48 protein-coding genes (2 of these 48 only partly in view) are annotated in these 56,266 nt (G+C 65.4%); 24 read left to right on the top strand and 24 right to left on the bottom strand.

Annotated features, from left to right (window positions below; genetic code table 11):
* Both lldR and lldP read right to left on the bottom strand, forming a co-directional pair.
* On the bottom strand, window positions 1-576 hold the 5' portion of the coding sequence (gene lldR / locus ACF8O7_RS20270) for a transcriptional regulator LldR (RefSeq protein ID WP_126312187.1). Its footprint begins 231 nt before the window's first position; the window shows 576 of its 807 coding nt (coding positions 1-576); it begins with the start codon at window positions 574-576; its stop codon lies beyond the left edge, outside the window.
* 185 nt (window positions 577-761) lie between these two features.
* A complete protein-coding gene (gene lldP, locus ACF8O7_RS20265) occupies window positions 762-2,465 on the bottom strand; it encodes an L-lactate permease (RefSeq protein WP_016446780.1) in 1,704 nt (567 codons plus the stop codon).
* A 585-nt stretch (window positions 2,466-3,050) separates the two neighbouring features.
* On the opposite strand from lldP, the gene ACF8O7_RS20260 reads away from it, so the two are divergent.
* From ACF8O7_RS20260 to ACF8O7_RS20250, 3 genes are read left to right on the top strand one after another with little or no spacing between them, the layout of a single operon-like run.
* The gene (locus ACF8O7_RS20260; RefSeq protein WP_016446779.1) at window positions 3,051-3,935 is read left to right on the top strand and encodes a putative selenate ABC transporter substrate-binding protein; all 885 of its coding nucleotides are present in this window, start codon (window positions 3,051-3,053) and stop codon (window positions 3,933-3,935) included.
* A gap of 19 nt (window positions 3,936-3,954) precedes the next feature.
* Window positions 3,955-4,779, top strand: coding sequence for a phosphonate ABC transporter ATP-binding protein (locus ACF8O7_RS20255; protein ID WP_016446778.1), 825 nt, complete (start codon window positions 3,955-3,957; stop codon window positions 4,777-4,779).
* Window positions 4,770-6,335 (top strand): ABC transporter permease, encoded by a 1,566-nt coding sequence (locus ACF8O7_RS20250; protein ID WP_016446777.1) that lies wholly within the window; start codon window positions 4,770-4,772, stop codon window positions 6,333-6,335. The genes ACF8O7_RS20255 and ACF8O7_RS20250 overlap by 10 nt, the downstream gene beginning before the upstream one ends.
* Here the strand turns inward: ACF8O7_RS20250 and ACF8O7_RS20245 are convergent.
* Window positions 6,332-7,273 carry a LysR family transcriptional regulator gene (locus ACF8O7_RS20245; RefSeq protein ID WP_016446776.1) on the bottom strand — a complete coding sequence of 314 codons (942 nt, stop codon included), beginning with the start codon at window positions 7,271-7,273 and terminating at the stop codon, window positions 6,332-6,334. The two genes, ACF8O7_RS20250 and ACF8O7_RS20245, sit on opposite strands and share 4 nt — an antisense overlap.
* A 145-nt stretch (window positions 7,274-7,418) precedes the next feature.
* Here ACF8O7_RS20245 and ACF8O7_RS20240 point away from each other — a divergent pair, with 145 nt between their 5' ends.
* On the top strand, window positions 7,419-8,357 hold the full coding sequence (locus ACF8O7_RS20240) for a DMT family transporter (RefSeq protein ID WP_016446775.1): 939 nt from the start codon (window positions 7,419-7,421) through the stop codon (window positions 8,355-8,357).
* A gap of 326 nt (window positions 8,358-8,683) precedes the next feature.
* On the opposite strand, the gene ACF8O7_RS20235 is transcribed toward ACF8O7_RS20240, so the two are convergent.
* Window positions 8,684-9,463 (bottom strand): hypothetical protein, encoded by a 780-nt coding sequence (locus ACF8O7_RS20235; RefSeq protein WP_227468592.1) that lies wholly within the window; start codon window positions 9,461-9,463, stop codon window positions 8,684-8,686.
* Window positions 9,464-9,880: 417 nt separating this feature from the next.
* Between ACF8O7_RS20235 and ACF8O7_RS20230 the strand changes: the two genes are divergently transcribed.
* The 4 genes from ACF8O7_RS20230 (at window position 9,881) to ACF8O7_RS20215 (ending at window position 13,714) form a co-directional block, all read left to right on the top strand.
* Window positions 9,881-10,108: a hypothetical protein gene (locus ACF8O7_RS20230; RefSeq protein ID WP_126312190.1), complete on the top strand. Its 228-nt coding sequence runs from the start codon at window positions 9,881-9,883 to the stop codon at window positions 10,106-10,108.
* Window positions 10,109-11,285: 1,177 nt separating this feature from the next.
* Window positions 11,286-11,894: a peptidoglycan recognition family protein gene (locus tag ACF8O7_RS20225; RefSeq protein ID WP_016446773.1), complete on the top strand. Its 609-nt coding sequence runs from the start codon at window positions 11,286-11,288 to the stop codon at window positions 11,892-11,894.
* A gap of 3 nt (window positions 11,895-11,897) precedes the next feature.
* Complete coding sequence (locus ACF8O7_RS20220) at window positions 11,898-12,365, top strand: hypothetical protein (RefSeq protein WP_016452892.1); 468 nt, start codon at window positions 11,898-11,900, stop codon at window positions 12,363-12,365.
* Window positions 12,366-12,409: 44 nt separating this feature from the next.
* Window positions 12,410-13,714: a hypothetical protein gene (locus ACF8O7_RS20215; RefSeq protein WP_392444105.1), complete on the top strand. Its 1,305-nt coding sequence runs from the start codon at window positions 12,410-12,412 to the stop codon at window positions 13,712-13,714.
* A gap of 58 nt (window positions 13,715-13,772) precedes the next feature.
* On the opposite strand, the gene ACF8O7_RS20210 is transcribed toward ACF8O7_RS20215, so the two are convergent.
* The 3 genes from ACF8O7_RS20210 to ACF8O7_RS20200 all read right to left on the bottom strand — a co-directional run bounded on the left by ACF8O7_RS20210 (window position 13,773) and on the right by ACF8O7_RS20200 (window position 18,180).
* Window positions 13,773-14,276, bottom strand: coding sequence for a flavodoxin family protein (locus ACF8O7_RS20210; protein WP_016446770.1), 504 nt, complete (start codon window positions 14,274-14,276; stop codon window positions 13,773-13,775).
* A 43-nt stretch (window positions 14,277-14,319) separates the two neighbouring features.
* The gene (locus ACF8O7_RS20205; protein WP_280047913.1) at window positions 14,320-16,653 is read right to left on the bottom strand and encodes a TonB-dependent receptor; all 2,334 of its coding nucleotides are present in this window, start codon (window positions 16,651-16,653) and stop codon (window positions 14,320-14,322) included.
* 192 nt (window positions 16,654-16,845) lie between these two features.
* On the bottom strand, window positions 16,846-18,180 hold the full coding sequence (locus ACF8O7_RS20200) for a sigma-70 family RNA polymerase sigma factor (RefSeq protein ID WP_016452896.1): 1,335 nt from the start codon (window positions 18,178-18,180) through the stop codon (window positions 16,846-16,848).
* Between the two features lie 32 nt (window positions 18,181-18,212).
* Here ACF8O7_RS20200 and ACF8O7_RS20195 point away from each other — a divergent pair, with 32 nt between their 5' ends.
* Window positions 18,213-18,554, top strand: a complete 342-nt coding sequence (locus ACF8O7_RS20195; protein WP_250438517.1) for a hypothetical protein — start codon at window positions 18,213-18,215, stop codon at window positions 18,552-18,554.
* A gap of 16 nt (window positions 18,555-18,570) precedes the next feature.
* Here ACF8O7_RS20195 and ACF8O7_RS20190 read toward each other — a convergent pair whose 3' ends face one another.
* The gene (locus tag ACF8O7_RS20190) at window positions 18,571-19,470 is read right to left on the bottom strand and encodes a LysR family transcriptional regulator (RefSeq protein ID WP_046987936.1); all 900 of its coding nucleotides are present in this window, start codon (window positions 19,468-19,470) and stop codon (window positions 18,571-18,573) included.
* A 201-nt stretch (window positions 19,471-19,671) separates the two neighbouring features.
* On the opposite strand from ACF8O7_RS20190, the gene ACF8O7_RS20185 reads away from it, so the two are divergent.
* The gene (locus tag ACF8O7_RS20185) at window positions 19,672-20,283 is read left to right on the top strand and encodes a glutathione S-transferase family protein (RefSeq protein ID WP_154834504.1); all 612 of its coding nucleotides are present in this window, start codon (window positions 19,672-19,674) and stop codon (window positions 20,281-20,283) included.
* Window positions 20,284-20,329: 46 nt separating this feature from the next.
* Window positions 20,330-22,405 (top strand): pyridoxamine 5'-phosphate oxidase family protein, encoded by a 2,076-nt coding sequence (locus ACF8O7_RS20180; protein ID WP_280047912.1) that lies wholly within the window; start codon window positions 20,330-20,332, stop codon window positions 22,403-22,405.
* A gap of 86 nt (window positions 22,406-22,491) precedes the next feature.
* Here the strand turns inward: ACF8O7_RS20180 and ACF8O7_RS20175 are convergent, their stop codons facing one another.
* Window positions 22,492-23,523 (bottom strand): AAA family ATPase, encoded by a 1,032-nt coding sequence (locus ACF8O7_RS20175; protein WP_280047911.1) that lies wholly within the window; start codon window positions 23,521-23,523, stop codon window positions 22,492-22,494.
* Between the two features lie 149 nt (window positions 23,524-23,672).
* Between ACF8O7_RS20175 and ACF8O7_RS20170 the strand changes: the two genes are divergently transcribed.
* The 5 genes from ACF8O7_RS20170 (at window position 23,673) to ACF8O7_RS20150 (ending at window position 27,243) form a co-directional block, all read left to right on the top strand.
* A complete protein-coding gene (locus tag ACF8O7_RS20170) occupies window positions 23,673-24,371 on the top strand; it encodes a hypothetical protein (protein ID WP_199961511.1) in 699 nt (232 codons plus the stop codon).
* 14 nt (window positions 24,372-24,385) lie between these two features.
* Window positions 24,386-24,619, top strand: a complete 234-nt coding sequence (locus ACF8O7_RS20165; RefSeq protein WP_016452903.1) for a hypothetical protein — start codon at window positions 24,386-24,388, stop codon at window positions 24,617-24,619.
* A gap of 166 nt (window positions 24,620-24,785) precedes the next feature.
* On the top strand, window positions 24,786-25,250 hold the full coding sequence (locus ACF8O7_RS20160; RefSeq protein WP_043790368.1) for a GNAT family N-acetyltransferase: 465 nt from the start codon (window positions 24,786-24,788) through the stop codon (window positions 25,248-25,250).
* A gap of 554 nt (window positions 25,251-25,804) precedes the next feature.
* Entirely contained in the window at window positions 25,805-26,734 is a 930-nt protein-coding gene (locus tag ACF8O7_RS20155; protein ID WP_280047910.1) for a hypothetical protein, read from the top strand.
* Window positions 26,735-26,772: 38 nt separating this feature from the next.
* Window positions 26,773-27,243 (top strand): hypothetical protein, encoded by a 471-nt coding sequence (locus tag ACF8O7_RS20150; RefSeq protein WP_227468589.1) that lies wholly within the window; start codon window positions 26,773-26,775, stop codon window positions 27,241-27,243.
* Between the two features lie 70 nt (window positions 27,244-27,313).
* Here ACF8O7_RS20150 and ACF8O7_RS20145 read toward each other — a convergent pair whose 3' ends face one another.
* From ACF8O7_RS20145 to ACF8O7_RS20090, 12 genes are all read right to left on the bottom strand, one after another.
* Window positions 27,314-29,158 (bottom strand): acyl-CoA dehydrogenase, encoded by a 1,845-nt coding sequence (locus ACF8O7_RS20145; RefSeq protein ID WP_126312198.1) that lies wholly within the window; start codon window positions 29,156-29,158, stop codon window positions 27,314-27,316.
* A gap of 108 nt (window positions 29,159-29,266) precedes the next feature.
* Window positions 29,267-30,442 carry an acetyl-CoA C-acyltransferase gene (locus tag ACF8O7_RS20140; RefSeq protein ID WP_016446755.1) on the bottom strand — a complete coding sequence of 392 codons (1,176 nt, stop codon included), beginning with the start codon at window positions 30,440-30,442 and terminating at the stop codon, window positions 29,267-29,269.
* A 59-nt stretch (window positions 30,443-30,501) separates the two neighbouring features.
* Window positions 30,502-32,613 (bottom strand): 3-hydroxyacyl-CoA dehydrogenase NAD-binding domain-containing protein, encoded by a 2,112-nt coding sequence (locus tag ACF8O7_RS20135; RefSeq protein WP_280047909.1) that lies wholly within the window; start codon window positions 32,611-32,613, stop codon window positions 30,502-30,504.
* A 150-nt stretch (window positions 32,614-32,763) separates the two neighbouring features.
* Window positions 32,764-33,459: an ABC transporter ATP-binding protein gene (locus tag ACF8O7_RS20130; RefSeq protein ID WP_016446753.1), complete on the bottom strand. Its 696-nt coding sequence runs from the start codon at window positions 33,457-33,459 to the stop codon at window positions 32,764-32,766.
* Window positions 33,460-33,469: 10 nt separating this feature from the next.
* Window positions 33,470-34,297, bottom strand: coding sequence for an ABC transporter ATP-binding protein (locus ACF8O7_RS20125; RefSeq protein WP_047470244.1), 828 nt, complete (start codon window positions 34,295-34,297; stop codon window positions 33,470-33,472).
* Window positions 34,298-34,300: 3 nt separating this feature from the next.
* A complete protein-coding gene (locus ACF8O7_RS20120) occupies window positions 34,301-35,665 on the bottom strand; it encodes a branched-chain amino acid ABC transporter permease (protein ID WP_016446752.1) in 1,365 nt (454 codons plus the stop codon).
* Between the two features lie 4 nt (window positions 35,666-35,669).
* Window positions 35,670-36,623: a branched-chain amino acid ABC transporter permease gene (locus tag ACF8O7_RS20115; protein WP_017405244.1), complete on the bottom strand. Its 954-nt coding sequence runs from the start codon at window positions 36,621-36,623 to the stop codon at window positions 35,670-35,672.
* A 52-nt stretch (window positions 36,624-36,675) separates the two neighbouring features.
* Window positions 36,676-37,911 (bottom strand): branched-chain amino acid ABC transporter substrate-binding protein, encoded by a 1,236-nt coding sequence (locus tag ACF8O7_RS20110; protein WP_043790376.1) that lies wholly within the window; start codon window positions 37,909-37,911, stop codon window positions 36,676-36,678.
* Window positions 37,912-38,152: 241 nt separating this feature from the next.
* Complete coding sequence (locus tag ACF8O7_RS20105; RefSeq protein ID WP_016452910.1) at window positions 38,153-39,388, bottom strand: branched-chain amino acid ABC transporter substrate-binding protein; 1,236 nt, start codon at window positions 39,386-39,388, stop codon at window positions 38,153-38,155.
* A 169-nt stretch (window positions 39,389-39,557) separates the two neighbouring features.
* A complete protein-coding gene (locus ACF8O7_RS20100) occupies window positions 39,558-41,195 on the bottom strand; it encodes a 3-(methylthio)propionyl-CoA ligase (protein ID WP_046238371.1) in 1,638 nt (545 codons plus the stop codon).
* A gap of 111 nt (window positions 41,196-41,306) precedes the next feature.
* On the bottom strand, window positions 41,307-43,142 hold the full coding sequence (locus ACF8O7_RS20095) for a CocE/NonD family hydrolase (protein ID WP_392444101.1): 1,836 nt from the start codon (window positions 43,140-43,142) through the stop codon (window positions 41,307-41,309).
* A gap of 90 nt (window positions 43,143-43,232) precedes the next feature.
* A complete protein-coding gene (locus tag ACF8O7_RS20090) occupies window positions 43,233-44,945 on the bottom strand; it encodes a carboxylesterase/lipase family protein (protein WP_392444099.1) in 1,713 nt (570 codons plus the stop codon).
* 187 nt (window positions 44,946-45,132) lie between these two features.
* Here ACF8O7_RS20090 and ACF8O7_RS20085 point away from each other — a divergent pair, with 187 nt between their 5' ends.
* From ACF8O7_RS20085 to ACF8O7_RS20060, 6 genes are all read left to right on the top strand, one after another.
* Window positions 45,133-46,149: an AraC family transcriptional regulator gene (locus tag ACF8O7_RS20085; protein WP_016446746.1), complete on the top strand. Its 1,017-nt coding sequence runs from the start codon at window positions 45,133-45,135 to the stop codon at window positions 46,147-46,149.
* Between the two features lie 69 nt (window positions 46,150-46,218).
* Complete coding sequence (locus ACF8O7_RS20080; RefSeq protein ID WP_392444098.1) at window positions 46,219-47,751, top strand: YdiU family protein; 1,533 nt, start codon at window positions 46,219-46,221, stop codon at window positions 47,749-47,751.
* Window positions 47,748-48,161 carry a peptide-methionine (R)-S-oxide reductase MsrB gene (gene msrB, locus ACF8O7_RS20075; RefSeq protein ID WP_034363982.1) on the top strand — a complete coding sequence of 138 codons (414 nt, stop codon included), beginning with the start codon at window positions 47,748-47,750 and terminating at the stop codon, window positions 48,159-48,161. The genes ACF8O7_RS20080 and msrB overlap by 4 nt, the downstream gene beginning before the upstream one ends.
* 128 nt (window positions 48,162-48,289) lie before the next feature.
* Window positions 48,290-48,889 (top strand): septation protein A, encoded by a 600-nt coding sequence (locus ACF8O7_RS20070; RefSeq protein WP_017406454.1) that lies wholly within the window; start codon window positions 48,290-48,292, stop codon window positions 48,887-48,889.
* Window positions 48,886-49,167, top strand: coding sequence for a BolA family transcriptional regulator (locus ACF8O7_RS20065; protein ID WP_013802780.1), 282 nt, complete (start codon window positions 48,886-48,888; stop codon window positions 49,165-49,167). Before ACF8O7_RS20070 ends, ACF8O7_RS20065 begins: the two co-directional genes overlap by 4 nt.
* A gap of 81 nt (window positions 49,168-49,248) precedes the next feature.
* The gene (locus ACF8O7_RS20060) at window positions 49,249-50,034 is read left to right on the top strand and encodes a peptidylprolyl isomerase (RefSeq protein WP_154834514.1); all 786 of its coding nucleotides are present in this window, start codon (window positions 49,249-49,251) and stop codon (window positions 50,032-50,034) included.
* Between the two features lie 186 nt (window positions 50,035-50,220).
* Here the strand turns inward: ACF8O7_RS20060 and ACF8O7_RS20055 are convergent, their stop codons facing one another.
* Together ACF8O7_RS20055 and ACF8O7_RS20050 are read right to left on the bottom strand one after the other, a co-directional pair.
* Complete coding sequence (locus tag ACF8O7_RS20055; RefSeq protein ID WP_392444095.1) at window positions 50,221-52,422, bottom strand: TonB-dependent receptor; 2,202 nt, start codon at window positions 52,420-52,422, stop codon at window positions 50,221-50,223.
* Window positions 52,423-52,547: 125 nt separating this feature from the next.
* Complete coding sequence (locus ACF8O7_RS20050) at window positions 52,548-53,327, bottom strand: ankyrin repeat domain-containing protein (protein WP_047327611.1); 780 nt, start codon at window positions 53,325-53,327, stop codon at window positions 52,548-52,550.
* Between the two features lie 198 nt (window positions 53,328-53,525).
* Here ACF8O7_RS20050 and ACF8O7_RS20045 point away from each other — a divergent pair, with 198 nt between their 5' ends.
* Window positions 53,526-54,002: an SH3 domain-containing protein gene (locus tag ACF8O7_RS20045; protein ID WP_154834517.1), complete on the top strand. Its 477-nt coding sequence runs from the start codon at window positions 53,526-53,528 to the stop codon at window positions 54,000-54,002.
* Between the two features lie 21 nt (window positions 54,003-54,023).
* On the opposite strand, the gene thiD is transcribed toward ACF8O7_RS20045, so the two are convergent.
* On the bottom strand, window positions 54,024-54,905 hold the full coding sequence (gene thiD, locus ACF8O7_RS20040; RefSeq protein WP_034392653.1) for a bifunctional hydroxymethylpyrimidine kinase/phosphomethylpyrimidine kinase: 882 nt from the start codon (window positions 54,903-54,905) through the stop codon (window positions 54,024-54,026).
* A gap of 354 nt (window positions 54,906-55,259) precedes the next feature.
* On the opposite strand from thiD, the gene ACF8O7_RS20035 reads away from it, so the two are divergent.
* Window positions 55,260-56,266, top strand: partial view of an FAD-dependent oxidoreductase gene (locus ACF8O7_RS20035; RefSeq protein ID WP_392444093.1) — the 5' portion only. It continues 112 nt past the right edge of the window; the window shows 1,007 of its 1,119 coding nt (coding positions 1-1,007); it begins with the start codon at window positions 55,260-55,262; its stop codon lies off the right edge, out of view.

The raw sequence follows: 56,266 nt of genomic DNA, 5'->3' as shown, positions 1-56,266 counted from the left end.
GCTCAGGCGGAACATGTCGTGGCGGTTGCGTTCCACCGTGGACAGCACCACGGTGAACAGGCTGTGCATGACCTGCACCAGCACCAGATTGTGCGAAGCCTCGGCAATGGCCAGGTGGAACTGCGCGTCGGCGCGCGCCGCCAGCTCGGCGTGGCCGCTTTGCTGGTGCTGGATCATCACCTCGAAGCAGCGCTGGATATGGTCCTTGTCCTGCGGCGTGGCGCGCTGGGCGGCCAGCCAGGCCGTGCTGGTCTCCAGCGCGTGGCGGGTTTCCAGCACGTCGTAGCGGTAGTGGGAGTCGGACTCCATCAGGCCGGCCAGCGGCCGCATGGCGTCCTTGAGCCAGTCCGCAGGCTCGGCAGCCGGCGCCGGCTCCTGCAGGTAGGTGCCATCGCCGCGCCGCGCCACCAGCACGCCCTGGCTGGTGAGTTTCTGTATCGCCTCGCGCACCGAGGTGCGCGAGACGCCCAGCTCGGCCGCCAGTTGCCGCTCCGCGGGCAGCCGCTGTCCGGGCTGCACTCCGCTGGCCTGCACCAGGGCAAGCAATTTCTCGACAACTTGATCGGCAACGCGCATGGGGATTCTCAGAATTGGTTTTCAGTGATTCACGGCGCTATGCGCCAGCCTCATCGCATGAAACCCGCACTGCCCAAGCCAGGGACACCGAGCAAGGGCCGCCCCGCCGCGAGGGTGTCGTCCCCCTCCCCCGCGAAGCGGGTAGAGAGGGGGAAGGCGCGCAGCGACTCAGGGGGTGTTTCATGTCAATACCCCGGAATCATCCACGTAAACACATAGGCTTGCAGCGTCGTGATCACCCCGATGATCACGGCGAACATCAGGCTGTGCTTGACCGTGAAGCGGAACAGGTCCGACTCACGCCCTGCCAGGCCCACGGCTGCGCAGGCAATGGCGATGGACTGGGGCGAGATCATCTTGCCCGTCACGCCGCCCGTGGTGTTGGCCGCCACCGTGAGCACCTGGGGCAGGCCCAGCTGCTGCGCCGTGGTGGCCTGCAGCGCGGCGAACAGCGCGTTGGCCGAAGTGTCCGAGCCCGTGAGGAACACGCCGATCCAGCCCAGGAAGGGCGAGAAGAACGTGAACGCCTGGCCCGTGTGTGCCAGCGCCAGGGCCAGCGTGGCCGACAGGCCCGAGTAGTTGGCCACGAAGGCGAAGGCCAGCACCATGCCGATGGAGTAGATCGGCACGGCCAGTTCCCTGAAGGTCTCGCCCAGCGTGGCCACGGCCTTGGCCGGCGACAGGCGCGTGAAGGTGATGGTGATCAGCGCCGCGATCAGGATGGCCGTGCCGGTGGCCAGCAGCCAGTTGAAGGTGTAGACCGCGCCGTAGGGCGCAGCGGCGGCCACGACGGGGGGCGTCTTCTCCACCAGGTTGTGCAGGAAGGGCACGGGGATGTTGATGACGGTGGAGGCCAGCGGGCCGCCTGCGGCGAACAGCGCCTTGAAGGGCTTGATGCTCCAGATCGTCACCATGGCCGTGAGGATGATGAAGGGCGACCAGGCCTTGATGACGGCGCCGGCCGTCAGCGGTGCACCGGAAGCGGCGGCGGGAGCCTTGACCGCCGTGGCTGTCTTCGCAATGGCAGCAGCCTTGCCGCCCTCGCCTTCCGTGTCGAAACGGAAGATGCGCTTGGGCTGCCAGACCTTGAGGAACAGCGTCAGCGCCACCAGCGAGACGATGGCCGAAGTGATGTCCGGCAGCTCCGGGCCGATGTAGTTGGCCGTGAGGAACTGCACCAGGGCAAACGAGCCGCCGCCCACCAGCACGGCAGGCCAGGTTTCCTTGACGCCGCGCCAGCCGTCCATGATGGCCATCAGCCAGAACAGCACGAGCACGGTCATGAAGGGCAGCTGGCGGCCGGCCATCTGGCCGATGGCGAAGGCGTCCACGCCCGAGACCTGCCCCGCCACGATGATGGGAATGCCCATGGCGCCGAAGGCCACGGGCGCCGTGTTGGCGATCAGGCACAGGCCCGCCGCATACAGCGGCTTGAAGCCCAGGCCCACCAGCAGCGCGGCCGTGATGGCCACGGGCGCGCCGAAGCCGGCCGCGCCCTCCAGGAAGGCGCCGAAGCAAAAGCCCACCAGGATGAGCTGCAGCCGCTGGTCGGGCGTGACCGACAGGATGGACGAGCGGATCACGTCGAACTGCCCCGTCTTGACCGAGATCTTGTAGAGGAACACGGCCGCCACGATGATCCAGGCGATGGGCCACAGGCCGTAGAAGAAGCCGTACACGGCCGAGGCCAGTGCCGCGCTCACGGGCATCTTGTAGAACAGCAGCGCCACGCCCAGCGCCAGCGCCACGGTGACGGTGCCGGCCTGGTAGCCCTTGAGACGGAACCTGGTAAGCGCCAGGAAGAAAAAGATGATGGGAATCAGCGCGATCAGCGCCGAGATCCAGATGTTCCCGGCGGGATCGTAGTTCTGCTGCCAGATGGTTTGCATGACCGTGTCTCTAGATGATGGGGAGGGCGCGGTAAGCGCCCCTTGTCGGCCACTCCCTCTCGTTGCAGCGTTGGCATGCGGTGCGATCCGCACAGGATGTCTGCTGGCTGGCCGCAACGATGACCGGGAGTGTTCCCCGCGCTGGCGCCTTGTGGGCCATTGGCAAATTGGTCCAACCAATTAAACCAAAATTCAGACCATTGCGCGAAGTGGTGGGATTCTCAGAGCTTTCAAGTGAGCAGATGAACAGGGTAAACACCTAAAAAAGTGCAGATAATGCACCACAATGTTTATTGGTCAGACCAATCATGGATGTTTTGGTGCAACGCATGTTCAAGTCCCCGCCAGGCAAGGCCCCAGGCGGTGCACAAACGCAGCGCACGCGGGAGAAAGATCGGCGGCAGCGCTGTGCCCGCAGGTCCGGCGCTCATGCCTGACGTCCCCAACGGAAAAGCCCGCTCCCTACAATGCAGCCTCAGCGGTCGGTGTACCGCCCTTGTACCTTCGGCGCCCGGGTCAGCCCCGGGCGCCTTATTAAACCGCCGTGTATCCGGACGGCGGTGGCTGATTGAACGGAGCCCATCCATGAACCACATTCCTGCGCGCCGCTCGGCGCTGCGCCAGGCGGCTGCCTGCGTGCTGGCCGCCTCCACCCTGTCCAGCCTGCCTGCGCTGGCCGCCGAACCCGCCGTGCTGCGCGTCTCGGCCATCCCGGATGAAGCTCCCACCGAGCTGCAGCGCAAGTTCGAGCCGCTGGGCAAGTACCTCTCGGCACAGACCGGCATGAAGGTGGTGTTCACGCCCGTGACCGACTACGCCGCCGTGGTCGAGTCGCTGGCCACACGCAAGCTGGACCTGGCCTGGCTGGGCGGCTTCACCTTCGTGCAGGCCAAGATCCGCACCAACGGCACGGCCATCCCCATCGTGCAGCGCGAGGAAGACGCCAGGTTCACCTCCAAGTTCATCACGGCCAACCCCGCCATCAAGACCCTGGCCGACCTCAAGGGCAAGAGCTTTGCCTTTGGCGCGCCCTCGTCCACCTCGGGCAGCCTGATGCCGCGCTTTTTCCTGCAGCAGGACGGCATCAACCCCGAGAAGGACTTCAAGACCGTGGCCTTCTCCGGCGCGCATGACGCCACCGTGGCCTTCGTGGCCGCAGGCAAGGCCGAGGCCGGCGTGCTCAACGCATCGGTCTGGGACAAGCTGGTGGAGAGCAAGAAGGTCGATACCAGCAAGGTGCGCGTGTTCGCCACCACGCCGCCCTACTTCGACTACAACTGGACCGTGCGCGGCGACCTGGACCCGGCCCTGGTCAAGAAGCTGACCGACGCCTTCCTGGCGCTGGACCCGGCCAAGCCAGAGCACAAGGCCATCCTGGAGCTGCAGCGTGCCGCGCGCTTCATTCCCACCCAGGCCTCGAACTACGAAGGCATCGAGGCCGCCGCCAAGTCGGCCGGCCTGCTCAAGTAAGCCGCGGCAGGCGCAATCCATGAGCTTTGAACTGCAAGGCGTGGGCCTGACCCACGCCGGCGGCGGCATTGCGCTGCGCGGCGTGACGCTGGCCGCACGCCAGGGCGAAGCCATTGCGCTGATCGGCCCCTCGGGCGCGGGCAAGACCACGCTGCTGTCCGTCATCGGCACGGCGCTGGCGCCCAGCCAGGGCCGGCGCAGCGTGCTGGGCGACGAGGTGCCTGCGTCCAGCGCGGGGGCTCCCCGGCTGCTGCGCGCGCGCATCGGCACGGTGCACCAGGCGCCGCCCGTACCGCCGCGCCAGCGCGTGGTCACGGCCGTGCTGGCCGGGCGCCTGGGCCGGTGGCCGGCGTGGAAGGCGCTGGCCTCGCTGCTGTACCCACAGGACACCGCTGGCGCGCGCGAGGCCCTGGCCCGCGTGCAGCTGGCAGACAAGCTGTTCGCGCGCTGCGACCAGCTCTCGGGCGGGCAACTGCAGCGCGTGGGCATTGCCCGCGTGCTCTACCAGCAGGCCGAGCTGATCCTGGCCGACGAGCCCGTGGCCGCGCTGGACCCGGCCCTGGCCCTGTCCACCGTGCAACTGCTGGTGCACGAAGCCGCCGCGCGCGGCGCCACCTTGGTCGCCAGCCTGCATGCCGTGGACCTGGCGCTGGCCTGCTTTGCGCGCATCGTGGGCATCCGCGATGGCGCCATCGCCTTCGACCTGCCGGCGGCAGAAGTCACGCAGGAACATCTGCGTGCGCTGTATGGGTCCGAGCATGCTGGCGATGATCCCTCCCGCCCTGCGTGGACACCCGCGCCCGCCGCCTTTGCCGCACCGCTGTCCGCATCCGCATGCCGTTGAGTTCCGATCTGCACGCGCTGCGTGATCCCGCCGCGCCCCGCCGCCTCGGCGCCCTGGTGCTGGCCGCCGTCGTGCTGTGGCCGCTGTTCCAGGGCGCGGGCTTCAGCCTGGGCGCGCTGTTCGATCCCGGCAACCTGCAGGTCATCGGCCGCTTTCTGGCCACGTTTCTGCCGCCCGAGACCGGGCGCGACTTCCTGGGCTACCTGGGCCGCGCCACGCTGGAGACCCTGGCCATTGCCACGGCCGGCATGGCCCTGGCCTTTGTGCTGGCCGTGCCGCTGGCCTACCTGGTCACGGGCGCCGCGCGCGAGCGGCGGGCGCTCAACCCCGTCACGCGCGGCCTGCTCACCATCCTGCGCGGCGTGCCCGAGCTGGTCTGGGCCCTGGTCTTCGTGCGCGTCTTCGGCCTGGGGCCGGCCGCTGGCGTGCTGGCCCTGGGCCTGACCTATGGCGGCATGCTGGCCAAGGTCTATGCGGAAATCCTGGAATCGGCCGACCCCGCACCCGCGCGTGCCCTGGCGCAGGCCGGCGCGCGCCGGCCGCTGGCCATGCTCTACGGCCTGCTGCCCCAGGCCGCGCGCGAACTGACCTCGTACACCGTCTACCGCTGGGAGTGCGCCATACGCGCCTCGGTGGTCATGGGCTTTGTGGGCGCGGGCGGCCTGGGCCAGCTCATGGACCAGGCCATGAAGATGCTCAACGGCGGCGAGGCCTCCACCATCTTGCTGACCTTCATGCTGCTGGTCTGGGGTGCCGACCTGCTCTCGCGCGGCCTGCGCCGCGCGCTGGACACGCCACCCGCCGCACGCGCCAGCGCCTGGGGCTGGCGCAGCGCCCTCACCTGCGCCGCCCTGGCGCTGGGCGTGGCCGCCAGCTTTGCCATGCTGGAGATGGACCTGCCCTCGCTGTTCACCGGCGCGGCGGGCCGGTCCATGCTGGAATTCGTCATCAGCTTCTTCCCGCCCGACACCAGCGCCGAATGGCTGCGCAAGGTGGCCGTGGGCGTGTGGGAGACGCTGGCCATTTCCGTGGTCGGCACCCTGCTGGCGGCCGTGCTGGGCCTGCTGCTGGCGCTGCCGCGCTGGCGCGCTCCCTGGAGCCTGGTGCTCAACGTGCTGCGCTCCGTGCCCGAGCTGGTCTGGGCCACCATCACCGCCCTGGCCGTGGGCCTGGGCCCGTTCGCAGGCGCGCTGGCGCTGGCGCTGCACACGGCCGGCGTGCTGGGGCGCCTGTATGCCGAGGCCCTGCAGAACCAGCCCGCCGCCCCCACCCAAGCGCTGCGCCTGTCCGGCAGCGGCCGCGCCATGGCCTTCCTCTACGCGACGCTGCCCGGCGCCGCGCCGCAGTTGCTGGCCTATACGCTGTACCGCTGGGAGATGAACATCCGCATGGCCGCCATCCTGGGCTTCGTGGGCGCGGGCGGGCTGGGGCAGCTGCTGTACTTCGAGCTGTCGCTGTTCCACTATGCCCAGGCCAGCACCGTCATCATCGCCATGCTGGCGCTGTCCGTGGCCGTGGACTGGGCCAGCGCGGCGCTGCGCAGGCGCATGGGTTAGGTGGTGGAGGCCGCGGCGCCCTCGCCTTCCACCTCGACCAGGTAGTCGATCAGCGCCCGCAGCTTCAGCGGCACATGGCGCGTGGGCGCATAGACCGCATGCACCACGCGCGGCGCGTACTTGCCGCACAGCGCCCAGCCCGGCAGCACGGGCGCCAGCTGCCCGGCCTGCAGCGCCGCCTGCGCCGCAAAGTCCGCTACCACGCCGATGCCTGGCCCCTGCTGCAGCGCCTGGATGATGCCCAGGCTGCTGGCAATGGTGATGGGCGTATTCACCAGCAGACGCGTAGCGGGCGCGTCCGGCTGATGCCCAGCGCGCTGCGGACGCAATTCGACCTCGTTCTGGAACTGGCCGTAGCCCAGGCTGATGAAGGGATGCGCCAGCAGTTGCCCGGGCTCCGTGATCTGCGCATGCTGCGCCAGATAGCCGGGCGTGGCCACCAGCACATAGCGGATGGTCTTGAGCGGCCGCGCCACCAGCCCCGGCGCGATCTGGCCCGGCACGCTGATGCGCAGGCCCAGGTCCAGCCCCTCGGCCACCAGGTCCACCATGCGGTCCGTCATGTCCACCTGCACCTGTACCTCGGGCCAGCGCGCGCAAAAACCCGGCAGCAGTGGCGACAGCCAGAGATCGCCCAGCACGGCCGGCGCGCTGATCTTCAGCAGCCCGCGCGGCTGCTGGCGCAACTGGCCGGCCAGCGCCTGCACGGCCTGGGCATCCTCCACCAGCCGCAGGCAGGCCTGATGGATCTCGGCCCCCGCCTCGGTCAGCGACAGCGAGCGCGTGGTGCGCTGCAGCAGCCGCAGCCCGAAATGCGCCTCCAGCCGCCCCACGCTGCGGCTCACGGCCGAGGTCGTCAGCCCCAACTGCCTGGCCGCGCCCGCAAAGCTCTGGTGCTCCACCACACGGGCGAAGACCAGCATTTCATCCAGGGGCATGGCGGTATCGGGCAAGGCGCTACTCCGGTCTTTGTTGCATGGTAGGCAATATTAATTTGAATGACTCATGGATTGTTGATTGATTGCAAGGTCCGCAAGATACGGCCATGCGCTCCATACCGAAGCGCGCCCAGGAATCGACACCATGTCCCACAGCCCCAGCCTCACCTCTGCAACCTCAACCACACGGCCCCGAGCCAGCCAGGGCGGCACCTGGCGCATGCTGCTGGCCATGGCGCTGTCGGGCACCATCGGCCTGCTCGTCGTGGAAAGCGCACTGCCGCCGCTGCTGGTCGTATTCGCCCGCTGCGTGCTGGGCGCACTGGGCCTGGGCCTGTGGCTGGCCTGGCGGCGCGAATGGGTCGCCCCTCAAGGCCGTGAATGGCTGTGGCTGGCTGGCGGCGGCATCGCCCTGGTGCTCAACTGGGTCGCCCTCTTCAGCGCCTACCACTACAGCTCCATCGCCGTGGCCACCGTGGTCTACCACGTGCAGCCCTTCATGTTGCTGGCCCTGTCGGCGCTGCAGGGCGAGCCCGTTGAACGCCGCAAGCTGCCCTGGCTGCTGCTGGCCCTGTTGGGGGTGGCACTGAGCAGCGGCCTGGTCGGGCTGGATGGCGTGGATGCATCGCATGCTGGAACAGGCGCCTGGATAGGCGTCGCCCTGGCCCTGCTGGCCGCCGCTCTCTACGCAGGCACCACGGTCGCCACGCGCCGCCTGGGCCACATGCCCTCGGCCCAGATCGCCATGCTGCAGATGCTGGCGGGCGGACTGGTGCTGAGCCTGTGGGCCCTGCCGCTGCTCACCCATATCGCCGCAGCCAGCCCGCAGTTGCTGTCAGCGCGGGCCGCCTCCATGGTGCTGACCCTGGGACTGGTCCATACGGCCTTCATGTACACGGTGATGTATGCCGCATTCCAGCGGCTGCCGGCGCCCGCCATTGCGGCACTGTCCTTCGTCTACCCCGCCATGGCCTTGCTGGTGGACCTGGCCTGGTTTGGCGCTGTTCCGTCGGCGGCGCAGTGGGTGGGAATGGGCTGCATTGTGGTGGCGGTGCTGGGGCACCGGCTCACGGGCCAGTCCTAACGGTCCAGCGCAAACAAGCCGAACGTAATCTGGTGCGAACGCCCAGGTTTTCCGGAGCAGGATCAGAATCGTTTTCGGCCTGATCGGAAAAACATGATCGACATCAAAACCCCAAAACCATCATCCTCGTCAAGAGAAATCCACTACCCCAATAGCGGATTCTCAAAATAGACGAGAGAGTTCAAATTTACCGTGCGGAATAGCATGCACCCTGCGAAATTCGTGCAATAGAGTAACTGCAGGATCAGAGACAAAGGTCTTTACCCCAAGATCCTGAAGTTACCACGGATTTTAAGGAAACCAGATCAACCGGAAACTGTCAATCATCAATTTTTCTTGATGATGTAGCTGGGGCTGGTAACAATGTTCGCATAAGGATCAATCCTCATGCAATTGGAGGATGAGGGGTTTGTGCTCAGAGTCGTCCATCCGGCAGGACCTGGCTCACAGGCCTCAAGCTGGTAACCCGAGGGCGCATTGCTGATGAAGGCATGTGTCGTGTTCAGAGCCCACGTGATACCGCCTACACTACTGTGCAGTGTGCACTTTCCGCCAACAGCTTTCTTGACCCAATGCCCCGGCGCAGGATTGGCTCCATTACACTCAGTTCTTGTCTGCAACGTATATCCGCCATCCAGCCACATATAGGCATGGTTTTGCAGCAACAACGGTGGCTGTCCATTTTCGTTGATGAAGTAGGCTACGATTTTATGCCTTTTCCCATCACGTTCGGCATATGGCACATCCAGAGTTCCACTGAAACCGTGCACACCGGAGTCTCCGCATATATTTCCTACCGCCTGCTCGCGTGGGATATTTGCATGCAAAGCACCTAGGAATTTATTATCTGCACTACCGCTCCAGAAGTGAACCCATCCGGAAACGCCAGGCGTTGCCGGATTACACGCCCATCCTTCTATGTGAGCGCCATCGGTATAGGTATTGGACGTGGAACCGATCCACCCTTCCGCCAATGCATTCGACGACAAGAAAGAAGCAAAAACTACCGCACAACCAACATATGCAATCTTCATTACGGAAATCTCCTCAAGTACAATAATTTTAAAACCACACCGACTTAATTTTATTTTTTCAACTCCTTTCATTTCATGCGCTCAGTATATTTTCCCATATACCATTCCCACTGAGTTTCAAAAATTATTTGGCACACTCACTTAAGACACCGAACAAGCATCATTGCTCTGTCGTATTTTTCTCAACTGCGTCGAGGCGACAAGCCTAACTCGGTATGAAGATTTTTGCAAACCCCCATTTTTTCCCTGGACAAACAGTTAGCAAGCCAATAATTATCCAACATGCAAAATAAGCACTCACTCACCACAATACAATCTATAGCCTTGACTGTGGGTGCCACAAGCACGAATGCAATGCAAGCCCCATTCACTCATCGTTTCCTTACCAAAGGCGAAGTGGGGGTATCGAGGGCGAATGGCACGACCATGCATCTCACGTCCCTCATGGAGATGGTCATGTTGAGGTCATGTTGATGAAAGAGATTCTCTATGAATACGATCGGTGCGATCGACGAAGAGATACAACATCTCACTTTCAGGCCAGCCAATGACATGGGCATCTGCCGCAAATATGGTGGTGCACTGCCTCAGTTCGCCGGGCACAACAATAGGACAACTGATTTCACGGGGCGACGAGGTTATGGCAAGCGCCTTGTACCGTATGCACATTTCACCATGCCCTCCCACGTGCATCTCTTCATCTTGCTCTCCCGCTGAATGTGGCTCTACGCACGATCTCTACGCAGAGGGGCGGCACGGATACTTCGCGTGCCGGATGCGGTGCGTGCCCGATCCAGCCTGCCGCACTTTCCTTTATCTATCCGGCCATGATATTGCTGGTAGACCTGACCCGCTTCACCGTCGGGCCATGGGCCACGCAATGGGCCGGCATGGCCAGCACCATGGCAGCAGTGCTGGCGGCCGGCTGGTGGAAATAACTGAAAGCCGACACCCCAAGACTGCGTTGCGGGAACACCAGGACAATCTGAGCCAGCCATAGAAACCGTTGAAATCTCTGAACCTTCTTGGTGACCACCGGGTTCCAGGCAAAAGCCAATACTTATAAAGGCCCGTCCATGTTCTGCCTGAAGCGAAATCCCCCGTCTGAGGCCGCGTGCTGCGCGGCGCCGCCGCCCTTGCCTCTTGCTCGCCGCCATGATGCTGGACAAGCTGCCCCTTCTGCCCAGGATCGCTGCTTTAATGGCGCCCAATGGCTGCTGTCCGGACGTTCTGCGCGCTGGCTGATGGGTCTTCTTCAAACCTGTTAGCAAGACGACTGCAAAAGCTCAGGCCCGGATGCAACTTCCCGGCCTGCGAAAGCGTCCTTGACAGACTGGATATCAGGTACCGGCACCATATCCAGGACTGCACCTGCGGCTTGCAAGGCGAAATTTATCTAATACAACTAGACGTGAACCGACAATAGGTTGTTTGCAGATTTGAGCCTGGACATCAGGACGACGCCTCCGATGTCGCTGTGCAATCTCTGCCTGTTGTAGGTGCTGCCAGATAGAAAAGGCATTAGTCCACTCGGCTGAGTTCAGGTACGCCCAGCCATAGTCTCATTCGCGAAGCATCCACTGAATGAACTTCTCGACCTTGCCATTGGTCTGCTGCCGGCGCATCCAATTGCGGCGCTTTCATGGGTCACCGCGCAGGCCGGTGCACTTCGCTGCCGCTGGGCGTGACGGAATGCAGGACATTTCTGCGATTCATCAATCCTTCATGAACCCAAGTCAATTGTTTCAACATATTTCAATCAACAAAGTCTGTCGTACATTTCGAATTATTTCTATCTAATAAACCTGTATGCTGTGCCGGTTTTCCAGCCAGCCGCAACCAACCAGTCGGAATAAAGAGGGAGAAATAATTGGCCACTATCGAAAAAGGATTGATGGTAGACAAAAGCGTCGAAGTCAAGACCTATCCGTCCATAGAGCACGGCGCTTTGCTGTCCGTCACATCCATCGTGCTGCACCGCACTGACTCGTCCACAGCCGCCAGCGTGCTCAATGCCTACAAGAGCGGCCAGAAGACGGGGGCGCACTTTCTGATCGAGAAGGACGGCAAGATCTACCAGACGGCCAGCCTTGAGCGCATCTGCTGGCATGTGGGAATTCTTCAGCCGCGCTGCGTCAACGAGAGCACCTGCGATCCCACGGAACTCAAGAACATCAATGCCCTGCTGCACCAAAAGGGCCTGAGCTTCAGCAAGCGGGCCAAGAATGTGTCATCGCACGAGAACACAAAGGCCTATCCGTTGCGTTATCCGGCCAACAGCGACTCCGTGGGCATCGAGGTGGTGGGCCGCTTCCTGCCATCGACCAAGGATTACGAGGCGCCCACCCAATCGCAGCTGTTCCAGACCAAATGGCTGACCCAGCAATTGGTGGACCACTACAAGCTCAAGCTGCTGTCCGATGTCTACTCCCACGGCGCCATTGCCCGCAAGGAAGCGACCGAAGGCGCCCAATTGCTGCGCTACATCTTCACGGGAGCCTGAGCCATGCCATCCAGCCAGCTTTTCAACAATCCCTCTCGCAGCCTGCGCATTGCCGCCTGGGCTGCCGTGATGCTGTGCCTGCATGCGCCGCTGCAGGCCTCATCTACATCCACATCCACGCCCACGCACAAACACGCGGCCAAGGCGGCGCCCATTTCCGTCATCGGCCCGGTCACCCGTTCCGTAGGCACGGGCGAGACCATGGGCTGCGAGAAAGTCAGCCTGGACGCCACCGACGTGGCCCGCTATTTCGCGACGGCAAAGCAAGTCTCGGCTGGCAGCTTCCACGAGGAATCCATCATCCTGCCCTGCAGTTTCAGCGGACGGCTGCTGCGCTCGGGCAAGGTCTATGAATGGAACATCAACGCCGCCGGCGCCGGCTACCTGCGCAGTGAAGATGGTGAACAGGACCTGCGCTACCTGTGCCGCAAGGCCTGCGAGAAGGCATTGCCGCAGTTGACGGGGCTTTGACCTGTTGTTCAGACATTGTCTGCACGGGCGTCTTATCGCTCCCATTGAGTGGTGCCACATCCTCCTGTCAAACACAGCGGATACGATGGCGCCTCCCACAATATTCCCAACAGACCATGGAACGACTGATTTCCCAAGGAATGCATGCCTTCAGCCAGGGCGACCACGCGCGAATGCATGCGCTATGGTCTGGCACCACGGTTTTCAGCCATCTGGACAATGAAGCGATTGCCAGCCTCTTGGCCAGCATTCAGGCCACTGCCGAATCAGGCCAGGGTAGCGAATGGTCATGGCTGATGCTGTGCCTGGTGTATCTCGATTCCAGTGACCAATTCACCGAGGACCGCGGTATGGCATTGCGCCAGGTCGGCGAATGGGCGCAGCGCGCACTGGCAATGTCACCAGGCAATGCCTATGGACACCGCTATTTGGGCAGTGCCCACTATTGGCTGGACGAACCCGAGCCCGCGCTGGCCGCCTACCGCAAGTCTCATGCCTTGCAGCCCCAGGTGGACTTGCAAGCCCGCATTTTCGAGATGGAGCATGCCGTGCCCTGGCGCAGCATCTTTTCCTATCCCGAGTTGGCTGATAGCCCGGCGGCACCCGACTACTACACGGCCGGCGTGACCGTGGGCAAGTGGAAGCGCCCCGACACGGATGCAGCGGCCCTGCAGGAAATCGAGCGCCTGCAGACCACACTCTACGAACGCTGTCTGGAGCGCTTCGCCAGCGCCGGCACGCCGGCAAACGGCCAGGAGGCCGCGCCCGCCGCGCTGGACATCCACACCTATGCCATGTGCTGCAACAACCTGGGCGTGCTGTACAACGCGCAGGAACAGTACGAGCAGGCGGCCGCCGTCCTCGAAGCCGGGCTGCAGCAGACCTGTTTCCGGGCCCTGCTGGAAAACCTGCGCCATGCCTATCGGCAACTGGGGAACCGCAAGCAAGCCACCGACCTGTCCCTGCTGCTGATGGAGGACTACGCGCTTGATACCGGCCTGTATCTGGACTGCGCGCAGACCGCATGCGCCTATCTCAACGAGACCAGCCACCACCAGGACGTCCTCGACATCGTGGCCGAAGCCGAGCGCCGCTATGCGCAGCTTTCGTCTCAGCAACAGCAAGCGCCATGGGAAGTTCGCAGCATGAGCTTCGTTCATGCGCACAAGGTCACCGCCCTCAGGGCCCTGGGCCAGCTCAAGGCCTCGCACCTTCAGCCTGAACTGGTCGAGATCGCCCTGCGCCACGATCCGGACGATGCCCAATTGCTCGGCATACGCGCCCACATGCAGGGAGCCCGGCAGCAGGTGGGTGGAAAAGGCGGATTCTGGTCGCGCCTGTTCGGCTGAGCCACACCGGGCGACCGGGCCACCAAGAAATGTAGGGCACCCAAGATGCTGGCAACCCTCAAAAGACTCCCAGCGCCAGCCCGGCCCCCATCGCCTCCCCCAACGCCCGGCACTGCTCCAGCTCAGCTGAGGCAATCCGCTTGGGTGCCAGGATGGCTTCGGTGGTCTGGGCGTGGGTGCAGATGATCAGGGGCTCGGCCACGGGCTTGAGGCGCCAGCCGGTGGCGATGCGGGCGATCTGGCGGGCGGCATTCTGGCCGTCGCTGCCGGCGCAGATGAGGCTGGCATAGGGCCGGCCGTTGATGCGGTCCAGCGCCGCGTAGTAGCTGCGGTCGAAGAAGTCCTTGAGCTGGCCGCTGATGGCGGCCAGGTTTTCCGGGGTGGCGAAGAGGTAGCCGTCGGCGGACAGCACATCGTCGGGGCCTGCCTCGCAGGCGTGCAGCAGGCGCACCTGCACGCCCTGGCCTTCGGCCGCTGCGCCGTCGCGCGCGGCCTCGGCCATCTGGCGGGTGCCGCCGGTCATGGAGTGGTAGACGATCAGCAGGGTCTTGCTTGCGTTCATGCCTCAAGCATAGAGCGCGGCCCGCCCAGCCACCGCGCCGACCTCAGAAATCCATCGATGCCGACACCACGAAGGTGCGCGGAATCATCGGCGAGACGGCACCCCAGGACGTGACACCGGCCCAGGCCTTGCGGTCGGCCACGTTCTGCACCGTGGCGCGCAGCGTGGTCTTGCGGCCCGCGATGCGGGTGGCATAGCGCAGGCCCAGGTCGGTGCGTGTCCAACCCGGGATGCGCAGGCGGTTGGCCTGGTCCACGAACTGGGCGCCGGTGTAGGCCAGGTCGCCGACCAGGGTCAGGCCCTCAAGGGCGGGCACATCCCATTCCACGCCCAGGTTGGCCAGCAGGCGCGAAGTGCCGATGGGCCGGTTGCCCACCAGCGCAGGCGTGGCCGAGCGCGTGATCTCGGGCTTGAGCCAGGTCACGCCACCGAGCAGGCGCAGGCCGCGTGCGGCCTCGCCGTAGGCATACAGCTCCATGCCCAGGTTGCGCTGCTCGCCGTTGGTCTTGTAGACGCCCTGGTCCAGGCCACCGCTGGGTTTTTCAATGCTGAACAGGGCGGCCGTGGCCATGAAGCTGCCGAAGTCGTACTTGCTGCCCACTTCGTACTGGCGGCTCTTGTAGGGGCGCAACACCTCGCCGTAGTTGCTGGCGGCGGGCGGCGCAATGTCGCCCTTGCTCAGGCCTTCGATGTAGTTGGCGTAGAGGCTCCAGTTGGGCGCCTGGCGCCAGACCACGCCCACGGCGGGCGTGGTCACGCTCTCGTCGTAGACATTGGCGGCGCCGCCCGTGAGCACGTTGTAGTTGGTGGACTTGATGGCCTGGTGGCGCAGGCCCAGCGACAGTTGCAGCCTGTCCTGCAGCAGCGAGAGCGTGTCCACCAGGGCCAGGCTGGTGTTGCGGTTGTCATGAATGCGCGGAATGGCCGAAGGCCGCGCAATGCTTTGCGGCGCATGGGCAACAGGCGCATAGATGTTGGACGCCACCGCCGAGCCCGCCTGCAGCGCACGGTGGAAATCCTCGCGGTAGCTGGCCAGCTGCAGCGTGACCGAATGCTTGACACCGGCCAGCGCAAAGCGCGAGCGCAGGCCTGCGTCGATGGTGCTGCGGTCCACGTCGAACACCGCATAGGTGGGCGTGATGCTGGTGGCACCCGCAGCACTGGTCAGGCGCGGGGCGGAGTCATAGATGCGGTCCACATTGGCGCGCGACTGGCCGATGTTGGCGAACAGCGTGAGCTGCTGCGTGAGGTCCAGCTCGGTGCGCAGCAGCACGGCGCGCTCGCGATTCCTGGACCATTCCCAGGGCTGGGTCACGTTGAGTGTGCCGTCGGGCGCAGCAGGCATGGAGGAGAGCCCCGTGGGCATGATGGGCCGACCCACGCCGTCGATGCGCTCGTCCTGCGAGAGCAGGTCCAACGTGGCGCGGAAGCGCTCCACCTCGTAGTCCAGCGCCACGGCCAGCACATGGCCGTCGGTGCTTTGATGGTCCATGGACGTATCGCCGCCGTACTTGCTGGCGTTCACACGGATGCCGTACTGGGCCTCGTCGCCAAAGCGCCGGCCCACGTCGGCATGGGCACGCCAGAGGCTGTCCGAAGTCCAGCCCGTGGTCAGCCGCGCCACATCTTCATTGGCGCGCTTGGGAGCGATGTTGATCACGCCGCCCACCGAGCCGTTGGGCGACATGCCGAACAGCAGCGCGCCCGGCCCCTTGACCACCTCGATGCGGTCCACGTATTCGGTGCGCACGCGGTAGTTGGGGGCAATGCCGTAGATGCCGTCAAAGGCGATCTCGCCCGAGTTGCCCTCCCAGATCGGAAAGCCCCGGATATAGAGGTTGTCCACGTTGCCGCCCGGCAGCACGGTGTAGCGCACGGAAGGGTCGCGGTTCACCGCCTCGGCAATGGTGCCGGCCTGCTGGTTGCGCACGGCCTCGGACGTGTAGCTGGTGGTGCTGAACGGCGCCTGCATGTTGCCGGTATTGCCCAGCACGCCCAGGCGCACGCCCTTGGCCACCTGCCCGCCGGCGTAGGGTGCGGGCAGCAGGCTCACATACTGGTCACCGGCCGTCACGGTGATCTCGGACAGGCGGTGCGCATTCTCAGGCGCGTTGGCCGCAGCGGGAAGCAGCGTCAGCGTGCCGCCCTCGATGCGGCCCTGCAGGCCGCTGCCCTGCAGCAATGCCGCCAGGCCCTGGCGCACATCGTGGCTGCCGTTGAGCGCCGGGGCCTGCCGGCCCTGCACCAGTTCGGAGGAGTAGGTGAGCTGCAGCCCCGCCTGGCGCGCAAACTGGCTCAGCGCCTGGGCCAGCGGCTGGGCCGGCACGTCGAAGGACACCGATTGCGCGGCGGCCAACTGCAGTTGCAGGCCCAGCACCAGGCCTGCACATGCATGAAAAACCGCTGTGCGGCGGAGGCGGAGGCGGAGGCGGAATCGGAATCGGGAGGACTTGGGAGCGGACATAAGGACTTTCTGGAAGACAGGCTCATTGCGAATCGCCGGCACAGGCAGGACGCCCGGCCTTTCATATGCAAATACGAGTCACTCCCAAAAACCCTGAAAAAAACTTCACGGCTCCGCGCGCCCGCCGCGCCGCGCAATCCGCAGCCCGCCGTCGTCCAGCACGCTGACCTGCACCGGCGCGAACTGCGGCAGCCCGCGCAGCCAGCGCTCGGTCTGGGCAATGCGCACATGGCCGCTGATGGCCAGTTGCGCCGCGCCCTCCTCCACCACCAGGCGGCGCCGCGTGTAGCGGCCCAGACGGTGCACGACGCGGCCCAGCGGTTCCTGCTCGAAGACCAGCTCGCCCTCGCGCCAGGCCGCGGGCCGTTGCTGGAGCTGCGGCTGCCAGGCAGCGCCATCGGCATCTCCCGCACCGCCGTCCAGGGGAATGCGCAGCGACTGGCTGTCCTGCAGCAACTGGCTGCGCCCGGTGGCCGCATGCTCCACCCGCACCTGGCCCGACTCCACCTGCACGCGCACCGCATCGGGCTCCAGTTCCACACCAAAGCGCGTGCCCAGCACGGTCACGCGCAGGGGGCCGGCCTCCACCACAAAGGGCCGTGCCGCATCGCGGGCCACGGCAAAGAAGGCAGCGCCTTCCAGCAGCTGTGCCTGTCGCAGGTCGGCACGGTAGGTCAGCGCCACGCGGCTGGCGGCATCCACGCGCAGCACGCTGCCATCGGGCAGCTCCAGGCTGCGCTGCACGCCCGTGGCGCTGGCCAGTTCACCTTGCCACAGCACGCGGCGGCTCCACATCTGCCAGGCGGGCCAGGCCGCGCAGGCCATGCCGGCCACGCCCAGCAGTGCGCCAAGGGCACGCCGCCGCCGCTTTCTGGAAGAGGCCTGCAAGCCCGCATCCACCCCGCCGCGCCAGCGCAGCAAGGCGGCTTCCAGGCAGGCATCGGCCTGCATCAGGTCACGCTCCACGGTGTTCAGGGAGACCTGCAGGCGCCGGGCGATGTCGGCCTGCCGCTCGCCATGCAGGCGGTGGGCCAGCAAGGCGGCCTGCATGCGCTCGGGCAGGTCTGCAATCGTGCGCTCCACCACAGCCAGTGCCTGCCGGTACATGGCTCGGTCGGCCACATCGCCTTCGGCCTCGGGCTGCAATTGCGCCCAGTCGTCCATGCAGCGCTGCTGCGCACCGCGCTGGCGCAGCCTGTCTATCGCCAGATGCTTGGCCGTGGCAAACAGGTAGGCCCGCGCGGCTTCGAGCGTGGGCGAGCTGCCATCGGGCAGCTGCGGCGGCGCATCGGCCAGGCGCAGCCAGGTTTCCTGGGCCAGCTCCTGCGCCTCATCACGGCTGCCGGTCTTGCCGGCCAGATAGGACACCAATTGCTGCTGGCAGGCACAGAAAAGCTGGTGCCAGCGCGCAGCGGTCCAGGAAGCGGAAGGGGTGGGCATGGCCGGGGGGAGGTGATGAATCGATAACGAGAATGACTATCATTCTAGTTTTGTTTGATCCAGGCAGGCCCGGCGGACTGGCCATCGAAGGCAAACTGTCCACCCATCAACATCCGGACCACATGCCCATGATCTTCCTGGCGATCACATCTACCGGCTTGGCACAGGCACTTCTCGCCGCCACCGAAAATGACTCCGTCTGGTGCGGCAGCGATGCGATTTCCGAGGCCGACTACGCCGCCCGACAATGGCCCAACCTCAGCCGCTTTGCCTACTCGCTGGAGGACCGCGTTTTGATCGACGATGCCGTGTCCACCATTGAGGAGCACCATCCGGGGCAGACGATCTGGGTCGAGGCCACGGCCGTGCGGTAGCGAAGTCTCGGCCCCGCTACCACTTCAACGCCGCCACCCGCAGCGCATCCACCGCCATATCGATGAACGCCCGCACGCGGTGTGCGGCGTGCCGTCCTTCCCTGTGCACTACATGAATCGGTAGCGGCGGCCGCTCGAAGGGCTCCAGCACCAGGCGCAGTGCGCCGTCCTGCACGGGTTTGGCGATCTGGTAGAGCGGCAGGCGCGTGATGCCTTGCCCGGCCAGGGCGCAGTCTGCCGCAGCCTCGTTGGTCATGGACATGAGGCGCGGCTGCAGGCGCACGGCCAGGGCCTTGTCGCCTTCGAGAAACCGCCATTCGGGCGTGGAGGTGAGGCCGGATGCGGTGATGGTGGTGTGCTGCGCAAGCTCCTCGGGCCGCTGGGGCACGCCGTGGCTGGCCAGGTATGCGGGCGAGGCGCATAGCACCTGTCGCACGCTGCCCACGCGGATGGCCTGCAGCGAGGAATCGGGCAGATCGCCGATGCGCACGGCCACGTCCACGCCCTCGTCCACCAGGCTGACCACGCGGTCCACAAACCAGCAGTTGACGTCCACCTCAGGAAACCGGCCCAGGTAGTCGTGCACCACGGGCAGCACGTGCATGCGCCCGAAGTTCACGGGCGCCGTGAGCGTGAGCCGGCCACGCGGTGCGGCGTGGGCGCTGGCGGCATGCTCGTCGGCCTCTTCCAGCTCGGCCAGGATGCGGCGGCAGCTGTCGGCGTAGGCCGTGCCGGCCTCGGTCACGCGCACGAAGCGTGTGGTGCGCGTGAGCAAGCGCACGCCCAGGCGCTCCTCCAGGTCGGAAACCGCGCGCGTCACCACCGAAGGCGAGACCTTGAGCCGACGTGCAGCCGAGGCGAAGCCGCCCGTGTCCACCACTGCGAGAAATGCCGTCATGGACTGGAAGCGATCCATCTGTGCCTGCCTTGTCTGTGTCGTGTATCTGCCCGGCTGCGAGCGGCCCGCGCAGGACTGCCCAGGTTTGTGCCGGCGCTTTGTTCGCGTTCCCGCAAGAGTGACTTGCCGTCGCCGGGGATTCTAAAGATGCGGACGGAGAAGGAGGATACGTCCCGTGGCGCCGACAACCGGCGCCTTCACCACCCCCAAGGAACCGCAATGAAGCTCTACCACTTTCCCCTGTCCGGCCACGCCCATCGCGCCCGCCTCTTCCTCGGCCTGCTGGGCGTGGAGCATGAGTTGGTCCACGTGGATCTGGCCAACGGCGCGCAGAAGAAGCCCGAGTTCCTGGCGCTGAACCCGCTGGGCCAGGTGCCGGTGCTGGATGACAACGGTACGGTGATTGCCGACTCCAACGCCATCCTGGTCTACCTGGCGCGCAAGCTGGACCGCCAGGACTGGATGCCCCTGGGCGCCCGGGCCGAGGCCGAGATCCAGAAATGGCTGAGCATCGCCGCCGGCCCCATTGCCTTCGGCCCGGCGGCGGCCCGGCTGGTCACGGTGTTCAAGGCCTCCTTCCAGGCCGCGGAAGTGATAGCCCGCGCCCACGCCATCCTCGGCAAGATCGAGGCGCAATTGACCACTCGCCCCTTTCTCACCGGCAGCGCGCCCACGATTGCCGACGTGGCCCTGTACAGCTACATCGCCAGCGCGCCCGAGGGCAATGTGGACCTGCAACCCTACCGCGAGGTGCGCGCCTGGCTGGGCCGCATCGAGGCGCTGCCGGGCTTCGTGGCATTCGCCCAGACACCGGCCGGCCTGCGGGCCTGAGTGCCTGAGCCACACCTCACCTGAAACCCCGGCAAAGGAGCGCACCATGCACCCGCAACCCCTGCAAAACCCCGCCTCGCCCTGGCATGCGGGCGAACTGGCAATCCAGCACAGCGTTGGCGTCGTGGACCGCATGGACATGCCGGGCCGCAAGTTTGTGCGCCCCTTCCTGCTGGACCAGCACCGCGAGTTCTACCCGCTGCTGCATTTCGTGGTGCTGGGCAGCGTGGATGCGCAAGGCGATGCCTGGGCCACGGTACGGGCCGGCGAGCCGGGCTTCCTGCGCTCTCCCGATCCATCGACCCTGCATGTGGCGGCGGGCCGTGATGCGGCCGACCCGGCCGAGCCGGGCCTGGCCGATGGCCATGCCGTGGGCCTGCTGGGCATGGACCCCATGACGCGCCGGCGCAACCGGCTCAACGGCACCGTGCGGCGCAAGACAGGCGTTGATGGGGCGGGCGTCTTCGACATCAGCGTGGTCCAGAGTTTCGGCAACTGCCCGCGCTATATCCAGAACCGCAGCGTCCGGTTTGTCCGGCCTGCCGGGGAGCCTACGCAGGTGCCGGCGGTCGAACTGGCATCGCTGGACCCGCGCGCACAGGCCCTGATTACGCAGGCGGATACGTTCTACGTGGCGTCCTACGTTGATGGGGAGGATGGCCTGCGCCAGGTCGATGTCTCCCACCGTGGCGGCAAGCCGGGCTTTGTGCGGATCGACGCCGATGGAACGCTGACCATCCCCGACTTCTCGGGCAACCTGTTCTTCATGACCCTGGGCAACTTCCTGGTCAATCCCAAGGCGGGCCTGCTGTTCATCGACTCCGAAACCGGGGAAATGCTGCAGATGACGGGCGAGGCCAGCGTCATCCTTGACTCCCCGGAAATCGCCGCCTTCGAGGGCGCCGAGCGCCTGTGGACCTTCAAGCCCCGCCGCATCGTGCGCCGGCCCGACGCCCTGCCGCTGCGCTGGAGCATGGCGGCCGACAGCTGGTCGCCCCACCTGCAGATGACCGGAAGCTGGGCCGATGCCAGCCAGCGCCTGGCCGCCGCCCGGCTGGGGCGGCAGTGGCGACCGTTCCGGGTGGCGCAGGCCGTGGATGAGAGTTCCACCATCCGCTCGCTCTACCTGGAGCCGACCGATGGCATGGCCACGGTGGCCCCCCTGGCCGGCCAGCACCTGCCGCTGCGCCTCACGCTGGCGGACGGCAGCCATCTGCAGCGCACCTATACGCTGTCGCTGGCGCCTTCGGACGGGCGCTTGCGCATCAGCGTCAAGAGGCAAGGCCGCGCATCCAGCCATCTGCATGGCCTGAAGCCCGGCGATCTGGTCGAGGCCCGCCCGCCCGCTGGCAGCTTCACCGCCGATGCGGCCCTGCGCCGCCCCGCCGTGCTGCTGGCCGCGGGCATAGGCATCACGCCCTTGCTGGCCATTCTGCGCCACATCGTCCACGAAGGCCGGCGCACCCGCAGCCTGCGGCCCACCTGGCTGTTCCAGGCGGCTCGCACGCGCAGCGAACGGGCCTTTGACACGGAGATTGCCGAACTGGTGAAGGCCGGCAATGCCGAGGTGCACTGGGTGCGAACGCTCAGCCAGCCCGGCACGGCAAAGGCCGGCCGCGACTACGACCATGAGGGCCACATCGACATGGCCCTGTTGAAAGCCACCCTGCCCTGGGACGACTACGACTTCTACCTCTGCGGCCCGGACGCCTTCATGCAGGCCGCCTATGACGGCCTGCGCGAACGCAATGTGCCCGACGAGCGCATCCACGCAGAAGCCTTCGGTCCCTCGGCCCTGAAGCGCTCCGTGGCAGGCGCAGCACCCGCCGCCAAACTGCCTGCACCCGCCACACAGCCTGTCCGCATCATCTTTGCCGACTTGGCCAAGGAAGCGCGCTGGAAGCCCGGCGACGGCAGCCTGCTCGAAGTGGCCGAGGCGCGAGGCCTGGAGCCCGCCTTCGGCTGCCGGGGCGGCAGCTGCGGCGACTGCCGCACGCGTGTGCTGCAGGGCGGGGTGACCTATGCCTCGCCACCCTCCTTCGCCGTGCCAGCGGGCGAGGCCCTGATCTGCTGCGCCGTGCCTGCGCAGGGGACGGGGGAGGCTTTGCATCTGGCGTTGTGAGGAGCCTGTCTCTGCGCGCTTTCCACATCAGGACATACCGACGGCAAAAGGCACATCAGCGATTGCTGCCCAATGCCTCGCTGCATCTAGCTTTCTATCTGGACGAGTATCGATTCATCAAGCTCTATGACTTCAAACAGGCCCTGACCCCGCTCATAGACCTCCCCTGACAGGAACCGAACCACTTTCTGGCCGATGTGCATGCACATCTCCACGACAAAGCCATCTGCATCCCGGCGCATGTCTTTTATCCGCACAAGACCCAAGGGCAACTCAGCCAGCAGTCGGTCACGGTAACCAATGGATGCAGGCACGCCGGGACCCGACTCAGACGCCTCTGGAGTCACAAGGTACAGGCCGTGAAACCCGCTGCCATCGTCGATACGGGAAAGCAATGACCAGACACGTCCGTCCATCAGTTGGATCCAAATCTCGATGAACTGGAGATAGGGCACCTGCGGATGGCTCCAGACTGCTTCGCCAGGTACCCAGTGATGCCGACCTGATTCATCCATATCCCAGCGGCCGCCTACGGCCAACGCCATCTCGCAAGCTCGCCAGCCCACAATCACCTGCTGGTCGAGATCCTGAAAGGACGGGAACTGGCGCGGCCCCATGGGCTGGATGGAGCTCCCGGGGGCCGGCTCGTTGTCGTCGATATGGACTACCGCGAACCCTTCCTGCTCACTCGGCGGCTCGAACATGGCAAACACGCTGCGAATGGCCTGCTCCGGCACTTGGTGATCGGCTCGCCGCTGCGTGTTCCTCCGCAAGGCGGTCTGCAAATCGGCTTTGAGCCAAATACAGACTACGGGCACGCCATGTGATCTGGCGATCTGAATGGCACGCTCACGATGCACCGTCTTCGGAAGGGCGGCATCAAAGAACACCGCATCACCACCCAACGCTGCGGCGTTCTGTTGAATCCAGCTGCTCTTTCCTGCAGCTTGCACCCCCACCACCACATAGAGCTTGGTCGCGGGCGAGCTGGCAGACAGTGCTTTGTCCAAGTCCCGGTACGCCAACTCCCATGCGGCAGCACTGCGTTCCGGGGTGAACAGGCGCCCTTGTTCGGTTTCCAGATAGTGGTCTGGATTGATGTGCTTTGTAGTGTCCATGGTGAGCTGCAAGATTCTGGATCACTGTAGCTGGGCACGGCGCCGTACCGTCCGCAGACAAACGAACCCGCCATGCAAAACGGCCTTGATCGATACACTCGCTGCAATTCCTGCGCCCTCGTACACGCCGCAAATCCAAAGCCCTGCCCATGCAACTCACCAACTGCCTGCTCCGCCTGTCGCCCTTGGTCCTCACCTGCCACATCGGCCTGGCCTGCGCACAGATCACCACGCCCTCAGCAGGCACCTATGTGCGCAAGGGCGGGGGTGGCGATCTGGTGGTGCGGGCCAATGGCAAGTTCCATATCCAGACCGTCGGTGCCAACGGCCATACCTGTGAGCTGGAAGGCACCATCACCAACGGCCGGGCCAGGATGGCGAATTCGGCCTGCGCCGTGGACTTCACGCCTGCAGGCCAGCGCGTAGGCGTCGACACGGCCACCGCCGAGGCATGCCGGGACTTCTGCGGCATGCGGGCCTGGTTCGGTGGCGATTACCTTCGGCCCACACCCGGCTGCACGGACAAGGCCATTGCCGCATCGCGCAGAAACTTCAAGCGCGCGTACGACGCCAAGGACTACCGCCTGGCGCTGACCACGCTGGCGCCGGTGCTGCAGGACTGCGATGAGGTGCTGACCGGCGTTACCAAGGGCTGGCTGCGCAACGACCTGGCGCTGGCGCAGCTTCGCTCGGGCGACGCAGCCGCCTGCCGCCAGACCCTGGCCCCGCTGGCCGAGGAAGCCGGCAAGACGGATCAGGAACTGCGCGAGGCCTATCCACCCACCGATGCCGATGTGGTGCTGCCCATGCTCAAGGCTGCGCGCACCAATCTGCGCTTGTGCAGTTGAGCGGAGCCATCGCCATGAAAGATCCCGCATCGCCCAACGCAGGAGTCTCCGGGCATTTCCGGCGTGAGGCGAAGTGGATGCTGTGGGTGCTTGGCGTGCTGCCCTCGGCGCTTGCCTTGCTGGCAGCGTGGCTGGCGCCGCTGATCCTGAACCATGTGGAGAAAGACAAATGCCTGAAAGCTGGAGCACAGATCTCCAGGCAAACCGGCAGGTGCGAAAGCACTGAACAGGCGCCCCTGAAGGAGTGACTTGCGGGCTATACCGTTGCCAGCCTGGCGCACGACGATGCCCTGTGCTTGGGCATGGTGCCCATGCTGTAGCGGATCGGCGGCGGCCCGGGCGTCTTGCCCTATCCTTGTGCGCTTTCATTCCAACTGAGCAGCGCCCTTGAACAGGGCTTGACCCCTTGCCCCCATGACCGATATCCGCCCCGCCCACTTTCCCGAAGACCTCGACGCTGTGGTCCGCATCTTCCGGGAATACGTGGCCAGCCCCACCGTGAGCCTGGACTTCCAGGACTTCGAGACCGAGTTCGCCGCCCTGCCCGGCAAGTACGCCGCACCCGAGGGCTGCGTGCTGCTGGCCTGGAAAGACGGCCAGCCCGTGGGCTGCGCCGCCCTGCGCCAGGTGGATGCGCAGACAGGCGAAATGAAGCGCGTCTACGTGCGCCCCACGGTACGCGGCGAGAACCTGGGGCGCCGCCTGGTGGAAGGCATCCTGGACGCCGCACGGCATGCGGGCTACACCCGCATCTGCCTGGACGTGCTGCCCGAGTTCCAGGCTGCGCAGCGGCTGTATGAAAACCTGGGTTTTGTGGATGCGGAACCGGTGAGCTTCAATCCCGTGCCGGGCACGCGTTATCTCGGACTGGATCTTTGAGGCATGCGCCCTCCGGCAGGCGGCCTTCAGCGCCTGCAAGGCTTCCGATGCGCTGACACCCGGTCCCTGAGTCCTCGTCTGCAAGCATTCGGCACGATAAGTCCCTAGCCCATACCCCGGTCCAACAGCCTGCCCGCAAGCGCAGCGGCGGTACGGACCACCTCTCCCCGCCTCCTTCACCGCAAATGCCCGTGGCCGAGCCGGGCAGCCTGCGCTTGTGCCCCGTGAATACCGCCCATGGCGAATGGCGCTGCCTGGGACCAAACGCTCATTGGCAGCATCTCTATTCACCTGGCATTTCAAACCTGATTTTAGGAATTGTCCTAAGGAAAATTCTGAAAATGATCTGCGGGCGACTTCTTTGATTGACCTCGTGCAGGCCATGAAATCAAATGGGGACTCTTGGCACAGCAAACATCAGAAACCCGCTTGGACACTGACAGCGGATTATTCGCCTGCTTGCAACCACTCATTTCTGTCAAATTTCCTTTATTGATCAAGGCGCATTGGGTGGAATCATCGATTCCGCTTCCGATCCAGCGTCTCCATACACCATGCCAGCCTCCATTGCCGCCACCTTCTATCAGATTGGCTATGCCGACATGCTTGCTCGCCAAATGGAGCAAAAACAGATCGATGCCATTGTGCTCACGCCACAGGAATACGCGGACATACTGAGCGACAAGGCGCGTAACAATCCTCGCCTGGCGGCCACACTCCATGCCATGCTGGCCCACAGTGCGCTTGGGCAATATTGGACACACACCGCCAGCCCGACTGCAGGCAAACCCTGGGTCGCTCCCGCCTCCCTGATGGTCAGCGACGCGTACCTGATCACCAAAACGCTGATTGCATTGGGCCTGGCCGGTGCCCGCTCCTATATCAAGACAACCGCCACAGGCACCTATATCATCATCACAGGCTACGCGGGACTTCGCCGCCAGCTGCTGCAAGGCACGCGATTCCTTGCCGCCAATCCACGCATGGTCCAGATGGGCCTGGGTATTCGCGGTCTGCAGAATGTGGCCAAGGGTGGGTTCCTTCTGAGCCTGGTGGTGGGCACCGGGATAGAGACACTGGACTTCATCTTCAATGACGAGAAGACCATGCATGATCTTGTGGGCGGGATTGGGGTGGAGGCGGCCAAGGCGGGATTGGCGACGATGGTGGGCCTTGGCTTGGGAATAAAGCTTGCAACGGCAACGTCCCTTGCAATTCTTCCTTTGGCTGCTGTGGCAGTGGCCGTACTTGTCACAGGAATTATCTTGAATCAAATAGACGATGATTTAAAAATCAAACAACATGTGATCAACATGCTACGCATTTCCACAAGCAGCATGCCTCAAGGAATATATCGAATAAATATCGACAAACTCAATCTGGAGAATCATAAAACAAATCATCAGATAGAGTATAAACTTAACGAGTGTTCCACAGAAATTTTCAAAAATGAATTTATGTGCCGCACAAATCGCAAAAACTAATCAATAAAATGTTGGACGCAAAAAAAATAAGGAAAACCTTGACTTGGGGCATCCCTTTAGATGTTTTCGTTTTTATTCTTTGCATTTGGTACATTAAGCATGCAATATTTAATGACATTAAGGATCTCGTTGAATTATCAGCATCAATAAGAATAACACCCGGAGCACCAGTCGTAGCATATTTTCCCGTAATATTGGCAGTTGGTATAATTTCTTCATTATCCAAGGCAATACCATGCAAAACATCAATTTTAAAGGTAACCGAACGCAGCTTTAACGCAACCATGCTGGCAGGATTAATAATCATGGCCTCTTGCCTTGCCCTCATAACTCCCTTGCAATACTATGCAATGCCCAAACTTGGCTATACACGCTGCAATATCCTGGAAGGGCACCCCACCATATATTTCACGGACTGGGTCAAAAACCCCGAATGGTGCGTTCGCGGAAAAACCAGGGAATGGGTCAAGGAGCAGGCCAGGCTCTCCGGCAACCTTGAAAATCCCTGAAATAAAAAAAGCGCAGACCACATGGTCCGCGCTTTTTTTGCATCCTCCGGCAGCCGTGCTGCCAACTCCCTCAGAACGCCTCTTCACTCATCTGCGCGCAAGTCATGTCGCGCTCACGCACGACCTTGAGCCAGGCGCCGATCTTCGGCAGTTCGTAGCCGAAGAAGTAGCGCATGGCGGCCATGCGGCCAGCGTTGGCGGGTTCGGCCAGGGTGGCGTCCTTGGCGAGCACGGCCAGGGACACGTCCAGCCAGGTCCAGGCCAGCACCGTGTGGCCAAAGGCCTGCATATACGGCACGGCATTGGCCAGGGCCTGCTGAGGATCGTCGGTGGCCCATGCGGCCTTGGTGGTGGCGCCGACTTCCTGCAGCGCCTTGGCCAGTTCATTGGCATGGCCGGCCAGTTCGGGCCGGGCCATGGCGCGCTGGATGGTGTCGTTGATGCGCGTGGCCAGCAGCTGCAGGCCCTTGCCGCCTTCCATGAGCACCTTGCGGCCCAGCAGGTCCATGGCCTGGATGCCGTGCGTGCCTTCGTGGATCATGTTCAGGCGGTTGTCGCGCCAGTATTGCTCCACGGGGAAGTCGCGCGTATAGCCGTAGCCGCCGTGGATCTGGATGGCCAGGGAGTTGGCCTCCAGGCAGAACTCGCTGGGCCAGCTCTTGGAGATGGGGGTCAGCACTTCCAGCAGCAGCCGGGCCTCGGCCACGGATTCGGGCGTGCCGGTGTGCTGCTCATCGACCAGGCGCGCGCAGAACAGGTTCAGCGCCAGCGCGCCTTCGCAATAGGACTTCTGCGCCAGCAGCATGCGCTTGACGTCGGCGTGCTCGATGATGCGCGACTGGGGCCGCGTGGCATCCTTGCCGGCTGCACCCGGCGCCCCCTTGATCGGCCGGCCCTGCGGGCGGTTCTGCGCGTAGTCCAGGCTGGCGTGGTAGCCCGCCATGCCCAGCATGGTGGCGGCCATGCCGATGGAGATGCGGGCCTCGTTCATCATGTGGAACATGCATTTGAGGCCCTCGCCGGGCTTGCCGACCAGGTAGCCCACGGCCCCGGCGCCGCCGCGCACGGGAAAGCGCCCTTCCCCGAAGTTCAGCAGCGTGTTGGTGGTGCCGCGCCAGCCCAGCTTGTGGTTGAGGCCGGCCAGGGCCACGTCGTTGCGCTCGCCGGTCAGCTGGCCTTCGGTGTCCACGAGCTTCTTGGGCACGATGAACAGCGAGATGCCCTTGACGCCGGGCACGGGCTTGCCGTCCGGCCCCGGGATCTTGGCCAGCACGAGGTGAACGATGTTCTCGGTCAGCTCATGATCGCCCGCGCTGATCCACATCTTGTTGCCCTTGAGGCGGTAGCGCGGGCCCAGCGCATCGCTCTCGAAGTCGGCGCCATCGGGCTCGGCACGGGTGGCTATATCGCTCAGCGAGGAGCCGGCCTGGGGCTCCGACAGGCACATGGTGCCGGCCCAGCGGCCGTTGAATTCATTGGCGGCGAAGACCTGTTTTTGCATGTCCGTGCCGTGGGCCATGATGGCGTTGGCATTGCCCGAGGTCAGCATGTTGGAGCCGATGCTGATGGAGGCCGCCGCGAAGAAGCTGTTGGCGGCCGCCTCCACCGTATAGGGCAGCTGCATGCCGCCGATGTCGTAGTCCTGGGCGGCGCTGAGCATGCCCGAGTCGGCATAGGCCTGGCGCGCATCGTGGGTGCACCGGGGCAGGATGACTTTCTCGCCATCGAACTGCGGCTCCTGCGTGTCCACGGTGCGGTTGAAGGGGGCGTATTTCTCGCGGGCGATGCGCTCGCAGGTGTCGAGCACGGCATCGAAGGTGTCGCGCGAATGGTCGGCAAAGCGCTCGCGCTCGCCCAGCGCATCGGCGCGCAGCCATTCATAGAGCAGGAAATCGATGGTGGAACGCAGGCGCATGGTGGGGTCCGGAATCAAAAAAGAAGCCGCAGGCGCCGCCAGAGGGAGCGCGTGCGGCCAACAGGAGTAACGGGAACAGGCGGTGGCGGCCGCAGCCGCCACCTGTACTTACAGCACTTCGAACACGCCGGCGGCACCCATGCCGCCGCCGATGCACATGGTCACGCAGACACGCTTGGCACCGCGGCGCTTGCCTTCGATCAGGGCGTGGCCGGTCAGGCGCTGGCCCGAGACGCCGTAGGGATGGCCCAGGGCGATGGCGCCGCCGTTGACATTGAGGCGGTCGTTGGGGATGCCCAGCTTGTCCCGGCAGTACAGCACCTGCACGGCAAAGGCTTCATTGAGCTCCCACAGGTCGATGTCCTGCACCGTCAGGCCCAGCTTCTTGAGCACCTTGGGCACGGCGAAGACGGGGCCGATGCCCATTTCGTCAGGCTCGCAGCCGGCGACGGCAAAGCCCAGGAAGCGGCCGATGGGCTTGAGATTGTTGCGCGATGCATAGTCCTCGCTCACCACCACGCAGGCGCCTGCGCCGTCGGAGAACTGGCTGGCATTGCCGGCCGAGATCACACCGCCGGGCAGCGCGGGGCGGATGCCCGAGATGCCTTCCTTGGTCGTGCCCTCGCGCACGCCCTCGTCCTTGCTGCAGGTCACTTCCTTGGTGATCAGGCCGCGCACCTTGTCGGCCACGCCCATGGTCACGGTGATGGGGGCGATCTCGGCATCCAGCAGGCCGGCCGCCTGGGCCGCGCAGGCCTTTTGCTGGCTGGCGGCGCCGTATTCGTCCATGGCGTCACGGCCGATGCCGTAGCGCTTGGCGACCTGTTCGGCGGTCTGCAGCATGCTCCAGTAGATCTCGGGCTTTTGCTTGGCCAGGGCCAGGTCCTGGATCATGTGCAGGTTCATTTCCTGCTGCACGCAGGAGATGGATTCCACGCCGCCGGCCACGTAGACATCGCCCTCGCCCGCGATGATGCGTTGCGATGCGGTGGCAATGGTCTGCAGGCCCGAGGAGCAGAAGCGGTTGATGGTCATGCCCGATGCGGTGATGGGCAGGCCGGCCTTGAGCGCGATCTGGCGCGCGATGTTCATGCCGGTGGCGCCTTCGGGGTTGGCGCAGCCCATGATCACGTCATCGACGGCGGCGGGGTCAACGCCTGCGCGCTGCACGGCGTGCTGCACGGCATGGCCGCCCAGCGTGGCGCCATGGGTCATGTTGAAGGCACCCTTCCAGCTCTTGGCCAGGGGGGTGCGGGCGGTGGAAACGATCACGGCGGATGTCATGGATATTCCTTGTATGGCGGGTTTGCGGTGGTTCGCAAAAAGTTCGTGCGCCGCACGTCTCAGCTGAATTGCTTGCCTTCGGCCGCCAGCTTCGCCAGCAGCGGGGCCGGCTGCCAGAAATCGGCGTCGTCGTTGGGGTTCCTGGCGAAGCGGTTCATGGCCTGGACCACGTTGAACAGCCCGACCTCGCCCGCGTAGTGCATGGGGCCGCCGCGCCAGATGGGAAAGCCGTAGCCGGTCAGGTAGACCATGTCGATATCGCCCGACTTGCCGGCGATGCCGTCTTCCAGGATGTGGGCGCCTTCGTTGACCAGGGCGAAGACCAGGCGCTGGACGATTTCCTCATCGGAGATCTTGCGCGGGGTGATGCCCAGCTCCTTGCGATGCGACTCGATCATCTGGTTGACCAGCTCGGACGGGATGGCGTCGCGCTTGCCCGCCTGGTAGTCGTACCAGCCCGCACCGGTCTTCTGGCCGAAGCGGCCCAGCTCGCACAGCTTGTCGGCCGTGCGGCTGTACTTCATGTCGGCGCGCTCGACAGCGCGGCGCTTGCGGATGGCCCAGCCGATGTCGTTGCCGGCCAGATCGCCCATGCGGAACGGGCCCATGGCGAAGCCGAACTTCTCGATGGCCTTGTCCACCTGGGCGGGCGTGGCGCCTTCGTCCAGCAGGAAGCCGGCCTGGCGCGAGTACTGCTCGATCATGCGGTTGCCGATGAAGCCGTCGCACACGCCCGAGACCACGGCGGTCTTCTTGATCTTCTTGGCCAGCTTCATCACGGTGGCCAGCACGTCCTTGGCGGTGTGCTTGCCGCGCACCACTTCCAGCAGTTTCATCACGTTGGCGGGGCTGAAGAAGTGCATGCCCACCACGTCCTGCGGGCGCTTGGTGAAGGCGGCGATCTTGTCCACGTCCAGCGTGGAGGTGTTGGAGGCCAGGATGGCACCAGGCTTGGCCACCTCGTCCAGTTGCTTGAACACGGTTTCCTTGACGCCCAGTTCCTCGAACACCGCCTCGATGATGAGGTCAGCGTTCTTGAGCGCGTCATACGACAGCGTGGTGCTCAGCAGGGCCATGCGCTGGTCGTACTTTTCCTGGGTGAGCTTGCCCTTCTTGACCTGGGCTTCGTAGTTCTTGCGGATGGTGGCCACGCCACGGTCCAGCGCTTCCTGCTTGGTCTCCAGGATGGTCACGGGGATGCCCGCGTTCAGGAAGTTCATGGAGATGCCGCCGCCCATGGTGCCCGCACCGATGACGCCCACGGTCTTGATCTCGCGCACTGGCGTGTCCGAGGGCACGTCGGCGATCTTGGAGGCCGCGCGCTCGGCCATGAACAGGTGGCGCAGCGCGCGCGACTCGGGCGACCACATCAGTTGCATGAAGGCTTCGCGCTCCAGGGCCATGCCTTCGTCGAACTTCTTGCGCGCGGCGTTCTCCACCGTGTCCACGCAGCGGGCCGGGGCCGGGTAGTTCTTGGCCATGCCCTTGACCATGTTGCGTGCGAACTGGAAGTAGGCGTCGCCCTGGGGATGCTTGCAAGGCAGGTCGCGCACGCGCGGCAGCGGACCACCCGCCGCGTGCTTGTCGGCCACTTCCAACGCAAAGGCCTTGGCCTCGTCCAGCAGGGTTTCAGCCGAAGCGGCCATCTTGTCGAACAGCTTCTGGCCGGGGATGGAGGCCAGCAGCTCGCTCTTGACCGGCTCGCCGCTGACGATCATGTTCAGCGCGGTCTCCACGCCCAGCACGCGCGGCAGGCGCTGCGTGCCGCCTGCACCGGGCAACAGGCCCAGCTTGACTTCAGGCAGGGCCACCAGGGTGCCGGGAGCGGCCACGCGGTAGTTGCAGCCCAGCGCCAGCTCCAGCCCGCCGCCCATGCAGACGGTATGGATGGCGGCCACCACGGGCTTGCTGCCCTGGTCCAGGGAGTTGATCAGCGAGACCAGGTGCGGCTCGCGATACGCCTCTTCCTTGCCGAACTCGTTGATATCGGCACCGCCCGAAAAAGCCTTGCCGGCGCCCGTGATGACGATGGCCTTGACGGCTGGGTCGGCGTACGCCTTGTCCAGCCCCTCGACGATGCCCCGCCGCGTGGATAGTCCCAGGCCGTTGACCGGCGGATTGTTCAAGGTGATGACGGCGATGGCACCGTCCACTTTGTATTCAGCAGTCATGCTGTTGTCCCCTATGCGATAGAAAAAGAACGATCGTGCGATTTTGATTGTAAAAAAAACGCGGGCCGGCGCCACTGCGGTTTGTCCCAAGCGGGACAAGCGCCGTGGTCCGGGCCGCCTGCCGGGCAGCATGCCCAGCCTTGTACGGCATCAGACCTCCAGCCACTCCTTGCGCACCTTCTGATCGGCGCGCAGCCCGTCGGGCGTGCCGTCGAAGACGATGCGCCCATGACCCATGACCAGGGCCCGGTCCGAGATGCTCATGGCAATGGTGAGCTTTTGCTCGATCAGCAGCACGGACACGCCGCGCTGCTTGATCTTTTGCAGGTACTCGCCCACCAGCTCGACGATCTTGGGAGCCAGGCCCTCGGTGGGCTCGTCGATGATGATCAGGTCCGGGTCGCCCATCAGCGTGCGGCACAGGGTCAGCATCTGCTGCTCGCCGCCCGACATCACGCCGGCCTCGGTGTGCTGGCGCTCCTTCAGGCGCGGGAACATGGCGTACATGTCGTCGAAGCCCCAGCGGCTGTCCCGGCCCTTTCCCTTCTGTCCCAGCAGCAGGTTCTGGTGCACGGTGAGATTGGGGAACACGTCGCGGCTCTCGGGCACGTAGCCCAGGCCCAGGTGAGCGATCTCGTAGGCCTTTCTGCCAGTCAGGCTCTGGCCCTTCCACTCCAGCGCGCCCTCCCAGTGCACCAGTCCCATGATGGCCTTGGCCGTGGTGGAGCGGCCCGAGCCATTGCGCCCCAGCAGCGCGACGATCTCGCCGGGCTGTACGGAAAATTCCACGCCATGCAGCACATGGCTTTTGCCGTAGTAGGCATGCAGGTTGTTGATGTTCAGCATCCGCGCTCCCTCAATGTGCACCAGCTTGTTGATCCGCCACGGACGAGCCCAGATAGGCCTCCTGCACGCGTGGATTGGCACGCACGGCCTCGGGCGTGTCGTAGGCGATGACTTCGCCGTAGACCACGACGGCGATCTTGTCGGCCAGGCCGAAGACCACGCCCATGTCGTGCTCCACGGTCAGCAGGGTCTTGCCTTCGGTGACCTTCTTGATCAGCTGGATGAAGTGGGCCGTTTCGCTGTTGCTCATGCCGGCCGTGGGTTCGTCCAGCAGGATGACGCCGGCGCCGCCGCCGATGGTGATGCCGATCTCCAGCGCGCGCTGTTCGGCATAGGTGAGGTTCACCGCCAGCGTGTCGCGCTTTCTGTGCAGGCCGATCATCTCCATCAGCTCATCGGCGCGGGCGTTGGCATCGCGCAGCTTGGACAGGAAGCGCCAGCAGCTGTAGCGGTAGCCCAGGCTCCACAGCACGCTGCAGCGCAGGTTCTCGAACACGCTGAGCTTGGGAAAGATGTTGGTGATCTGGAAACTGCGCGACAGCCCCATGCGGTTGATTTCATAGGGCTTCTTGCCGTCGATGCGCTGGCCGTTGAGCAGCACCTGGCCGCTGGTGGGCTCGAAGCGGCCGCTGATCAGGTTGAACAGGGTGCTCTTGCCCGCGCCGTTGGGGCCGATGATGGCCACGCGCTCGCCCGGCTTCACGGCCAGTTGGGCGCCGCGGATGATCTCGGCCTTGCCGAAGCGCTTGTACAGGTCGCGCAGCTCCAGCGCGTAGGTGGCCTCGCCGGTCGCGGCAGGGGCGGCAGTGCCTGGTCGTTCGATTGCAATGCTGGACATGGTTCAGCCCTCCCCGCGCTTGATGGCTTCTTCGATCTCTTCCTGGATACGCTCCCAGCGCCGCAGGCACCAGCGCCGGGCCACTTCCAGCAGGCCCAGGCCCACGACGAAGACGGCAACGGCCAGAGTCCAGGTGGAGGCCGAGCTGGTATCGAGCTGCACGCCCATGAACGAGACCTGGGAACCCAGGGCCGCGTTGAGCTGCAGGTGGTAGATCATCTCGACGATGGCGGCGCCGCCCACGATCATGACCAGGGCGCTGGCGGCGATGGCCAGGTAGGGCTGGGCCAGCCGGCGCCACTTGCCGAAGCGCGCCACGCGCAGGTTCATCATGATCAGGCTGGCAACGCCACCGGGCGCATACATCACCATCAGCAGGAACACCAGACCCAGGTACAGCAGCCAGGCCTTGGTCAGCTCCGACAGCAGCACCGAGGCCAGCACCAGCAGCACGGCGCCGATGATGGGTCCGAAGAAGAAGGTGGCGCCGCCCAGGAAGGTGAACAGCAGGTACGAGCCCGAGCGCATGACGCTCACGCTGTCCATGGCCGTGATGATCTCGAAGTTGATGGCCGCAAGCCCTCCGCCCACGCCCGCGAAGAAGCCCGCGATGATGAAGGCGAAGTAGCGCACGCGCTGCGTGTTGTAGCCCACGAACTCCACGCGCTCGGGGTTGTCGCGCACGGCGTTGAGCATGCGCCCCAGCGGCGTGCCCGTGAAGGCGAACATGGCGGCCGTGCAGACGAAGCAGTAGGCGGCGATCAGGTAGTACACCTCCATGCCCGAGCCGAAGGTCAGCCCGAAGAAGGGCTTGCCGTAGACGCGGTCGGTGGTGATGCCGCCCTCGCCCCCGAAGAACTCGGGGAACATCAGCGCCATGGACGCCACCAGCTCGCCGATGCCCATGGTGATCATGGCGAAGGTGGTGCCCGACTTCTTGGTGGTCACATAGCCCAGCAGGGCCGCGAAGAACATGCCGCCCAGGCCGCCGATGACGGGAATCAGCACCAGCGGAATGCCCCAGTCGCCGGAGCTGGCCCGGTTCATCGCATGGATGGCGATGAACGAGCCCAGCCCCGTGTAGACCGCATGGCCGAAGCTCAGCATGCCGCCCTGCCCCAGCAGGATGTTGTAGGACAGGCAGATGATGATGAGATAGCCGATCTGGCTGAGCATGGTCAGCGCCAGGCTGCTGGTGAACACCAGCGGCGCGACGATCAGCGCCAGGGCGAAGGCGCCCCAGATCAGGATGCGGCCGATGTTGAGCGGCTGGAAGCTGTAGTGGCGCCCCGCGCCCGCAGCCCCTGAAGCGCCCGAAGCGCCTTTTGCGGCAGTGGATGTCATGGTCGTTTTGGTGATCGAGGACATGGTGTCAATCTCCCCGCGTGCCCAGGAGGCCCTTGGGCCGGAAGATGAGGATCAGCACCAGGAACAGGTAGGGCAGGATGGGCGCGACCTGGGAAATGGTGAGCTTGAGCAGCGGCCAGCCGAAGGTCTGCTCGCCGACCGGGCTGCCCAGCGAGGTCAGCAGGCTGGCCAGCGACCAGTCGATGGCCACGGCAAAGGTCTGCACGACGCCGATCAGCAGCGAGGCCACGAAGGCCCCCGCCAGCGAGCCCATGCCGCCGACCACCACCACCACGAAGATGATGGAGCCGACCGACATGGCCATGGCCGGCTCGGTCACATAGGTGTTGCCGCCGATGACGCCGGCCAGCCCCGCCAGCGCGCAGCCGCCGCCGAACACCATCATGAACACGCGCGGCACGTTGTGGCCCAGCGCCTCCACCATCTCGGGGTTCTTGAGCGCGGCCTGGATGACCAGGCCGATGCGCGTGCGCGTCAGCAGCAGCCAGACGGCCACCAGCATCAGCATTGCCACCAGCATCACGAAGGAGCGCGAGCGCGGGAACTGCGTGCCGTACAGCGTGAACAGCGGGCCCTGCAGCGCGGGCGGCAGGCCGTAGGGCACGGTGCCCCGGCCCCAGACCAGCTGCACCACCTCGAGGATGAGGTAGGACAGGCCGAAGGTCACGAGCAGTTCTGGCACATGGCCGTACTTGTGCACGCGGCGCAGGCTGTAGCGCTCGAACATGGCGCCCAGCGCGCCCACCAGCAGGGGCGCGACGAACAGCGCACCCCAGAAGCCGATGATGCCGCTGAGCGTGTACCCGAAGTACGCGCCCAGCATGTAGAAGCTGGTGTGGGCGAAGTTGAGCACGCCCATCATGCTGAAGATCAGCGTCAGCCCCGAGCTGAGCATGAACAGCAGCAGTCCATAGCTCACGCCGTTGAGCAGCGATATGGTGAAGAACTCAAGCGTCATCGAAAGGCCTTGGTTTCGGTGCGTTGGGGACAGGAAGCGGTGCGTGCCGGTCTCAGGACGGGCGCTTCATCTGGCAGGACGTGGGCGTGCTGGCCACGTAGGGCTCGTAGTACTTCACCGGGGCGAAGGTGTAGCCCGTGTTCTCGGCGTCATAGGGGTTCTTGCCGCCGGCCTTTTCCCAGCGCGTGATGTACAGGCCCTGCTGCAGCTGGTGGTCGGTCTTGCGCATCTCCACTTCGCCGTTGAAGCTCTTGAGCTTCATGCCCTCCAGCGCGGCTGCCACCTTGACGGGGTCGGTGCCGCCGGTCTTGGCAAAGGCCGCATCCAGCAGCGCGAACACGTGGTAGATCGAGCTTTGCGTGAGGTCGTCGTTCATCTTCTTCTTGAACTCGGCCATCAGCGGCTGGATGGCCCCCCCCATGTTGTAGTGGCCGTAGCCCACTGTGTAGACCTTGCCGTCGGACGCCGCGCCCATGGCCGTGGGCGAGCCCGAGCCGAAGGCGTAGTAGGTGTAGAACTTGACGTTGTTCAGGCCCGCGTCATTGGCCGCCTTGAGCAGCAGCGACAGGTCAGAGCCCCAGTTGCCCGTGATCACCGTGTCGGCGCCCGATTGCTTGATCTTGGCGATGTAGGGTGCGAAGTCGCGCACCTGGGCCAGCGGCGCGAAGTCATCGCCCACCACCTGCACGTCGGGCCGCTTGGCCTTGAGCATTTCCTTGGCGTACTTGGAGACCTGCTGGCCGTGCGAGTAGTTCTGGTTGATCAGGTAGACCTTCTTGACCTCGGGCACGTCCTTCATATAGGTCGTCAGCGCTTCCATCTTCATGGAGGTGTCCGCATCCAGGCGGAAGTGCCAGTAGCTGCACTTGCTGTTGGTCAGGTCCGGGTCCACGGCCGCGTAGTTGAGGTAGACGACTTCCTTGCCCTTGTTGCGCGCGTTGTGCTTTTCCAGCGCATCCATGATGGCCAGGGCCGGGCCCGAGCCGTTGCCCTGCACCACGTAGCGTGCGCCCTGGTCCATGGCCGAGCGCAGCACGGCCGTGGTCTCCTGCGGGCTGAGCTTGTTGTCCAGCGGGATGATCTCGAACTTCACGCCCGAGGCATTTTTCTTGTTGAACTCCTCGGCCATCAGCTGGAAGGTCTTGAGCTGGTTCGTGCCCACGGCGGCCATCAGGCCCGACAGAGGGTCGATCCAGCCGATCTTCACCGTCTCGCCTTTTTGCGCCCAGGCGCCCGAGGCACAGGCCAGCATGGCCGAGGCGGCCACCGAATGCACGATCCACTTCATTTTTCTGTCTCCTTTTTCCGGTTGATTCGGATATCTGTATTGGCGCCAGACTAACGCCTGAATGACAATTTCCCTTCGGGGAATGCCTTAGAAACTATCGCGCATGCGACTTCGCCGCAGTCCGGGACACATTGGCGACAGATCGCCATCGATCAGCCCATGAACCCGTGTTTTGACCGATTTCAGGCAAAAGAAAGGGGCGCCTCGCGCCCCTTGCGAAGTCAGCCTGCCTGCCTGGGCGTCATGAAGGACGCTTCATCTGGCATGAGGTGGGGGTACTGGCCACATAGGGCTCGTAATATTTCACGGGCACAAAGGTGTAGCCGGTGTTCTCCGAGTCCATCGGGTACTTGCCGCCGGCCTTTTCCCAGCGCGAGATGAACAGGCCCTGCTGCAGCTGGTGGTCGGTCTTGCGCATCTCGACTTCGCCGTTGAGGCTGTTGAACTTCATGCCCTCCATGGTGGCCGCCACCTTGGCCGGGTCCGTGGTCTTGGCGCGCAGGAAGGCCTGGTCCAGCATGGTCAGGCCCGAGTACAGCGAGCCGGTGTACATGTCGTCGTTGAACTTGGCCTTGTAGCCCTTGGTGATGCGGTCCAGCGGGCCGGGCAGGTTCAGGTGGCCGTAGCCCACCATGTAGACCTTGTCGGCGGCGGCCGCGCCCATGGCCGTGGGCGCGCCCGTGGCAATGGCGTAGTAGGTATAGAACTTGACGTTGTTCAGGCCCGCGTCGCTGGCGGCCTTGATCAGCAGCGCCAGGTCCGAGCCCCAGTTGCCCGTGATCACCGAGTCGGCGCCCGATTGCTTGATCTTGGCGATGTAGGGGGCGAAGTCGCGCACCTGGGCCAGCGGCGAGAAGTCGTCGCCCACGATCTCCACATCGGGGCGCTTGCGCTTGAGCATCTCCTTGGCGTATTTGGAGACCTGCTGACCATGCGAGTAGTTCTGGTTGATCAGGTAGACCTTCTTGACCTCGGGCACGTCCTTCATGTACGTGGTCAGGGCCTCCATCTTCATGGAGGTGTCCGCATCCAGGCGGAAGTGCCAGTAGCTGCACTTGCTGTTGGTCAGGTCCGGGTCCACCGCCGCATAGTTCAGGTAGACGACTTCCTTGCCCTTGTTGCGCGCGTTGTGCTTTTCCAGTGCGTCCATGATGGCCAGGGCCGGGCCCGAGCCATTGCCCTGGAAGACGTAGCGCACGCCCTGGTCCATGGCCGAGCGCAGGGCCGCCGTGGTTTCCTGCGGGCTGAGCTTGTTGTCGATGCCGATGATCTCGAACTTCACGCCCGAGGCCGTGCCCTTGTTGAGCTCCTCGGCGATGTACTGCAGGCTCTTGAGCTGGTTGGAACCCAGCGCGGCCATGAGGCCGGACAGCGGGTCGATCCACGCAACCTTCACCGTCTCGCCCTTCTGGGCCATGGCGCCCGTGGCGCAAGCCAGGGCCAGGGATGCCGTCAATGCCTTGATCGCAAACTTCATGAAGCGTCTCCTCTTGTGGTGGTTTCTGGGCGAGGCTCAGAGTAATGGTCCCCTTGCCCCGCACCGATCGGTGATTGCCCCTAGCGGCTATCGCCGACGAGACTCGGACCGGCCGCCCTATCAGCACATGCCCCCGCATGCCCTGGCACGGCGGCTGGCCCGCAGCGGCTCACAGCCCCGGCAGCCGGTAGCCGGCCAGTTGCTCGCGCAGCCGGGTCTTGAGCATTTTTCCGGTGGCGCCCAGCGGAATGGCATCGACGAAGACCACGTCGTCGGGGATCTGCCACTTGGCGGTCTTGCCCTCGTAGAACTTGAGCAGTTCCTCGCGCGTGACCTCGGCACCGGGCCTCTTCGCCACGGCGACGATGGGGCGCTCGTCCCACTTGGGATGTGGCATGCCGATGCAGGCGGCCATGGCCACGGCCGGATGGGCCATGGCGATGTTCTCGATGTCGATGGAGCTGATCCATTCGCCGCCGGACTTGATCACGTCCTTGCTGCGGTCGGTGATCTGCATGAAGCCGTCCGGGTCGATGGTGGCCACGTCACCCGTGGGGAACCAGCCGCGGCCCTGCGCGTCCTTGACCAGCGGGCTCTCGCCCTTGAAGTAGCTGTCCACGATCCAGGGGCCGCGCACCAGCAGGTCGCCGTAGCTCTTGCCGTCCCAGGGCTGGTCCGTTCCATCGCTGCCCACGATGCGCATGTCCACGCCGTAGATGGCGCGGCCCTGCTTTTGCAGGATCTTCATCTGCTCGTCCTTGGGCAGCTGCAGCTGCTTGTTCTTGAGCGTGCACAGCGTGCCCAGCGGGCTCATCTCGGTCATGCCCCAGGCATGCAGCACCTCCACGCCGAACTCGTCCTGGAAGGCCGTGATCATGGCCGGCGGGCAGGCGGAGCCGCCGATGACCGTGCGCTTGAGCGTGGAAAACCGCAGGCCGCCCGGCCTGATGTGGCCCAGCAGCATCTGCCAGACCGTGGGCACGCCGGCCGCGTAGGTGACGCCCTCGGCCTCGATCAGCTCGTACAGCGACTTGCCGTCCAGCGCCGGGCCGGGGAACACCAGCTTGCAGCCCGTGAGCGCGGCCGAGTAGGGAATGCCCCAGGCGTTGACGTGGAACATGGGCACGACGGGCAGCACCGAGTCGCGCGCCGATATGCACATCACATCGGGCAGCGCGGCCGCGTAGGCGTGCAGCGTGGTGGAACGGTGGCTGTAGAGCACCGCCTTCGGGTTGCCCGTGGTGCCGCTGGTGTAGCACATGCTGGAGGCCGTGTTCTCGTCGAATTCGGGCCACTGGTACTGGTCGGACTGGCCGGCAATCCAGGCCTCGTAGCTGACCAGGCCCGGAACGCCGCTGTCGGCAGGCAGGCGGTCCGCATCGCACAGCGCCACCCACTGGCGCACCGTGGGGCACTTGGCATGCACGGCCTGGATGATGGGCAGGAAGGTCAGGTCAAAGCACATGACGCGGTCTTCCGCGTGGTTGATGATCCACGCCACCTGGTCGGGGTGCAGGCGAGGATTGACCGTGTGCAGCACGCGGCCCGAGCCGCTGACGCCGAAGTACATCTCCATGTGGCGGTAGCCGTTCCAGGCCAGCGAGGCCACGCGGTCGCCAGGCTGCAGGCCCAGGCCGTCCAGCGTGTTCGCCAGCTGGCGCGAGCGCCGTGCCAGGTCGCGGTACGTATAGCGATGGATATCGCCCTCCACCCTGCGCGAGACGATCTGCGCATCGCCATGGTGGCGGTCGGCGAAATCGATCAGCGACGAGATCAACAGTGGTTGGCTTTGCATCAGACCCAGCATCTATAGGCTCCTAAGGTGATTGAACTTCGTGAACGTCGTGAACTGCGGACCGCGGATCCGCGCAAGGCCAAGGCCCTGGTGCGCGATGCCGCAGCCCGCATGGAGGGTGGCTCAGGCCGGCGCCCTGGGTCCGATCCCCGCAGGGACAGGCGCATCGTTTTTCCGGCATGGTTGACGCATTGTCTTGTCGCAACTCGGCAGCGTCTTCGCATGCTCGTATGGGATATACCCTAGGACGATGCTGGAGGCATGCGCTGCGTCATGCCACAGCGTGTTCGTGGACGGCGTCTTGTCGTTGCCGAAGATCCAGTATCCGGTCTGCGATGGCGAATCCACTGTCACGCGAATGCTTGAGCCGGCGCGGAACACATGCGCGAATTTCTGGATATCTACGCGCAACAGTTCGGGCTTGCCCGACACCATGGGCACGTCCTTGTCCCGCGTGAACGCGCCCCACGGCCTCAGCGTCGTGGAGCGCGCCGTGTCCAGGGCACGCTTGGACGCACGCAGCCAGCCACGCTGCACGAACATCTCCTGCCCGTCCGGCCTCACCTCGGACACGGTGACCTGGATGTCGGTGTTGGCGGCCGTGGCGCTGAGCCACAGGTCGGCCGAGCCTTCGCCATAGAAGCTCAGGTCCTGCGGCAGGGCTGCCGTGGTGAAGACCAGCTGGCCATCCTTTTCCGACGCGGGCACGGCGGGCCAGCCTTCGGCCGCCGGGTTGTTCACCTGCGGACTCAGGGCCGGATAGCGGTAGCTGGACGAAGCCGTGCCTGAGGTGGGTGCACTGTCGCCCAGCGCCTGGCCGGGCTGCATCCACAGGCGCAGGGGCTTGACCTGGACAGGCAGCCGGTCAAACCGTGCCTCGCCCGTGGGCATGAGCTTGGCGCCGCCATTGGGGGCCTTGGCGTCCGTGGTCTGCATCTCCTGCAGCAGGCGCACGCGCGGCTCCTTGTCGAAGCCGTTGTCCTCGCCCTTGACGAAGCGCGCCAGGAAGCGCTTCAGCGTCTGGTCGATATGGTCCGAGGTGATGTTCGTGTGGTGGTCGCCGTTGGAGCTGACCAGCCACATCCTGTCGGGCGCAATGGTGTCCTCGTAGTAGCCCGAGCGCGGGCCGATCTGCTCGTCCTGCCAGGACTGCGTGCCCAGCGTGGGGATATTGATCTTGCCGCTTTGCAGCATGGCGCTGCGCTCCAGGTACAGGCCATCGGCATAGGGGTTGTCCAGCCACTTGATCAGATCCAGCTCGGGCCGCTTGATCTTCTCGATGTTGTCGGCCACGGTCTTGGCGCATTCCGTGTCGCCGCCGTTCTTCGCCGCCAGGTCGGCGGCCGTGCGCCAGATGCGCGGGAAGCCGTTCCACCACTGCGCCGGAAAGCCGATGTTGGCAATGCCGCCCGGATAGCCCACGTCGCGGTAGGGATCGCCCACATTCTTGCTGGGCGTGATGGCCATCAGCCCCTTGGGTCGGTGCGCCGCCACCCACAGCTGGTTGTAGCCCGAGTACGAGTAGCCGATCATGCCGATGCGGCCGTTGGACCAGGCCTGCCGCCCGGCCCACTCGATGGCGAAGGCTCCGGCCGCACCTACGCTGGCGTCAAACACCTTGTCATCCCCCGTGGAGCAGCCCGTGCCCGGCACGTTCAGCCCCATGACCGCATAGCCTTCCTTGGTCCAGGGACTGCTGATGTTGGGGTACGAGCCCGAGATATAGCCGTCGTACTCGACCAGCAGCGGGAACGGACCCTGTCCCTCGGGCAGCAGCAGCGAATAGCGCATCCTGTTGCCGTCCGGCAGGGTGATGTAGCCCGATTGCTGGCCCGGCCCCATGGGCGCGGGCATGCCCGACGATCCCCCTCCGCAGGCGGCCAGGCCCACGGCGGCGGCGGCAATGGCGCCCGCCAGCGGCCAGCGCCAGGCCTGTGTGAAAACGGTCTTGGCTGTCATGGGTACCTGTCTCCTTCGTTGTTGTTGGCTATCTCTCGGGGCTTGCCGCGGCAAGCCCCTGCTCGCTCATCTACTCGCTCATCTGCTCGCTCACTGCAGCCGGATGCTGGTCGCGCCCAGCTCGGCGTCGAAGACCAGGCTGGACGGCCAGGGCTTCCATGTCTGGCCCAGGGCCGCGTTCTGCGGGTCGCCCGTCTGCATGAAGGCCTTGAGGCTGGCCATCATGGCGTTCGACAGCGCCAGCCGCCCCGGTGCATTGGCCGTGCTGTTGGTCACGCGGGAGAACACGGATGGCCCGAAGTTGCCGAAGAGAAACGGCAGATCGAACGCATGGGCCGCACCGTAGACCGTGTTCCAGGGCGCGGGCTGGCGCGCCCAGTCGAAGCGGTAGCTCCAGACCTCGGCCTGCCGGGTGCGCAGCGTATTGAGCAACTGGTCGCGGCTGGGATCGGCGAACAGATGGGTCAATTGCGCCATGCGGGCGTTGTAGCCGGTGACCGGCGTATCGACGGGCAGGTAGGCGGCATCGATGATGTCGACCAGGCCCGGCGCATTGGGCGACTGCGCATCGAAGGACTGCATCATGCGAAAGCGCGCCGCATCATCGATCCTGAAGCCCGGCTTGCCGCCCAGCGCAGCCAGCAGGGGCGCGAACAGCTTGCCCTCCTCGGCCGTGTAGCCGGCCATCACAGGCATGCGGTTGTATTGGCCCGCAGCCAGCGCGGCCATGGGGTCGGTGGGCAGCAGCAGGCCGTCGGGAATCGGCCCCGCGCCCGTCAGGCCCTTGGCCACCAGGGTCTGCAGCAGCACGCGCGCATCCTTGCCGCGCAGGTAGGCCGCAATCTGCGCCGGTGTCCAGCCGGCAGCCACCGTGGCCGCAGCCGCCACATCGGCAGCCATCCCATCGGCCACCATCAGATGGGCCAGCAGCAGCGCGGACTGGGTGGCGTAGGCCGAAGCCGGCTTGAGCGTGGCCAGCACGCCGGCCGGCAGGTTGGACGGCAGCGACAGCCCGCCGCTGATGGGCACCAGCCTGTGGAACAGGCCGCGCGCCGACTCGGCCGCCAGCAGCGCCAGCACATTGGTGGCCCCCGCCGACTGGCCCATGAGCGTGACATTGCCCGGATCGCCGCCAAAGCCCGCGATATTGCGCTGCACAAAGCGCAGCGCCTGCAGGTTGTCCAGCAGCGCGAAGTTGCCCGTGGCCGGCGCGCCGGCCTGCATCTGCGGCATGTGCATGTAGCCCAGGATGTCCAGCCGGTAGTTGGCCGTCACCACCACGGCATTGGCAGCGCGTGCCAGGGCCGCGCCGTCATACAGCGGATCGGCCGTATAGCCCGAGATGGCGCTGCCGCCATGGATGAACACCAGCACCGGCAGCTTCTCGGCGCCGCTGGCCGGGCGCCAGATGTTGAGCGTCAGGCAGTCCTCGCTGCCCACGGGCTGGCCCAGGGTGGAGGCAATGGTGTCGTCGAAGCGGTTGTTGGCGCCCGGGCCGTACATGCGCCCGATCTGCAGGCAGGCATTGCCGAACTGGCGCGCCTCGCGCACGCCCTCCCAGGCCTTGGGCTCGGCCGGCGGCTGCCAGCGCAGCGCGCCCACGGGCGCCTGGGCAAAGGGCACGCCCTTCCAGTAATAGGTGCCCGTGGCGGCGCCGTCGTCCACGCCGCGCAAGGGGCCGTAGGCCGTCTCGCGCAGCTCGGGGCCGCCGCCGCCCGAGCCGCCGCAGGCCGCGAGCCACAAAGCCATTGAAGCCACGGCCAGGCGTATGCCGCCAGCCATCCACCGCTGTCCTGTGCGCATGCTTGTCTCCTATGATTTTGGGGTTTCCCGTATGGGCCGTGCCCGGCCCTTGGGCCACACTGCGCAGTCGTTCGCCGCGCTGCAAAAATTCTAGGAACAGCGCGCCCGCACGCCGCTATCGCAACCAAGCCAAAAAAGTGACTTCAGAACGCAAAAGGCGCCCCGGACGGCCCAGGAAAACCCGGCCATGACAACGCAGCGCAGCAGCTCCGCCGCATGGGTGCGGGGCATCCTGGACATGATGGCCGCCGAGGGGCTGGCCGTGGAAAGGCTGAGTGAGGAGGCAAACATCGACCTTGCCGCACTGCAGCATTCGCAGACCCGCATCGATGTGGACCGCGTGAGCCGGCTGTGGGAGCTGGCAGTGGCGCAGTCGGCCAATCCCACGCTGGGCCTGGACCGGCAGCTGGCCGCGCGCCACGGCAACATCGACCTGGTGGGCTACTCGCTGGCTTCGAGCCCGCACCTGCTGGCGGGCTTTCGTGACCTGGAGCGCCACATGGCCGTGATCTCGGACGCCACCGCCTTCACACTGGAGCGCGATGCGCGCGGCCACTGGCTGTCCATACACCACATCGGCGCCACGCGCGCCGTGCCACGCCAGCGCGTGGAGTTCGCCGTGCTTACGCTGCTGGTGCTGTGCAGCTGGCTGACGCGGCGCGATGTCCAGCCGCTGGCCGTGGAATTCATGGCCCAGGCGCCCTTGCCCCTGCACGAGGCCCGCTACCGACAGGCCTTCGGCCTGCTGCCGCGCTTTGGCGAGCGCGCCAACCGCTTCCTGCTGTCGCAAGACGACCTGCTCGCGCCCATCCCGACACACAACCCCGAACTGCTGGCCCTGCACGAAAAACTGGTCGAGTCCGAGCTGGACCAGCTGGGCCAGGCCGGCGTGGGCGCCCGCGTGCGCCATGAGATTGCGCGCCTGCTGCCCCAGGGCGAGCCGCGCCGCGAGGAAGTGGCCGCAGTGCTGGGCCTGACCGACCGTACCTTGCAGCGCCGCCTGCAGGCCGAGAGCACCAGCTACCAGCAATTGCTGGATGACACCCGCCGCGAGCTGGCCCGGCAGTACCTGGGCGAGCCGCGCCACAGCCTGGCCGAGGTGGCCGACCTGCTGGGCTTCGTGGACCAGAGCAACCTCTTTCGCGCCTGCCGCCGATGGTTCGGCATGCCGCCGGGCCAGTACCGGCAGCAACTGCGTGCGTGAATGCATGCGGTGAATGCGCGCATGAACCTTGCGTCCCACGGGGCATAGGCGCTGGGGGACAATTCCCGCATGAACCTGCACGCTGCCGCCGAAGGCCGGGCTCCGGCGACCTCCCCGCGCCTTCCCATCTCCTGGCAGGATGGCTTTGCCGCCCTGGGCCCCGACTTCTTCACCCATCTGCGCCCCACGCCGCTGCCCGAGCCGCACTGGATCGCCACCAGCACCGGCACCGCCGAGCTGCTGGGCCTGGACCCGCAATGGCTGGCCTGCGATGAGGCCCTGCAGGCGCTCACCGGCAATGCCGTGCTGCCCGGCAGCCATCCGCTGGCCAGCGTCTACAGCGGCCACCAGTTCGGTGTCTGGGCCGGCCAGCTCGGCGACGGCCGTGCCATCTTGCTGGGCGAGACCGCCTCGGGCCAGGAAATCCAGCTCAAGGGCGCGGGCCGCACGCCCTACTCGCGCATGGGCGACGGACGCGCCGTGCTGCGTTCGTCCATCCGTGAATTCCTGTGCAGCGAAGCCATGCACGCCCTGGGCATTCCCACCACGCGCGCGCTGAGCGTGACCGGATCGCCCGCCCCCATTCGCCGCGAAGAGATCGAGACCGCCGCCGTGGTGGCGCGCGTGGCGCCCAGCTTCATACGCTTTGGCCACTTCGAGCACTTTGCGGCGCGCGACCAGATGGCGCCGCTGCGCCAGCTGGCCGACTACGTGATCGACCGCTACTACCCCGAATGCCGCACGGCCGAGGCACTGGCCGGCAACGCCTACGCCAACTTCCTGCAGGCCGTGAGCGAGCGCACGGCGCGGCTGCTGGCGCACTGGCAGGTGGTGGGCTTTTGCCATGGCGTGATGAACACGGACAACATGAGCATCCTGGGCCTGACCATCGACTACGGTCCCTTCCAGTTCCTCGACGCCTTCGACCCCGGCCATATCTGCAACCACAGCGACACCCAGGGCCGCTACGCCTTCAACCGCCAGCCCCAGGTCGCGTACTGGAACCTGTACTGCCTGGGCCAGGCCCTGCTGCCGCTGATCGGCGAAGAGGAGCTGACCATTGCGGCGCTGGAGTCGTACAAGCAGGTGTTTCCGCAGGCCTATGGCTCTCTCATGCTGCGCAAGCTGGGCCTGCCCGAAGATGCTCCCGGCACGCCGCCTGCCGAGGCGCGCTTTGCCGCCCTGGTGAACCCGCTGCTGCAGCTCATGGCCGACAACGCCGTGGACTACACCATCTTCTTCAGCCGCCTGACCGATGCCGTGGCCACAGCCGGCGGCACCGAGCCCGACCTGGAGCCCGTGCGCGACCTGGTGCTGGACCGGCCCGCCTTCGACGCCTGGGCGGCAGGCTACGTACGGCAGCTTGCGACCGTGGATGGCACGGCAGCGGCCGCGCTGATGCAAGAATCGAATCCGCGCTTCGTGCTGCGCAACCACCTGGGAGAAATCACCATCCGCGCAGCCAAGGCGGGCGACTTCACCGCGGTGCGCCAGTTGCTGGCCGTGCTGCAGACCCCGTTCGCCCCCCACGCCGAGCATGCCGAATGGGCAGGCTTCCCGCCCGACTGGGCTTCCTCCATCGAGATCAGCTGTTCATCATGAGCTTTCCCATCCACAAGACCGAGCAGGAATGGCAGGCCGAGCTGCAGGCCAAGGGCGCCGAGCCCGCCGCCTTCCAGGTGACGCGCCACGCGGCCACCGAGCGCCCCTTCACAGGCCGCTATGAGCAGTTCTGGGCCGATGGCAGCTACCACTGCATCTGCTGCGGCGCCAAGCTGTTCGACTCCGATAGCAAGTTCGACGCCGGCTGCGGCTGGCCCAGCTTCGACCGCGCCATCCCAGGCGCCATCACCGAAATCGTGGACCGCAGCCATGGCATGGTGCGCACCGAGACTGTCTGCAGCCAGTGCGGCGCCCACCTCGGCCATGTGTTCCCCGATGGTCCCTCCGACACAGGGCTGCGCTACTGCATGAATTCCGCGTCGCTGGAATTCGAGCCACCCAAGGCCTAGGCCCCAGGCCCGCAAAAACCCCAGCCGGCGCGGCCCTGCACCGATGCCGGGCCGCGCCGGCTGCGCCACAATGCGCCTGCCAAGCGCTCAGGCACCATGCCTGACTCCAAGCCCATCGAAATCTTCCAATGAAGTTACTGATCGACTTTTTCCCCATCATCCTGTTCTTCGTCGCCTTCAAGGTCTGGGGCATCTACACGGCCACGGCCGTGGCCATCGTCGCCACCATCGCGCAGATTGCCTATCTGCGCGTGCGCCATGGCAAGGTCGAGCCCATGCAATGGGTCAGCCTGGGCGTGATCGTGCTGTTCGGCGGCGCCACCTTGCTCGCCCACAACGACACCTTCATCAAGTGGAAGCCCACCGTGCTGTACTGGCTCATGGGCGGCGCCCTGGTGATTGGCCAGCTGGTGTTTCGCAAGAACCTGCTGCGCTCCGTCATGGGCGCGCAACTGCAACTGCCGGACAACGCCTGGCGCACCATGAACTGGAGCTGGGCAGCCTTCTTCGCGGTGATGGGCGCGCTCAACCTGGTCATCGCCTACCGCTTCGACACCGACACCTGGGTCAACTTCAAGCTGTTCGGCGGCATGGGGCTGATGCTGGTCTTCGTGATCGGACAGGCCATCTACATGAGCCGCTTCATGCAGGAAGACAAGGGCGAGGCAGCCGCCGCCACGCCCGACGCCCTGCCCCCGTCCGGCGTGCAACAGGACAAGCAGCCATGAGCGCACCCGCCCATCCGCTGCCCATCACCGCCGAAGCCATGCAGGCCGTGCTGCGCGAGCGCCTCGCCCCCGATCACCTGGAAGTGATCGACGAAAGCCACCAGCACGCCGGCCATGTGGGAGCCAACGGCACCGGCTTCGGCACGCATTTCCGCGTGCGCATTGCGTCACCTTTGTTTCAAGGCAAGCCGCGCGTGGCACGCCACCGCCTTGTGTATGATGCGCTGCAAGAATTCATTGACCAGGGCGCTCACGCCATCGCCATCGAGGTTCTTTGAACTTTTACAGGCTCCGAAGATTCGGAGCCTGTTGCGTATCCACGCTATAGAATCAATTTTTCCTTCATCTCTGGAATTCGCATGAAAAAACAGCTTCTGACCAGCCTGGTGACTGCCGCCGTGCTGAGCACCGCAGCCCTGTCCGCCTCGGCCCAGAACATCGCCGTCGTCAACGGCAAGGCTGTGCCCAAGGCACGCGCCGAAGTGCTCAAGCAGCAGATCGAGCAAAGCGGCCGCCCCGTCACGCCCGAGATGGAAGGGCAGATCAAGGAAGAAGTCATCGCCCGCGAGATCTTCATGCAGGAAGCCAACAAGCGCGGCCTGGCCAACAGCGAAGCCTACAAGCAGCAGTTGGAACTGGCCCGCCAGACCATCCTGATCCGTTCGCTGTTCGAAGACTTCCAGAAGAAGAACCCCGTGACCGACGCCGAAGCCAAGGCCGAGTACGACAAGGCCGTCGCTGCCAACAGCGGCAAGGAATACAAGGCCAGCCACATCCTGGTCGAGTCGGAAGACCGCGCCAAGGCCATCATTGCCGAGATCAAGGCCGGCAAGAAGTTCGAAGACATCGCCAAGAAGGAGTCCAAGGACCCCGGATCCGGCGCTCGTGGCGGTGACCTCGACTGGGCCAACCCCGGCAACTACGTGCCCGAGTTCTCCGAAGCCCTGATCAAGCTCGAAAAGGGCGGCATGACACAGGAGCCGGTCAAGAGCCAGTTCGGCTACCACATCATCCGCCAGGACGACGTGCGCCAGGCCGAACTGCCCAAGTTCGAGGAAGTCAAGCCCCAGATCGTGCAGCAGCTGCAACAGCAAAAGCTGGCGCAATTCCAGGAATCGCTGCGCGAAAAGGCCAAGATCCAGTAAGATGCTTGCGTGTCGGCGGTTTTTGCCGTCGGCCTGACCATCACCAGCCCGCCTTGTGCGGGCTCTTTTTTTGCCCCAGGCAAGGTGGCCGCCAAAGAAAAGAGCTGCCCCTGGGGGCAGCCCGATTCAAGCCTGATTCATCCTGTCCCGGCGCCCACGGCACCGGAGACCAGGCCATCGTGCTTCTCAGAACTGGTATAGCGCGGTCAATCTGACCGTGCGACCCTCTCCGTACTCCACGGCTGAAGAACGCGACTGCTCGCCCAGGCGCTGGCGCACGCCGGCCACATAGGCCTTGTTGCCGATGTTTTCGAGATTGAGCCTGAGCTTCCATTGCCGGTTGAGTTCATAGCCGACCATGGCGCTGTGCACCCAATAGGCAGAGAGCTTCCCATCGCCTGCCGAGGTGACATTGCGCGTGCCCACGAAGCGCACCCCATAGCCCACCGTCCAGCCTTGGGGCAATGCATAGGTGGTCCACAGGTTCAGCGAATGGCGCGGCGTATTGCCCAGCGCCTGGCCCACACGCGCAGGCTCGTTCAATGACTTGAGGGTCTTGCTGGCCATGAAGGTGTAGTTGGCGAAGACATCCCATTGCGGCGTCACCTTGCCTGCGGCACCGAGCTCCAGCCCGCGCACGCGCTGCTCACCGGCCAGCAGATAGCTGCCATCGGCCATCTGCTCTCGGGCATTGGTCTTGTCCACCTGGAACAGGGCGCCGGTCAGCGCCAGCTGGCGGTCCCGCACATCCCACTTGGTTCCCAGTTCCAGGCTGGTGTTCTTCTCGGGTGCCAGCGAGGCCGTGGCCGCATCCAGGCCCGAGCCCGTGGAGACCAGGAATTCGGCGGAAGGGTTGAAGGCCGTGCCGTAGGCCAGGTAGATGCGGCCGTTGTCGGCGGGCTTGAAGCTCAGGGCCGTGCGGCCGCTGAGCCGGCCGTCGGAGCTGTCCACCGCGGTGCGCACGCCAGCGGCCGTTGTGGCGTTGGAGCGCCCGTCGATCCAGTCATAGCGCAGGCCCAGGTTCAGATCCCAGCGCGGACCCAGCGCAATGGAGTCGGTGGCATACAGCGCGCGGGTGTCCAGGCTGGTCTCGTTCCTTCCGCTGTTTTGCAAGTCCGTCGTGCCCGTCCAGTATCCGGGCGGACGGGCCAGCGGATAGCCGCCGGCCGGGAACTGCCGGTTGATGTTGTAGGAAGAGGTGGTGCGGTCATAGGTCTCGCGCGCGATCTCGAAGCCCGTGATCAGCGTATGCCCCAGCACGCCTGTGTCGAAGCGCTGGGTCAGGTTGGTCTGGTTGATCCACAGGGTGGTGGCCGCATCGCGGCCATAGGCCTGGGGCCCTGCGGGCCGGTAGTAGCCAGGCTGCATGCCCCGGAGATCGACATGCGAGGCAGAGATCACGGTATCGCGGCTCAGCCGCGAGTAGCGCGAGAGGTTCTGCAGCTTGGCGCCCGAGGCGAAGTCATGCTCGATCTTCGCGGTCAGGGCATCCTGGCCGATCTTTTCCCGATCAAGGTTGCGCCAGCCGAAATAGGCATTGCGCGAGACGCCATCGAGCATCTTGCCGCGAAAGGCCGGCACGCCATAGTCGGGAAGATTGTCATCGCTCTGATGGAAGAAGCCGAGGGTCAGGCGCGTGGGCGAATTCAGCCCCAGGGCCAGCGAGGGCGCCACGCCCCAGCGCCGCTTGAAGATGGTGTCGCGCCCGGCCACGTCGCTGTCATGGCCCATGAGGTTCAGGCGCATGGCGGCCTTGCCGCCAGCCAGCACCCTGTTGGCGTCGAGCGTGACGCGCCGGTAGCTGCCCGTGCCCAGGCCAGCGTCGGCCTCGGTGAAGTCATGGGCCTTGGGCTGCTTGCTGATCATGTTGATGCTGCCGCCCGAGGTGCCCGCGCCGCCGAAGACCGAGTTGGGTCCCTTGATGACCTCGACGGATTGCGTGTTGAAGAGATCGCTTCGGCTCTTCTGCCCGCTGTCGCGCAGCCCGTCGATCTGCAGGTTGGCGTTGGCGCTGAAGCCGCGGATGTTGATGCTGTCGCCCGAGCCTGCACCGCCCTCGCCCGCATTGAAGGTGATGCCGGATACATTGGACAGCGCCTGCTGCAGGCTCAGGGCGTTTTGCTCCTGCAGCACCTGCCCGGGCACCACGGTGATGGTCTGCGGCACATCCAGCAGCGGCTTGGCGTATTTGGCCGATTCGGATGCCTCGGTGCGCGAGCCGGTGGAGCGCTGCCCGGAGACGGTCAAGGGCGCCAACTGCACCTGACGCTCATCGGCAGTGGCGTCCTGCGCATAAGCGGGCGTGACCAGCGCCGCAGCGAACACCGAAAAAAGGCACGACTGGGGGCCGGAGACGAAGGGTCGAGATAGCAAATGTGCTGTGCGCATGGCAAAGATCCACGTTGAAAATGGGAATCATTTGCAACGCAGCCTTTCCAAAGCAATCAGACCCGTCTGAATCTGGCGCATCACCCCTGGTTTCAGGCGTTTTCACTTGTTTTCACTTGCGCCGATCAGCGCGCTCCCGCCTCCTGCAGCAGGCGCTCCACCTCATGCTGGCTGCGCTGGCGGGCGTGGACGACGGCGGTCACGCCATCCTTGTCGGGCAGATTGAGATCGGCCCTGGCCGCGATCAGCTGGCGGACGATGTCCTGGTAGCGCGGGCCTCCGTCGCCCAGCAAAACGGCTTCGAGCAGGCAGGTCCAGCCCAGCCGGTTCACATGGTCGGCCCGTACACCGGCAGCCAGCAAGGCCTGCACGGTATCGACGTGGCCGCGCTCGCAGGCCGGGATCAGCGCCGTGCCGCCGTAGCGGTTGGTGCTTTGCAGATCGGCGCCGTACGACAGCGTCATGCGCAGTATCTCCAGGCGGCCCAGGGCACCGGCCAGCAGATAGGCACTGTCCTGCAGGTCATTCTTGAGATTGGGGTTGGCCCCATGGACCAGCAGCGAGCGCGCGACCTCGACATGGTTGCCGCGCACGGCCAGCAGCAGCGGCGTATTGCCCTGCCGGTCACGCACATCGACAGGTGCGCCGCGCTTGAGCCAGTCGCGTACCTGCAGCGCTTCGCCGGCCTGGGCGGCCGCCAGCAGCGCGGGACCGAATTCCGGGCGATTCACCGCACCCTCCTGCGCCCTGGCCGCATCGCGGCCCTCGGCGGCTGTGGCCACAGCCTGCGCCTCCTGCGCCTGCGTCTCTGGTCCCTGCGCATCCGCCAGTCCCGCGGCAAGACAGGCCGTCAGGATTGCAGCGTGCCGGACATGGGCGCCGGATCGGGAAACAGCATGGTGCATATACAAGCCCTCCTGGAAAACACGGTTGTGCGGCAAGCGTAAGGCAAGCTTGCCCGGTTGCGCATGAAGCCGGGGCGTCGCACGTCAGTTTCATTCAGGAACTATAGCTACATCGCCTGATCCCACGCGCTTTCCCCGGGCTCGCGCCGGAAAGTCTCCGCGCGCCAGCCTTTCTCAAACGAAAGGAGACCTGTTCCCGTGTCTTGCAACAAAAGCCGTGCCGCCCGCTGGCTGGCCACAGCCGCCACCGCCCTCGCCGTCCTCACCACCACCCTGGCCCCGGCCGCCGCCCATGCGCGCGAGTTCGTCAGCGTCAAGGGCGCCAGCGTCAATGTGCGGCAGCAGCCCACCACGCGCTCGGCCACGCTGTGGGAACTGGGCAAGGGCTATCCGCTGCAGGTGGTGCAGCGCAAGGGCCAGTGGCTGCGCGTCAGGGACAACGAGAGCACGCTGGGCTGGGTGCATGCGCCGCTGACCGGCAAGACCCCGCACATGGTGGTGACCGGGCGCACCGCCAATCTGCGCGCTGGCCCGGGCCAGAAACACCGCGTGGTGGGCAAGCTGGCTGAGCTGGAGGTGGTGCGCACGCTCAAGAAGCAGGGCTCCTGGGCCCATGTCCAGCGCGACAACGGCCAAAAGGGCTGGGTGGCGCGCAGCCTGACCTGGGGCTGGTGAACCAGGCGCTGCGCCGAACGTTCAGCCGTTGACCACGACCTGCGCGCGCGGCGCATAGCCGTGGTTCAGCGGACCGTGGCCGGCGCCCGTGAACACATCGGCACCGGCCGCAATCGCGCCCAGGATGTACTCGCGCGCCTGGGCCACGGCCGCCTCCAGCGGCAGGCCCAGCGCCAGGTGCGAGGCAATCGCCGAAGACAGCGTGCAGCCCGTGCCATGGCCGTTGTGCGTGGCAATGCGCTGCGACTGCAGGCGCAGCCGCTGGCCGTTGCCATGGCCCAGCAGGTCTACCACCAGATCGCCGGACAGATGCCCGCCCTTGAGCAATGCGGCCGGCGCGCCCAGCGCCAGGAGTTCCTGCACGGCGCCGTCCAGTGCGTCTATGCCATCAATGGAGTGGCCCAGCAGCAGCGCTGCCTCGTCCAGATTGGGCGTGACCACGGTGGCCAGGGGGAACAGTTCGCGCACCAGCACGGAGGCGGTTTCCGGCGCGATCAGCCGGTCGCCGCTGGTGGCCACCATCACGGGGTCCAGCACCACGTTGCGCAGCTGGTGGCGGCGGATGGCATCGGCCACCACCTGCACCACCTCGGGCGTGGCCAGCATGCCGATCTTGACGGCGTCGGCGCCGATGTCCTCGACCACCGCATCGATCTGGCCGCGCAGTATGTCCACGGGAATGCCGTGGATGCCGCTGACGCCCAGCGTGTTCTGCACGGTGATGGCCGTGATGGCCGTCATGCCGTAGCAGCCCAGGGCGCTGCAGGTCTTGAGGTCGGCCTGTATGCCGGCGCCGCCGCCGCTGTCGGAGCCCGCGATGATGAGCACGCGTGCATAGCGCTTGCGCGCGGCGGGAGCCGGTTCGGGGGATGCGGCGGTCGAAGGGGAGTGGTCGGCAGTCATGGGCGAAAATTATCACCCATGCGCATGGTCAATACCGGCAGCTGCGGGATGTGCTGTAATGCCTGCTGACGGACGAAACAGGGGTGTCCCGTCGGTGAAACAGGGCCTGGCCCGCCTCGCCGATGCGTGACTGAGAAACACCCTGGGGCCCCGGGGCGACCAGCCCCCTGCCGCACAAGCCTGCACCACAGGCACCTTGCCGCGCAGCGCCCCTGCACCCGATCCAGGTCATGCTGGCGTGGGGAGTTTCAATCAATCGGGGTGGTACGCCGCGTTTTGTCCAGCACATGCCCTGTGCGCGGACAGCCGGCCGGCAGTCCCACGGGCATGGGCGCACTTGACCACCAGATGCACATGTCCGTTCTACAAGCTTCTTCCCGCATCGCCATTCTGGGCGGCGGCCTCATGGGCCGGCTGCTGGCATTGGCGCTGGCCCGTCGCGGCCACGGCATTGCCGTATATGACGCCCACGGCCCCGAAGGCGATGGCGCAGCGGCCCGCGTGGCCGCCGCCATGCTCGCGCCCCTGGCCGAATCGGCCATCACCGAGCCCGGCGTGGTGCGCATGGGCCAGCACGGCCTGACGCGCTGGCCCGAACTGCTGGCCCAGCTCGATGCGCCCGTGTTCTTCCAGCAAAACGGCACCCTCATCCTCTGGCACCGCCAGGACGCGGGCGATGCCCAGCGCTTTTTCGGCCTGCTGGAGAAAAACCGCCGCATCAACCCCAGCCTTCCCGCGCTGCAGCCGCTGGCCGACCAGGCCCTGCACGACTGCGAGCCCGCGCTTGAGCGGCGCTTCGCCCAGGCCATGTACCTGCAGGGCGAGGGCCAGCTGGACAACCGCCAGCTGCTGGCCTCACTCCACGCCACGCTGACCCGCCTGGGCGTGGAGCAGCACTGGAACCAGCCGCGCGAGCTGGCCGACTTCCGCCCCGGCTCGCCGGGCCAGCCCGACTGGGTGCTGGACTGCCGGGGCCTGGGCGCACGCGGCCAGTGGCCTGCGCTGCGCGGCGTGCGCGGCGAGGTGGTTCGCATCCATGCGCCCGAGGTCACGCTGCAGCGGCCCACGCGCCTGATCCATCCGCGCTACCCGATCTACATTGCGCCCAAGGAGGACCACCTCTTCGTCATCGGCGCCACCGAGATCGAGTCCGACGACATGTCGCCGGCCAGCGTGCGCTCCACGCTGGAGCTGCTGAGTGCCGCCTACACCGTGCATCCGGGTTTTGCCGAGGGCCGCATCGTCGAGATCGCCACCCAGTGCCGCCCCACCCTGCCCGACAATCTGCCGGCCGTGCGCTGGAGCGCGCCGCGCGTGATGGAGGTCAACGGCCTGTACCGCCATGGCTTCATGATCGCGCC

This window comes from Delftia sp. WSY_16 (assembly GCF_043104415.1).
GTDB classification, from domain to species: Bacteria; Pseudomonadota; Gammaproteobacteria; order Burkholderiales; family Burkholderiaceae_C; genus Comamonas; species Comamonas tsuruhatensis.
The sequence above is the reverse complement of the archived record's forward strand: the minus strand, read 5'-3'. Positions and strand labels throughout refer to the sequence as shown.

What these genes read in the sequence shown, in the direction of transcription:
- ACF8O7_RS20070 (WP_017406454.1), top strand. Translation starts at nt 48,290, where the DNA reads ATGAAGTTACTGATCGACTTTTTCCCCATCATCCTGTTCTTCGTCGCC.
- ACF8O7_RS20155 (WP_280047910.1), top strand. Translation starts at nt 25,805, where the DNA reads ATGCCAGCCTCCATTGCCGCCACCTTCTATCAGATTGGCTATGCCGAC.
- ACF8O7_RS20245 (WP_016446776.1), bottom strand. Translation starts at nt 7,273, where the DNA reads ATGCCCCTGGATGAAATGCTGGTCTTCGCCCGTGTGGTGGAGCACCAG.
- ACF8O7_RS20110 (WP_043790376.1), bottom strand. Translation starts at nt 37,911, where the DNA reads ATGAAGTGGATCGTGCATTCGGTGGCCGCCTCGGCCATGCTGGCCTGT.
- thiD (WP_034392653.1), bottom strand. Translation starts at nt 54,905, where the DNA reads ATGACTGCCGACCACTCCCCTTCGACCGCCGCATCCCCCGAACCGGCT.
- ACF8O7_RS20135 (WP_280047909.1), bottom strand. Translation starts at nt 32,613, where the DNA reads ATGACTGCTGAATACAAAGTGGACGGTGCCATCGCCGTCATCACCTTG.
- ACF8O7_RS20195 (WP_250438517.1), top strand. Translation starts at nt 18,213, where the DNA reads ATGACTATCATTCTAGTTTTGTTTGATCCAGGCAGGCCCGGCGGACTG.
- ACF8O7_RS20095 (WP_392444101.1), bottom strand. Translation starts at nt 43,142, where the DNA reads ATGACAGCCAAGACCGTTTTCACACAGGCCTGGCGCTGGCCGCTGGCG.
- ACF8O7_RS20065 (WP_013802780.1), top strand. Translation starts at nt 48,886, where the DNA reads ATGAGCGCACCCGCCCATCCGCTGCCCATCACCGCCGAAGCCATGCAG.
- ACF8O7_RS20175 (WP_280047911.1), bottom strand. Translation starts at nt 23,523, where the DNA reads ATGGACACTACAAAGCACATCAATCCAGACCACTATCTGGAAACCGAA.
- ACF8O7_RS20160 (WP_043790368.1), top strand. Translation starts at nt 24,786, where the DNA reads ATGACCGATATCCGCCCCGCCCACTTTCCCGAAGACCTCGACGCTGTG.
- ACF8O7_RS20200 (WP_016452896.1), bottom strand. Translation starts at nt 18,180, where the DNA reads ATGCCCACCCCTTCCGCTTCCTGGACCGCTGCGCGCTGGCACCAGCTT.
- ACF8O7_RS20240 (WP_016446775.1), top strand. Translation starts at nt 7,419, where the DNA reads ATGTCCCACAGCCCCAGCCTCACCTCTGCAACCTCAACCACACGGCCC.
- ACF8O7_RS20050 (WP_047327611.1), bottom strand. Translation starts at nt 53,327, where the DNA reads ATGCACCATGCTGTTTCCCGATCCGGCGCCCATGTCCGGCACGCTGCA.
- ACF8O7_RS20185 (WP_154834504.1), top strand. Translation starts at nt 19,672, where the DNA reads ATGAAGCTCTACCACTTTCCCCTGTCCGGCCACGCCCATCGCGCCCGC.
- ACF8O7_RS20165 (WP_016452903.1), top strand. Translation starts at nt 24,386, where the DNA reads ATGAAAGATCCCGCATCGCCCAACGCAGGAGTCTCCGGGCATTTCCGG.
- ACF8O7_RS20145 (WP_126312198.1), bottom strand. Translation starts at nt 29,158, where the DNA reads ATGCGCCTGCGTTCCACCATCGATTTCCTGCTCTATGAATGGCTGCGC.
- ACF8O7_RS20210 (WP_016446770.1), bottom strand. Translation starts at nt 14,276, where the DNA reads ATGAACGCAAGCAAGACCCTGCTGATCGTCTACCACTCCATGACCGGC.
- ACF8O7_RS20170 (WP_199961511.1), top strand. Translation starts at nt 23,673, where the DNA reads ATGCAACTCACCAACTGCCTGCTCCGCCTGTCGCCCTTGGTCCTCACC.
- ACF8O7_RS20125 (WP_047470244.1), bottom strand. Translation starts at nt 34,297, where the DNA reads ATGTCCAGCATTGCAATCGAACGACCAGGCACTGCCGCCCCTGCCGCG.
- ACF8O7_RS20080 (WP_392444098.1), top strand. Translation starts at nt 46,219, where the DNA reads ATGAACCTGCACGCTGCCGCCGAAGGCCGGGCTCCGGCGACCTCCCCG.
- ACF8O7_RS20130 (WP_016446753.1), bottom strand. Translation starts at nt 33,459, where the DNA reads ATGCTGAACATCAACAACCTGCATGCCTACTACGGCAAAAGCCATGTG.
- ACF8O7_RS20100 (WP_046238371.1), bottom strand. Translation starts at nt 41,195, where the DNA reads ATGCTGGGTCTGATGCAAAGCCAACCACTGTTGATCTCGTCGCTGATC.
- ACF8O7_RS20115 (WP_017405244.1), bottom strand. Translation starts at nt 36,623, where the DNA reads ATGACGCTTGAGTTCTTCACCATATCGCTGCTCAACGGCGTGAGCTAT.
- ACF8O7_RS20180 (WP_280047912.1), top strand. Translation starts at nt 20,330, where the DNA reads ATGCACCCGCAACCCCTGCAAAACCCCGCCTCGCCCTGGCATGCGGGC.
- ACF8O7_RS20090 (WP_392444099.1), bottom strand. Translation starts at nt 44,945, where the DNA reads ATGCGCACAGGACAGCGGTGGATGGCTGGCGGCATACGCCTGGCCGTG.
- ACF8O7_RS20220 (WP_016452892.1), top strand. Translation starts at nt 11,898, where the DNA reads ATGCCATCCAGCCAGCTTTTCAACAATCCCTCTCGCAGCCTGCGCATT.
- ACF8O7_RS20105 (WP_016452910.1), bottom strand. Translation starts at nt 39,388, where the DNA reads ATGAAGTTTGCGATCAAGGCATTGACGGCATCCCTGGCCCTGGCTTGC.
- ACF8O7_RS20085 (WP_016446746.1), top strand. Translation starts at nt 45,133, where the DNA reads ATGACAACGCAGCGCAGCAGCTCCGCCGCATGGGTGCGGGGCATCCTG.
- ACF8O7_RS20230 (WP_126312190.1), top strand. Translation starts at nt 9,881, where the DNA reads ATGAATACGATCGGTGCGATCGACGAAGAGATACAACATCTCACTTTC.
- ACF8O7_RS20140 (WP_016446755.1), bottom strand. Translation starts at nt 30,442, where the DNA reads ATGACATCCGCCGTGATCGTTTCCACCGCCCGCACCCCCCTGGCCAAG.
- msrB (WP_034363982.1), top strand. Translation starts at nt 47,748, where the DNA reads ATGAGCTTTCCCATCCACAAGACCGAGCAGGAATGGCAGGCCGAGCTG.
- lldP (WP_016446780.1), bottom strand. Translation starts at nt 2,465, where the DNA reads ATGCAAACCATCTGGCAGCAGAACTACGATCCCGCCGGGAACATCTGG.
- ACF8O7_RS20250 (WP_016446777.1), top strand. Translation starts at nt 4,770, where the DNA reads ATGCCGTTGAGTTCCGATCTGCACGCGCTGCGTGATCCCGCCGCGCCC.
- ACF8O7_RS20190 (WP_046987936.1), bottom strand. Translation starts at nt 19,470, where the DNA reads ATGGATCGCTTCCAGTCCATGACGGCATTTCTCGCAGTGGTGGACACG.
- ACF8O7_RS20260 (WP_016446779.1), top strand. Translation starts at nt 3,051, where the DNA reads ATGAACCACATTCCTGCGCGCCGCTCGGCGCTGCGCCAGGCGGCTGCC.
- ACF8O7_RS20255 (WP_016446778.1), top strand. Translation starts at nt 3,955, where the DNA reads ATGAGCTTTGAACTGCAAGGCGTGGGCCTGACCCACGCCGGCGGCGGC.
- ACF8O7_RS20055 (WP_392444095.1), bottom strand. Translation starts at nt 52,422, where the DNA reads ATGCGCACAGCACATTTGCTATCTCGACCCTTCGTCTCCGGCCCCCAG.
- ACF8O7_RS20225 (WP_016446773.1), top strand. Translation starts at nt 11,286, where the DNA reads ATGGTAGACAAAAGCGTCGAAGTCAAGACCTATCCGTCCATAGAGCAC.
- ACF8O7_RS20060 (WP_154834514.1), top strand. Translation starts at nt 49,249, where the DNA reads ATGAAAAAACAGCTTCTGACCAGCCTGGTGACTGCCGCCGTGCTGAGC.
- ACF8O7_RS20235 (WP_227468592.1), bottom strand. Translation starts at nt 9,463, where the DNA reads ATGAAAGGAGTTGAAAAAATAAAATTAAGTCGGTGTGGTTTTAAAATT.
- ACF8O7_RS20120 (WP_016446752.1), bottom strand. Translation starts at nt 35,665, where the DNA reads ATGTCCTCGATCACCAAAACGACCATGACATCCACTGCCGCAAAAGGC.